Origin of the sequence: Sporolactobacillus putidus (assembly GCF_014647035.1) — a bacterium.
Lineage (GTDB): Bacteria > Bacillota > Bacilli > Bacillales > Sporolactobacillaceae > Sporolactobacillus > Sporolactobacillus putidus.
The window spans coordinates 209,407-267,077 of the sequence record NZ_BMOK01000005.1; the positions used below are offsets into that span (position 1 = coordinate 209,407).

The 57,671-nt window shown below is 49.1% G+C and carries 50 protein-coding genes, 1 riboswitch and 1 other annotated feature; of the genes, 38 read left to right on the forward strand and 12 right to left on the reverse strand.

Going from position 1 to position 57,671, the window contains the following annotated elements; translation table 11 throughout:
• On the forward strand, positions 1–1,121 hold a 1,121-nt coding region (locus IEX81_RS07980), incomplete at its 5' end, for an SH3 domain-containing protein (protein WP_188802553.1).
• Positions 1,122–1,184: 63 nt separating this feature from the next.
• Here IEX81_RS07980 and IEX81_RS07985 read toward each other — a convergent pair.
• Both IEX81_RS07985 and bacA read right to left on the reverse strand, forming a co-directional pair.
• Positions 1,185–1,769 carry an LOG family protein gene (locus tag IEX81_RS07985; RefSeq protein WP_188802554.1) on the reverse strand — a complete coding sequence of 195 codons (585 nt, stop codon included), beginning with the start codon at positions 1,767–1,769 and terminating at the stop codon, positions 1,185–1,187.
• 334 nt (positions 1,770–2,103) lie between these two features.
• Entirely contained in the window at positions 2,104–2,910 is an 807-nt protein-coding gene (bacA, locus tag IEX81_RS07990) for an undecaprenyl-diphosphate phosphatase (protein WP_188802555.1), read from the reverse strand.
• A 279-nt stretch (positions 2,911–3,189) separates the two neighbouring features.
• Positions 3,190–3,471: a binding site (T-box leader), on the forward strand.
• Between the two features lie 260 nt (positions 3,472–3,731).
• Between bacA and argC the strand changes: the two genes are divergently transcribed.
• The 13 genes from argC (at position 3,732) to IEX81_RS08055 (ending at position 20,393) form a co-directional block, all read left to right on the forward strand.
• Complete coding sequence (argC, locus tag IEX81_RS07995) at positions 3,732–4,769, forward strand: N-acetyl-gamma-glutamyl-phosphate reductase (protein WP_188802556.1); 1,038 nt, start codon at positions 3,732–3,734, stop codon at positions 4,767–4,769.
• 24 nt (positions 4,770–4,793) lie between these two features.
• Positions 4,794–6,011 carry a bifunctional ornithine acetyltransferase/N-acetylglutamate synthase gene (gene argJ, locus IEX81_RS08000; RefSeq protein ID WP_188802619.1) on the forward strand — a complete coding sequence of 406 codons (1,218 nt, stop codon included), beginning with the start codon at positions 4,794–4,796 and terminating at the stop codon, positions 6,009–6,011.
• A gap of 34 nt (positions 6,012–6,045) precedes the next feature.
• Positions 6,046–6,849: an acetylglutamate kinase gene (argB, locus tag IEX81_RS08005; protein ID WP_188802557.1), complete on the forward strand. Its 804-nt coding sequence runs from the start codon at positions 6,046–6,048 to the stop codon at positions 6,847–6,849.
• Positions 6,842–8,035, forward strand: coding sequence for an aspartate aminotransferase family protein (locus IEX81_RS08010; protein WP_188802558.1), 1,194 nt, complete (start codon positions 6,842–6,844; stop codon positions 8,033–8,035). The genes argB and IEX81_RS08010 overlap by 8 nt, the downstream gene beginning before the upstream one ends.
• Before the next feature lie 20 nt (positions 8,036–8,055).
• Positions 8,056–9,144, forward strand: a complete 1,089-nt coding sequence (locus IEX81_RS08015; protein ID WP_188802620.1) for a carbamoyl phosphate synthase small subunit — start codon at positions 8,056–8,058, stop codon at positions 9,142–9,144.
• Positions 9,128–12,355: a carbamoyl-phosphate synthase (glutamine-hydrolyzing) large subunit gene (carB, locus tag IEX81_RS08020; RefSeq protein WP_188802559.1), complete on the forward strand. Its 3,228-nt coding sequence runs from the start codon at positions 9,128–9,130 to the stop codon at positions 12,353–12,355. The genes IEX81_RS08015 and carB overlap by 17 nt, the downstream gene beginning before the upstream one ends.
• 12 nt (positions 12,356–12,367) lie before the next feature.
• On the forward strand, positions 12,368–13,330 hold the full coding sequence (argF, locus tag IEX81_RS08025) for an ornithine carbamoyltransferase (protein ID WP_188802560.1): 963 nt from the start codon (positions 12,368–12,370) through the stop codon (positions 13,328–13,330).
• Between the two features lie 39 nt (positions 13,331–13,369).
• Positions 13,370–14,629, forward strand: coding sequence for an argininosuccinate synthase (locus IEX81_RS08030; protein ID WP_188802561.1), 1,260 nt, complete (start codon positions 13,370–13,372; stop codon positions 14,627–14,629).
• The gene (argH, locus tag IEX81_RS08035; RefSeq protein ID WP_188802562.1) at positions 14,586–15,965 is read left to right on the forward strand and encodes an argininosuccinate lyase; all 1,380 of its coding nucleotides are present in this window, start codon (positions 14,586–14,588) and stop codon (positions 15,963–15,965) included. The genes IEX81_RS08030 and argH overlap by 44 nt, the downstream gene beginning before the upstream one ends.
• A 483-nt stretch (positions 15,966–16,448) precedes the next feature.
• A complete protein-coding gene (locus IEX81_RS08040) occupies positions 16,449–16,676 on the forward strand; it encodes an AbrB/MazE/SpoVT family DNA-binding domain-containing protein (RefSeq protein ID WP_188802563.1) in 228 nt (75 codons plus the stop codon).
• Positions 16,673–17,404, forward strand: coding sequence for an ABC transporter ATP-binding protein (locus tag IEX81_RS08045; protein WP_188802564.1), 732 nt, complete (start codon positions 16,673–16,675; stop codon positions 17,402–17,404). The genes IEX81_RS08040 and IEX81_RS08045 overlap by 4 nt, the downstream gene beginning before the upstream one ends.
• The gene (locus IEX81_RS08050) at positions 17,404–18,141 is read left to right on the forward strand and encodes an ABC transporter permease (protein WP_188802565.1); all 738 of its coding nucleotides are present in this window, start codon (positions 17,404–17,406) and stop codon (positions 18,139–18,141) included. The genes IEX81_RS08045 and IEX81_RS08050 overlap by 1 nt, the downstream gene beginning before the upstream one ends.
• A 311-nt stretch (positions 18,142–18,452) precedes the next feature.
• The gene (locus IEX81_RS08055) at positions 18,453–20,393 is read left to right on the forward strand and encodes an ABC transporter ATP-binding protein/permease (RefSeq protein WP_188802566.1); all 1,941 of its coding nucleotides are present in this window, start codon (positions 18,453–18,455) and stop codon (positions 20,391–20,393) included.
• 254 nt (positions 20,394–20,647) lie between these two features.
• Here IEX81_RS08055 and IEX81_RS08060 read toward each other — a convergent pair whose 3' ends face one another.
• The 7 genes from IEX81_RS08060 to IEX81_RS08090 form a co-directional block, all read right to left on the reverse strand.
• Positions 20,648–21,178, reverse strand: coding sequence for a YceI family protein (locus IEX81_RS08060; protein WP_188802567.1), 531 nt, complete (start codon positions 21,176–21,178; stop codon positions 20,648–20,650).
• Positions 21,179–21,270: 92 nt separating this feature from the next.
• Positions 21,271–21,909: an NAD(P)-dependent oxidoreductase gene (locus IEX81_RS08065; protein ID WP_188802568.1), complete on the reverse strand. Its 639-nt coding sequence runs from the start codon at positions 21,907–21,909 to the stop codon at positions 21,271–21,273.
• Positions 21,910–21,965: 56 nt separating this feature from the next.
• Complete coding sequence (locus tag IEX81_RS08070; RefSeq protein ID WP_188802569.1) at positions 21,966–22,382, reverse strand: Rrf2 family transcriptional regulator; 417 nt, start codon at positions 22,380–22,382, stop codon at positions 21,966–21,968.
• A gap of 103 nt (positions 22,383–22,485) precedes the next feature.
• Positions 22,486–23,139 (reverse strand): ribulose-phosphate 3-epimerase, encoded by a 654-nt coding sequence (gene rpe / locus IEX81_RS08075; RefSeq protein WP_188802570.1) that lies wholly within the window; start codon positions 23,137–23,139, stop codon positions 22,486–22,488.
• A gap of 21 nt (positions 23,140–23,160) precedes the next feature.
• A complete protein-coding gene (rpiA, locus tag IEX81_RS08080; protein WP_188802571.1) occupies positions 23,161–23,838 on the reverse strand; it encodes a ribose-5-phosphate isomerase RpiA in 678 nt (225 codons plus the stop codon).
• A 322-nt stretch (positions 23,839–24,160) separates the two neighbouring features.
• Entirely contained in the window at positions 24,161–24,910 is a 750-nt protein-coding gene (locus tag IEX81_RS08085; protein WP_188802572.1) for a glycerophosphodiester phosphodiesterase, read from the reverse strand.
• A 437-nt stretch (positions 24,911–25,347) separates the two neighbouring features.
• The gene (locus IEX81_RS08090) at positions 25,348–27,546 is read right to left on the reverse strand and encodes an anthranilate synthase component I (protein ID WP_229727524.1); all 2,199 of its coding nucleotides are present in this window, start codon (positions 27,544–27,546) and stop codon (positions 25,348–25,350) included.
• 662 nt (positions 27,547–28,208) lie between these two features.
• On the opposite strand from IEX81_RS08090, the gene kimA reads away from it, so the two are divergent.
• The 14 genes from kimA to IEX81_RS08160 all read left to right on the forward strand — a co-directional run bounded on the left by kimA (position 28,209) and on the right by IEX81_RS08160 (position 45,329).
• Positions 28,209–30,041 (forward strand): potassium transporter KimA, encoded by a 1,833-nt coding sequence (kimA, locus tag IEX81_RS08095; protein WP_188802574.1) that lies wholly within the window; start codon positions 28,209–28,211, stop codon positions 30,039–30,041.
• Positions 30,042–30,202: 161 nt separating this feature from the next.
• Positions 30,203–31,237: an RND family efflux transporter gene (locus IEX81_RS08100; protein WP_188802575.1), complete on the forward strand. Its 1,035-nt coding sequence runs from the start codon at positions 30,203–30,205 to the stop codon at positions 31,235–31,237.
• On the forward strand, positions 31,234–31,923 hold the full coding sequence (locus tag IEX81_RS08105; RefSeq protein WP_188802576.1) for an ABC transporter ATP-binding protein: 690 nt from the start codon (positions 31,234–31,236) through the stop codon (positions 31,921–31,923). The genes IEX81_RS08100 and IEX81_RS08105 overlap by 4 nt, the downstream gene beginning before the upstream one ends.
• Positions 31,920–33,083, forward strand: coding sequence for an ABC transporter permease (locus IEX81_RS08110; protein WP_188802577.1), 1,164 nt, complete (start codon positions 31,920–31,922; stop codon positions 33,081–33,083). Before IEX81_RS08105 ends, IEX81_RS08110 begins: the two co-directional genes overlap by 4 nt.
• Positions 33,084–33,282: 199 nt before the next feature.
• The gene (locus tag IEX81_RS08115) at positions 33,283–33,954 is read left to right on the forward strand and encodes a response regulator transcription factor (RefSeq protein ID WP_188802578.1); all 672 of its coding nucleotides are present in this window, start codon (positions 33,283–33,285) and stop codon (positions 33,952–33,954) included.
• A gap of 13 nt (positions 33,955–33,967) precedes the next feature.
• Entirely contained in the window at positions 33,968–35,293 is a 1,326-nt protein-coding gene (locus IEX81_RS08120) for a sensor histidine kinase (protein WP_188802579.1), read from the forward strand.
• Positions 35,277–35,810, forward strand: a complete 534-nt coding sequence (msrA, locus tag IEX81_RS08125) for a peptide-methionine (S)-S-oxide reductase MsrA (RefSeq protein ID WP_188802580.1) — start codon at positions 35,277–35,279, stop codon at positions 35,808–35,810. The genes IEX81_RS08120 and msrA overlap by 17 nt, the downstream gene beginning before the upstream one ends.
• A 330-nt stretch (positions 35,811–36,140) precedes the next feature.
• Positions 36,141–36,255, forward strand: a riboswitch (SAM riboswitch).
• Between the two features lie 107 nt (positions 36,256–36,362).
• Entirely contained in the window at positions 36,363–37,484 is a 1,122-nt protein-coding gene (locus IEX81_RS08130) for a methionine biosynthesis PLP-dependent protein (protein WP_188802581.1), read from the forward strand.
• Positions 37,477–38,664 carry a cystathionine beta-lyase gene (gene metC / locus IEX81_RS08135; protein ID WP_188802582.1) on the forward strand — a complete coding sequence of 396 codons (1,188 nt, stop codon included), beginning with the start codon at positions 37,477–37,479 and terminating at the stop codon, positions 38,662–38,664. The genes IEX81_RS08130 and metC overlap by 8 nt, the downstream gene beginning before the upstream one ends.
• Positions 38,664–40,529 carry a bifunctional homocysteine S-methyltransferase/methylenetetrahydrofolate reductase gene (locus tag IEX81_RS08140; protein WP_188802583.1) on the forward strand — a complete coding sequence of 622 codons (1,866 nt, stop codon included), beginning with the start codon at positions 38,664–38,666 and terminating at the stop codon, positions 40,527–40,529. Before metC ends, IEX81_RS08140 begins: the two co-directional genes overlap by 1 nt.
• A gap of 96 nt (positions 40,530–40,625) precedes the next feature.
• Positions 40,626–40,931, forward strand: coding sequence for a Dabb family protein (locus IEX81_RS08145; RefSeq protein WP_188802584.1), 306 nt, complete (start codon positions 40,626–40,628; stop codon positions 40,929–40,931).
• A 381-nt stretch (positions 40,932–41,312) separates the two neighbouring features.
• Complete coding sequence (locus IEX81_RS08150) at positions 41,313–42,626, forward strand: dicarboxylate/amino acid:cation symporter (protein ID WP_188802585.1); 1,314 nt, start codon at positions 41,313–41,315, stop codon at positions 42,624–42,626.
• Positions 42,627–42,813: 187 nt separating this feature from the next.
• Entirely contained in the window at positions 42,814–43,707 is an 894-nt protein-coding gene (locus IEX81_RS08155) for a DUF1002 domain-containing protein (protein ID WP_188802621.1), read from the forward strand.
• A 299-nt stretch (positions 43,708–44,006) separates the two neighbouring features.
• The gene (locus IEX81_RS08160; protein WP_188802586.1) at positions 44,007–45,329 is read left to right on the forward strand and encodes a VTT domain-containing protein; all 1,323 of its coding nucleotides are present in this window, start codon (positions 44,007–44,009) and stop codon (positions 45,327–45,329) included.
• Between the two features lie 78 nt (positions 45,330–45,407).
• Here the strand turns inward: IEX81_RS08160 and IEX81_RS08165 are convergent, their stop codons facing one another.
• The gene (locus tag IEX81_RS08165) at positions 45,408–46,565 is read right to left on the reverse strand and encodes an MGDG synthase family glycosyltransferase (protein WP_188802587.1); all 1,158 of its coding nucleotides are present in this window, start codon (positions 46,563–46,565) and stop codon (positions 45,408–45,410) included.
• A 969-nt stretch (positions 46,566–47,534) separates the two neighbouring features.
• On the opposite strand from IEX81_RS08165, the gene IEX81_RS08170 reads away from it, so the two are divergent.
• From IEX81_RS08170 to IEX81_RS08185, 4 genes are all read left to right on the forward strand, one after another.
• Positions 47,535–48,293 (forward strand): polysaccharide deacetylase family protein, encoded by a 759-nt coding sequence (locus IEX81_RS08170; protein WP_188802588.1) that lies wholly within the window; start codon positions 47,535–47,537, stop codon positions 48,291–48,293.
• A gap of 64 nt (positions 48,294–48,357) precedes the next feature.
• On the forward strand, positions 48,358–49,104 hold the full coding sequence (locus IEX81_RS08175) for a DsbA family protein (RefSeq protein ID WP_188802589.1): 747 nt from the start codon (positions 48,358–48,360) through the stop codon (positions 49,102–49,104).
• A 118-nt stretch (positions 49,105–49,222) separates the two neighbouring features.
• Entirely contained in the window at positions 49,223–50,167 is a 945-nt protein-coding gene (locus tag IEX81_RS08180) for a peptidoglycan-binding protein (protein WP_188802590.1), read from the forward strand.
• A 352-nt stretch (positions 50,168–50,519) separates the two neighbouring features.
• Positions 50,520–50,786 (forward strand): late competence development ComFB family protein, encoded by a 267-nt coding sequence (locus IEX81_RS08185; RefSeq protein ID WP_188802591.1) that lies wholly within the window; start codon positions 50,520–50,522, stop codon positions 50,784–50,786.
• A gap of 255 nt (positions 50,787–51,041) precedes the next feature.
• Here IEX81_RS08185 and IEX81_RS08190 read toward each other — a convergent pair whose 3' ends face one another.
• Both IEX81_RS08190 and IEX81_RS08195 read right to left on the reverse strand, forming a co-directional pair.
• Complete coding sequence (locus tag IEX81_RS08190; RefSeq protein WP_188802592.1) at positions 51,042–51,281, reverse strand: ferredoxin family protein; 240 nt, start codon at positions 51,279–51,281, stop codon at positions 51,042–51,044.
• Between the two features lie 124 nt (positions 51,282–51,405).
• The gene (locus IEX81_RS08195; protein ID WP_188802593.1) at positions 51,406–52,020 is read right to left on the reverse strand and encodes a rhomboid family intramembrane serine protease; all 615 of its coding nucleotides are present in this window, start codon (positions 52,018–52,020) and stop codon (positions 51,406–51,408) included.
• Positions 52,021–52,361: 341 nt separating this feature from the next.
• Between IEX81_RS08195 and acpS the strand changes: the two genes are divergently transcribed.
• The 6 genes from acpS to IEX81_RS08225 all read left to right on the forward strand — a co-directional run bounded on the left by acpS (position 52,362) and on the right by IEX81_RS08225 (position 57,613).
• Entirely contained in the window at positions 52,362–52,724 is a 363-nt protein-coding gene (gene acpS / locus IEX81_RS08200) for a holo-ACP synthase (protein WP_188802594.1), read from the forward strand.
• A gap of 55 nt (positions 52,725–52,779) precedes the next feature.
• The gene (locus IEX81_RS08205) at positions 52,780–54,288 is read left to right on the forward strand and encodes an NAD(P)H-hydrate dehydratase (protein ID WP_188802595.1); all 1,509 of its coding nucleotides are present in this window, start codon (positions 52,780–52,782) and stop codon (positions 54,286–54,288) included.
• Positions 54,289–54,338: 50 nt separating this feature from the next.
• A complete protein-coding gene (locus tag IEX81_RS08210) occupies positions 54,339–55,343 on the forward strand; it encodes a LolA family protein (RefSeq protein WP_188802596.1) in 1,005 nt (334 codons plus the stop codon).
• 221 nt (positions 55,344–55,564) lie between these two features.
• Positions 55,565–56,761 carry an alanine racemase gene (gene alr / locus IEX81_RS08215; protein ID WP_188802597.1) on the forward strand — a complete coding sequence of 399 codons (1,197 nt, stop codon included), beginning with the start codon at positions 55,565–55,567 and terminating at the stop codon, positions 56,759–56,761.
• Between the two features lie 218 nt (positions 56,762–56,979).
• The gene (locus IEX81_RS08220) at positions 56,980–57,258 is read left to right on the forward strand and encodes a CopG family ribbon-helix-helix protein (RefSeq protein ID WP_188802598.1); all 279 of its coding nucleotides are present in this window, start codon (positions 56,980–56,982) and stop codon (positions 57,256–57,258) included.
• A gap of 4 nt (positions 57,259–57,262) precedes the next feature.
• On the forward strand, positions 57,263–57,613 hold the full coding sequence (locus tag IEX81_RS08225; RefSeq protein WP_188802599.1) for a type II toxin-antitoxin system PemK/MazF family toxin: 351 nt from the start codon (positions 57,263–57,265) through the stop codon (positions 57,611–57,613).
• Positions 57,614–57,671: the final 58 nt, after the last annotated feature.

The following is a 57,671-nucleotide window of genomic DNA, read 5'->3' on the forward strand; positions in this document are numbered from 1 at the left end:
GGACGGGAGCGTCGGTGGGCAGCCAGTGGCTGGCTACACTGGCCAAAGGGACACAGGTAGACGTGGTCGGGACAAGCGGGAACTGGCTCCAGATCGCATATAAAGGCGGAATAGCGTATGTATCGGGAGACTATGTCCAGAAACCCGGGAGCACAAGTTCGTCGTCCCCCGCGCCGACCGCTTCCGATCCCTCTGCTCCTGGTGGAACGGCACAAATGACATCCAGCAGTACAACGGGCATGATTACGACAGACGTCAATTTTCGCAAGGGGCCGGATACCACGTATGGAATCTATGAAGTACTTCATGCGGGAACGACGGTTGAATGGCTGGCGGACGCGCCGAATGGATGGGTTAAAGTCAGCTATGGCGGAAATGACGGCTATGTTTACGGCGACTATGTCAAAAAGGAAACATCGACAACAACGCAATACGGAAATAAGGCTTACACAACGACGAATTATCCTCTTTCATTTTCACAGGCTCTCCAGGAAGAGCAGCAGGTTAATCAGTCGTCCCAGCTTGCCTATTATCTCAATCCGAAGAATTTTACGGCAGGAACCCCAAGTTATTTTCAATTCTTGCAGTTGTCTTCACTGGCCAACATCAGTCTTTCGGACATGAATGTTATTTTGTCCGGCAAGGGCATTTTATCCGGTTATGGATCGACCTTTATCGACGCCGCAAAGAAAAACGGTGTGAATGAAGTCTATCTCGCCGCGCACGCCATGCTTGAAACTGGAAACGGAACATCAAACCTGGCAAACGGGATCGTTTATCAAGGGGTCAAAGTGTACAATATGTTCGGGATCGGCGCTTTTGACCTGGATCCCGAAAATGCCGGGGCAGCGATGGCTTACAGCGAGGGTTGGACAACACCGGCGAAAGCGATCGAAGGCGGAGCGGCCTGGATTGCAAAATATTATATATATAATCAGGCCTATCAGCAGGACACGCTGTACAAAATGCGCTGGAACCCCTCCGCCCTGGTTGCGGGCAGCGCAGCGCATCAATATGCGACGGATGTCGGATGGGCCGTCAAGCAGACACCGATGATCGACAGCATGTACAGCCAGATCGCAAAATACAATCTCGTGTTTGACGTTCCTCAATACAATTAATTAAAAAAAAAAGCGCCGGAAAGGACACCTTTTCCGCGCTTTTTTTGCATTTCAGAAATAAAGTTACTTGCTTAATTGCTTCCATTTGTTTCCAAGAACAGGAGGGACATAGGCTTCCATTTTATCAAGCAATGAATCCGGATCACCGGAAACCGTCAGCAGGCCAAGATGTGATTCATTGGCAAAGCCCTGATCAATACTGTGGCGGATAAGTGCCAGGAGCGGATCGAAATAACCTGAAGCATTCAAGAGGCCGATCGGCTTTTGATGAAGTTCAATCTGTGCCCAGCAAAGCATCTCAAAAAGTTCGTCAAAGGTGCCGATACCGCCCGGAAGCGCGATGAACGCGTCAGAAAGCTCATTCATTTTTTCCTTTCGGGCATGCATACCATTCACTTCAATCAGTTCGGTGAGATGAGAATGAGCCATTTCGCCGAGAACCAGGCCCTGGGGCATAACACCGATCACTTCTCCGCCGAGTGCAAGCACCCGGTCGGCGATCTCACCCATCAGGCCGACCGACGATCCTCCGTAAACAATCCGGAAGCCTCTGCGTACAATTGCCTCGCCCAGTTTACGCGCTTTTTCACGGTACTCCGGACGGTTTCCGAGGTTTGACCCCGCATAGATACAAATTGTTTTACCCATTCATTGCAACCTCCCCCGGATTAAACTTTAGAGAACCTTATAACATTGTATCGCAATTTTTTCACGGAATGCGGGGCAGGCAAAGAATCATTGAATATTTTTTACAGAAGAGCGCCACCCGCAGCGGTGCGAATTTTCTCACATTGGAGGAAAAGTGCGAATGCGAGACCGGTTTCAGGATAAGATTGATCTGAAAGGGCGGCGATGGAGTTCCCGATAACTTAAACAAGCCGCAAACAGGTAAAGAAAAATCCCGTTCAGAGTTTCCTGACTGTGTCAGGCTTGTACTTACGGGATCATTTTTTATTAATCTATTGTAAAACAGCGCGTTGACTCAGGAAATAATCAGGTAGACAGCAAAGATTGCCGCAATGATGAAACGATAGACCGCAAACGGTACAAGCGTATAGCGTTTCAACAGTCCCATAAAGAAAACGATAGCCAGCATCGCCACGACAAAAGCAGTGATGAACCCGATGGCAAAGAGAGGCAAGTCGCTCATTTTCAGGAAAGACAGACTCTTGTAGAAATCATAGCCGCTTGCACCGATCATCATTGGAACAGCAAGAATGAATGAGAATTCGGCAGACGTCTTACGGTCGGCGCCGGCGATCAATCCGCCGGCAATGGTCGATCCGGAACGGGAAAAACCGGGCCATAAAGAGAGACACTGAAAAAGCCCGATCTCAAACGCCTGAAAATAGGACAGCTGATCGAGAGAATGGCTTTCATCATGGTGGGTCAAGCGCTCGGCAAAGATCATCAGAACACCGCCGGCAATGAGTCCGATCACTACATACATGGGCGAGAACAGCACGCTTTTAATAAAATCACGCATCAGGAAGCCGAGAACGATGGCGGGAATACCCGCGATGATAAGGTGCAGCAGATTCAGGTGGGTCGGCCCGCTTGAGTGTTCGTTCGGGTACAGTCCGAATAAACTCCACAATCGTTTCCAGTAAAGAACAACAACCGCCATGATGGAACCTAATTGGATGATAACTTCAAACGTCTTTGCGGTATTGCTTGTAAAATGCAGCAGAGATCCTGCAAGAATGAGGTGACCTGTAGAAGAAACGGGTGCGAATTCGGTCAGGCCCTCTATTGCACCCATAATGATGCCGATGACAATTTCAGCCAAAAGAATCACCAACCTTGACTTATGTTTTATACGCTGAGAGTTTTATAAATATATGCTTGTTTATTATAGCATAACCCCTTTTAACTTAAATTGGCGGAACCGGCTGATTGAATTGAGGAAGGCTGAAATTCAGCTTTAACCTTCCGCTTGAATCAGGTTTTAAACGTGTTTCAGAATAGAAGTTAAAAATAATTGTTTAAAAGGGTTGACTTATCTCACGGGCACTGTATAATGAATAACACACAAGCCAGAATGAATTGAAAGATTGTTCATACAAACAGAAAACCAATGAGAAAGAGAGTAACAGTTTGAAGCTGCTCAAGCGAGCCGGGAGGGTGGAAGCCGGTGCAGCCGATCGCTGTGAACCGCACTTTTGAGGTGACGGCCTGAAATCAGGAGTAGGGTCGGCCGGGTCGCTCCCGTTACAGAGAACCAAAGCAGATTCCTTATGAAGTGTGTTGTGCGGAAAGTCCGCTGATGCGGCCGCAGAAGCATCTCCACACCTTCGCAGGAATAATCAGAGTGGTACCGCGGGTAATGTGAACAACGCTCGTCTCTTTTAACAGTAAAAGAGGCGGGCGTTTTTTAGTACCATTAGATAAGAAAAACTTGGCGAAGCCGATGGCCTGAGCCTTAGTTTTTCTTATACTAGACACTTCTAATCTTTTATTTTTTATACTTCCTTATTTGGGCAACAAAGTTATCGGGGGACCTGGGACTCCTGAAAAAAATTTTTTACAGCAATCTTCATCTCTCTGAAGCGTCAGCTTAATAAATGAAGAGTGAAAAAAGCGAATGTTCTTAAACTGGAGGCTGTTCGGGTGAAAGCAGGTATTGTTGGTGCAAACGGTTATAGCGGAATTGAATTAATCCGGCTACTCATGAATCATCCCCTTGTTGAACTGGAGATGCTCATCTCCCATTCGACGCAAGGTTCCGAGATTCAGCAGCTCTATCCGCATTTAACGGGTTTTCTGGACAGGAGGCTGGAAGATTTCGATGCGGATGAGCTCGCGAGGCGTACGGATGTCGTTTTTTTTGCCACACCGGCCGGCGTCAGCAAGGATCTGCTTCCGGAATGCCTGAAGCGGGGCCTGATCTGTATCGACTTGTCCGGTGATTTCCGCCTTAAAGATCCTGCAGCTTATGAAAAGTGGTATCAGCAGTCATCGGCAGACACGGCGCTCCTTAATGACGCGGTTTACGGCCTTTCGGAGATTAACCGAAGGCAGATCGCGGGGGCCAGGCTGATTGCCAATCCGGGCTGTTATCCGACAGCATCGCTGCTCGGGCTTGCGCCCGCTGTCAAAGACGGAGCCATTGATCTGGGTTCGATCATTATCGATGGAAAGTCGGGCGTGTCGGGATCGGGGAAAAGCATGGTCCCGGGAAACCTGTACTGCGAGGTAAACGAGAACGTGAAGGCTTATAAACTCGGCACCCACAAGCACACACCGGAAATTGAGCAGGCAGTTGCGGCGATGAGCGGAAAAAATGAAAGCATCACGTTCACGACGCATCTCATTCCGATGACCAGGGGACTCATGTGTACCATCTATGCCACGTTAGCAAAAGGTTATTCGACAAAAGAATTTCTCGAAATGTATGAACGTTTTTATGATAAATCCCCTTTTGTCAGAATCAGGCCGCTCGGCAGCTGGCCGTCGACAAAAGAGGTGGCAGGTTCTAATTTTTGCGACATCGGATTAAATGTAGACGGCCGCTCGCGACGCCTGACGATTGTTTCTGTGATCGACAATGTGGTCAAAGGTGCGGCAGGCCAGGCCATCCAGAACTTAAATATTATTAAGGGATGGGACGAACAGACAGGACTCGCCCTTGCCCCGATCTATCCGTGAGAGGAAGAGTAAAAAGTGGAAAATATGATTGAACAGCATGCAGAGCTGAAAGAAATAAAAGGCGGCAGCGTCGGATCGCCGAAAGGTTTTATCACCGGCGGGCAAAACATCGGCATGAGAAAGAGCAAGCCGGATATGGGCTGGATTTTTTCACAGAAGCCAGCGGCAGCGGCGGGTGTTTATACGACGAATCGTTTTCAGGCGGCTCCGCTGTCCGTGACGAAGGCGAGCATTGCGGAAGAACAGACACTGCAGGCAATTCTGGTAAACACAGTCAGCGCGAATTCATGCACCGGTGAACAAGGCTTGGAAAATGCCTATACGACTAGAAAATGGATGGCGGATCACCTGGGGATTCCGGAACATGTCGTCGCTGTTGCCTCAACGGGCGTGATCGGGCTTCAGCTGCCAATGGATAAAATGCGGAAGGGTATTGAAAACATTTCTTTGAGCGGATCGGACGCATTGTTTGAGCAAGCCATACTGACGACGGATACGAAAGCGAAACACCTGGCCGTGCAGTGTGTGATCGACGGCAAGACGGTGACCATTGGCGGTGCGTGCAAAGGGTCGGGCATGATTCATCCGAATATGGCGACGATGCTGGGCTTTGTCACAACAGACGCTGCGGTTGATCCTGCTGATCTGAAGACGGCGCTGAAGACGGTGACCGACCGGACGTTCAACCGGATCACAGTCGACGGAGACACAAGTACGAACGACATGGTGCTGGTTATGGCAAACGGCATGGCTGAAAATAAAAGATTGACGGTAAAGCATCCTGATTGGCCGATTTTTCTCTCAGGTTTAAAAGCAGTCTGCCAGGGCCTTGCAAAATATATCGCCGGTGACGGAGAAGGCGCAACAAAGCTGATCGAAGTGCGGGTGAGCGGCGCTAGGGATGAGAAATCGGCCGAAGCGATCAGTAAAACAATCGTCGGATCAAGCTTGGTGAAGACCGCCGTCTTCGGCAGCGATGCCAACTGGGGCCGGATTATCTGCGCCATAGGTTACAGCGGCGAACCCTTTGATCTGGAAAAAGTATCACTGACTCTGGGTGAAATTGTCATGTTTGAGCATGGCATGCCGGTTTCTTTTAATGAAGAGGAGGCCAAGAGCTATCTTGACGGGAACAACATTGTGATTAAGGCAAACCTTGGTGAGGGAGACGGCGAAGCTGTTGCCTGGGGATGCGATTTGACCTATAACTATGTAAAAATCAATGCGTCTTACCGCTCATGAAACCCGCTCGGCATCATTTTACAGGAGGTGTGCAATGAACCGTTATCTGGTTATTAAATGCGGAGGAAGTGTTTTCGACAAACTGACACCGGCGTTTTTTGAAAGCATTCAAAAGATCCGTGAAGAGGGAGAATGGATGCCGGTGATTGTTCACGGCGGCGGACCGGCGATTTCACAGATGCTGGAAAAGCTTTCGATTCCAACCGTTTTTCATCAAGGACTGCGGGTTACGACTCAGGAAGTTCTTGACGTTGCCGAAATGGTGCTGAGCGGAACGATGAACAAAAAAATGGTTTCCAATATTTGTACCGCCGGCGGCAGGGCTGTCGGCCTGAGCGGGATCGATGCCCGTCTGTTCACGGCGGAACCGATTGCTTTAAAGAAGTTAGGCTATGTTGGCGAGATTGTTTCGGTTGAGACGACGGTGATCACTTGTCTCTGCGAACAGGGATTCATACCTGTTATTTCACCGGTGTCGATGGATACGGAAGGACAGCATTACAATATCAATGCCGATCAGGCCGCGGCCGCCATTGCCGGCGCCCTGAATGGCAGACTCTGTTTTGTCAGTGACGTTCCGGGAATTCTCATTAAGCATAACGGGAAGATGAAGCGGCTCAAACAGGTCTCCGACCGGGAGATTACGAGATTAATCGAAACGAAGAAGATCAGCGGAGGCATGATACCGAAAGTCACAGCTGCGGTGGCCAGTCTGAAGCAGCACGTTCCCGAGGTTGTGATTGTTAATGGCATGAAACCGGAATGCCTCATTGATTACACGAAAGGCGTCCAGGTTGGCACAAAAATTTTTCTTGAAGAGGAGGCTCTCCATGCTTAACATAAAATCAGCTGAAGAAGTTTTTCCGGTGATGTCGGCTTACGGGCGTTTTCCCATTACCGTTGTCAAAGGAAAGGGCAGTTACGTCTGGGATGATGAAGGAAAAAAATATCTGGATTACACGGCGGGTATCGCCGTGCTGGCGCTCGGCCATGTGCCCGATGCAGTCGAAACCGTTCTGAAAAAGCAGCTGGATACCCTTTGGCACTGCTCAAATCTTTTTCATATTGCGTCCCAGGAAAAACTGGCTGCGATGCTGACCGATCTCTCGTGCTGCGATCAGGTATTCTTCTGCAACAGCGGAGCGGAGGCCAACGAAGGTGCGATCAAGCTTGCTCGCCGCTATGCACATTTGATTAAGCATAAAGAAAACGGACATATCGTCACATTCGACCATTCCTTCCACGGACGGACGATGGCCACGCTGACGGCGACGGCTCAGGAAAAAATCCAGAACGGATTCGGCCCCCTTGTCCCCGGGTTCCGCTATCTACCCTATAATAGCGAAGAAGCCATTCAGGCAATAGCTGAAGATCCGGATTGTATCGCCGTCATGCTGGAGATGGTTCAAGGCGAAGGCGGCGTCTTGCCGGCTGATGAGACATGGGTCAAGGCGCTCAGCAAAGTGTGCGGCGAGAAGGGGATTCTGCTGATCGTGGATGAAGTCCAGACAGGCATCGGCCGCACAGGTACACTGTTCGCCTACGAACAGTATGGCATTGAACCCGATGTGGTCACGGTTGCAAAAGCGCTTGGTTCAGGCATCCCGATCGGCGCCGTTCTTGCCAAAAAGGAAGTTTCCCAGGTTTTCACACCGGGCACGCATGGATCCACCTTTGGCGGAAATCCGTTTGCAACAGCAGCGGGTGTGGCGACGCTTGAGGCTTTTGAGAAGCAGAATGTGCTGGAGCAATGCAGCAAAAACGCAGCCAGCCTGACAAATAAACTGAATGAACTTAAGGAAAAACATCCCGATGCGATTCAAAGTGTCCGCGGGAAGGGGCTTCTGATCGGTGTAGCGACCTTTGCACCGGCCATCGATATTGTCAATCAGATGAGAGAAAAACATCAGGTTCTGATTCTGACTGCCGGAAAAAATGTGCTGCGCATCCTGCCGCCGCTGATAACGAATGAAAATGAAATCAATTATTTTATAAACGCATTGGATCAGGTTCTGGGAGATTAAGTGAAAGGGGCGTGCTGATGATGGAAAAGGGATATCTGCTTTTGGAGTCCGGTGAGCTGTTCTCCGGTATACGCGTCGGCCGGCACACCTCCGTTATGGGAGAAATTGTTTTTAATACGAGCATGACCGGATACCAGGAAATCATGACCGATCCTTCCTACGCCGGCCAGATCATGACGTTCTGCTATCCGCTGATTGGCAATTACGGCGTTAATCTGCATGACAGCGAACACGGCCGCATCCATATGCAGGGCGTTATTTTTAATAACCTCTGTTCACTTCCAAGCCATTATCAATCGATAAAAACCGTCGATGAATGGCTGAAACAGTCCGGGGTGCCGGGACTCGCAGGAGTCGATACACGGGCGATTGTGAAAAGGGTGCGGAAGACCGGGACGATGAAGGCGATCATCAGCGGCACACCTGAAGTCGCGGCTGATGAATGGAAAAAGCCGCTGCCCCGGGATGTTGTCGGCCTTGTCTCGACGAAGCAGATACACGTTTATGAAGGAGCCGGACCGCATGTCGTTCTGATCGATTACGGATACAAAAAGTCGATGCTGACGGCGCTGATTGAAGGCGGCTGCAAGGTCACGGTTGTCCCTTATAACACGTCATACGAAACTGTCTCGGCACTTCACCCGGACGGTGTGATGCTCAGCAACGGCCCTGGTGACCCGCTTCAGCTTCAGCCCCTGTTTGGTGAGCTGAAAAAAATCACTTCCGAGTATCCGACGCTGGGGATCTGTCTCGGACATCAGCTCATTGCCCTCGCCTACGGGGCGAAAACCGGGAAACTGCTTTACGGCCACCGGGGCGCGAATCACCCAGTCAAAGAGATAACGACAGGCAAGGTATGGATGACTTCGCAGAATCACAGCTATGTGGTGGAGAAGGGCAGTATTGACAGCCGCGCTTTTACCGTTACTTATCTAAACGTGAACGACGGTTCAGTGGAGGGACTGAAGCATAAAGAACTTCCGATTGAAACCGTGCAGTTCCATCCGGAAGCCCATCCCGGTCCGCAGGATACGCATCCCGTATTCCGGCGGTTCATTGAAATGATTAAACAGAACAAGGGTGAAGCGACTCATGCCGTTACGTACTGACATAAAAAAAGTGCTCGTTATCGGTTCGGGACCGATCGTCATTGGCCAGGCGGCTGAATTCGATTATGCCGGCACGCAGGCGTGCCTGGCCCTGAAAGAAGAAGGCATCGAGGTTGTCCTGATCAACAACAATCCTGCGACGATCATGACGGATGACCGGATTGCCGACCGGACCTACATCGAACCGCTGACTTTGCCGGTAATCGAAAAAATTATTGCAAGAGAGCGTCCCGACGGCCTGATCGGTACGCTCGGCGGGCAGACCGGGCTGAACCTCGCTGTTTCACTTTATGAGAAGGGCATCCTTGCCAGATACAGTGTTGAACTGCTGGGCACGTCGGTTGATTCAATTCAGCACGGGGAAGACCGGGAATTATTTAAAAAGCTGATGATCGCTATCCATGAACCGATTCCTGAATCCAAGATCATCCGCTCTTATGAAGACGGACTTGCATTCGTAGAGGACATTGGCTACCCGGTGATCATCCGTCCCGCCTATACGCTCGGAGGTTCCGGAGGCGGGTTCGCCTACAATGCGCAGGATCTTGATCTCGTGCTTCACAGAGGACTGAATCTGAGCCCGATACATGAAGTATTGATTGAGAAGAGCATCAAAGGCTGGAAAGAAATTGAATATGAAGTCATGCGCGACGCCAATGATACGTGCATCATTGTCTGCAACATGGAAAACGTCGATCCGGTCGGCGTGCATACCGGCGACAGCATCGTGGTCGCCCCTTCGCAGACACTGTCCGATGTACAATATCAGATGCTGCGCAATGCCTCGCTGAAAATCATCCGGGCGCTGAAGATCGTAGGAGGATGCAACATTCAGTTTGCGCTTAATCCGGAATCCGACGAATACGCGATTATCGAGGTCAATCCGCGGGTCAGCCGCTCATCGGCACTGGCTTCGAAAGCAACCGGTTATCCCATAGCCCGGGTTGCCGCAAAATGTGCGGTTGGTTTTCATCTTGACGAGATTCAGAATCCGATCACGGGGACAACCTACGCGTCATTTGAACCGGCCATTGACTACATTGTCGTAAAAATTCCGCGTTTCCCGTTTGACAAGTTCACGGAAGCAAGCCGCAGTCTTGGAACACAGATGAAGGCGACCGGCGAAGTAATGGCGATCGACCGGACGTTCGAAGGCGCGCTGAATAAAGGGATCCGTTCCCTGGAACTGGGATTTAACGGATTGGATGATCCTGCGCTGCATGACAAACCGGACAGCGTCCTCGAAGAGCATCTGCTCAAAGCGACAGACAACCGGCTGTTTGCGATCGGTGAATTGTTCCGGCGCGGATGGACAGTTGAAAAAATAAACGATATCACAAAAATTGATCCGTGGTTTTTGAATGCCATGAAGGGCCTGGTTGATTTTGAAGCAAAAATCAGCCGGCTTTCATGGACAGATCTTACCGATGAACTTCTTGTTCAGGCTAAAAAGATGAACATTGGCGACGGACGGCTGGCCGAACTGTGCGGAGCTAAAGCAGAAGAGATCCGGAAGAAAAGAAAGTCGATCGGCCTTGTTCCGTCGTATAAGCTTGTAGACACTTGTGCCGGAGAGTTTGAGGCGCAGACGCCTTACTATTATTCCACCTGGACGGGGGAAGACGAGGCGGCTGTCGACGACAGACCGAAAATTCTGATTGTCGGTTCAGGACCGATACGGATCGGACAGGGCATCGAGTTTGATTATTGTTCGGTTCAGGCAACACTCGCCGTCAAGAAAAAAGGCTATCAGGCGATCGTGGTCAATAATAATCCGGAAACGGTCAGCACGGATTATTCCATCGCCGACCGGCTCTATTTCGAACCCCTGGCTGTGGAAGACATTTTGAGCGTGGCGGAAAAAGAACATGTTCAGGGGGCGCTTGTCCAATTTGGCGGACAGACCGCTGTCAATGTCGCCAAATCCCTTGAAAAAGCGGGCATTCCGATTTTAGGCACACCTACCGAAGGCATTGATAAGCTTGAAGACCGTGAAGCGTTCTATACGCTGCTCACTGAACTGGGAATACCGCATATCAAAGGACTAACCGTCAACCGGTTGGAAGATCTGCCGAATGCCGGCGATACGCTCGGCTACCCGATCCTTGTGCGTCCATCGTTTGTCATCGGCGGCCAGTCGATGTTCCTTTTCTATCGTCCCGAAGAGCTGCAGGCCTACATCCGTGCCGACCGGCATCTGAGCGCGCAGTCCTTCCCGCTTCTTGTCGACCGCTACATGCCGGGAACCGAGTGTGAGGTCGACGCGATCAGCGATGGCGAGCATGTAACCATACCCGGCATCTTTGAACATGTTGAACGGGCGGGCGTTCATTCCGGCGACAGCATTGCCGTGTTTCCCTCGCACACTCTGCCGGTTGAGGTGAAAAAAGAAATCGCCGCGGATACGGAAAAAATTTGCCGGCAGATCGGTGTGAAAGGCCTGATTAACATCCAGTTTGTGATCGTCGATGAAACGGTTTATGTTCTGGAAGTGAATCCGCGCGCCTCGCGGACCGTGCCGATTGTCAGCAAGGTTACGGGCATCCCGATGGTGGAAAAAGCCGTCGGCATTCAGTTGGGCGAACGCCTGGCGGATCAGGGACTGGTTTACGGCTACTGCGGGGATCCTCGTTTTTACGCGGTAAAAGCGCCCGTATTCTCTTCGGCGAAACTGAACGGGGTGGATCCTGTGCTTGGGCCGGAAATGAAATCGACGGGTGAACAGCTTGGGATGGGGAACATGGTATCCGAGGCATTCGAAAAGGCTTTTTTCCTCGGGGAACCGAATACATTTGTCGGTCCCGGCCATAAGAACACTATTCTGTGTTCAGTAGCAGAAAGGCAGAGAAAGGAAAGCGTGCCGATTGTCAGGCGGCTCGCCGCGAAGGGATTCAAGATCATCGCGACGGGAGGCACTGCCGATTACTATCGGGATCAGGGTGTTGAGGTTCTGAAGCTGGAGGCGGGAGACGAGGCGATTCGCAGCCTTTTTGCAGATGGGAAAACGGCCGCGTTGCTGAACATCCCGACGGCAGGGCGCAATATTCATTCATACGGCTTCCAGATGAGGGCGCTTGCCCTCCGTTACCAGATCCCGATTTATACGTGCCTTGACACCGTTGCCGAGGCGATCGGCGCAGCCGATACATCTTCTTCAGGTACCGTTCACACGCTGGACGAATACCGCAGCCTGACCTATACGACAAACTGAGGAGTGACAGACGTGGTCAATGATTCAGATACCTTTTTTACACTGAAAGGCAGAGACTTTCTGACAATCGCCGAATTTACGCCGGAAGAAATTCAGACGTTCTTACAGCAGGCGCTGGACATGAAGCAACTGCAGAAAAAAAATATTCCCCATCCTTATTTAAATGGCAAGACGCTGGCGATGATTTTTGAAAAGTCGTCGACACGGACGCGGGTTTCATTTGAAGTCGGCATGTATCAGCTGGGCGGTTCGGCGCTTTTTCTCAGCAGCCGGGACATCCAGATCGGTCGCGGAGAACCGATCCCGGATACGGCAAGGGTGCTCTCCCGGTATGTTGACGGCATCATGATCCGTACGTTCGCTCATGAAAAAGTGGAAGAGCTAGCGCGGTATGCCGATGTGCCGGTGATCAACGGACTGACCGATACCCATCATCCAACCCAGGTGCTGGCGGATCTTCTGACCATCTACGAACACAAAGGAACGCTGAAGGGGCTGAAGGCATGCTTCATTGGTGACGGCTATAACAATATGGCCCATTCTCTTCTTGAAGGCGCAGCTGCAGTGGGTATGGACATGACGGTTGCCAGTCCGGAAGGCTACGAGCCGGACCAAGCGATTCTTGCTGCTGCGGAGAAACGCGGCGCGGAAAACGGCTGCAAAGTCGGATTCACCCATTCTCCTCAGGAAGCGGCAGAAGGAGCCGATATCGTAATCACTGATGTCTGGGCGAGCATGGGCGAAGAAGCGGAGAAGGAAAAACGGCTGCATGATTTCAAAGGTTTTCAGGTTAACGAAGAATTAGCCCGTCTGGCAAAGGACGATTACCTTTTTCTTCACTGCCTGCCGGCTCACCGCGGTGAAGAAGTAGCGGCAAGCGTCATTGACGGACCACATTCCGCTGTCTTTGACGAGGCGGAAAACCGGCTGCATGCGCATAAAGCGATTCTGAAATGCCTTATGGAAAGCAATTAAAAATAAAAACGTGCAAGACATCAAAGGAGGATTATTAATATGGCAAAAGAAAAAATAGTGTTGGCGTATTCCGGCGGTCTTGATACTTCAGTATGCATTAAATGGCTTCAGGACAAATATGACTATGATGTTGTTGCACTGAGCATCAATGTCGGCGAGGGCAAAGACTTGGCAATGGTGAAACAGAAGGCGCTCGATGTCGGAGCGATCAAATCCTATATCGTTGATGCGGAAGATCTGCTTGCAGAAGGTTATCTGGCTCCAGCGCTGAAAGCCAACGCGCTCTATGAAGGCGTCTATCCGATTTCGTCCGGATTGTCCCGCCCGTTGATTTCCAAACTGCTTGTTGATGTGGCGCACAAAGAAGGAGCTGTGGCCGTCGCTCACGGCTGCACAGGCAAAGGAAACGATCAGGTTCGTTTTGAAGTATCGATTCAGGCACTCGATCCGACGCTTAAGGTTGTTGCTCCGGTCCGGGAATGGGGCATGACGCGTGATGAAGAAATCAAGTATGCGGAAAAGAACAATATCCCGATTCCTGTTGATCTGGACAATCCATTCTCAATCGATGCCAACATCTGGGGCCGGGCATGTGAAGCCGGCGTTCTGGAAAATCCATGGAACGAGGCACCAGAAGCTGCCTTTGAATGGACGAACCCAATTGAAAAAACGCCTGATACACCTGAATATATCGAAATCACTTTTGAAAAAGGCATTCCGGTTGCGCTAAATGAAGAAAAGCTGAATTTTGTAGATATTATCAAGAAGTTAAATAAACTGGGCGGGCTGCATGGCGTTGGTCGCATCGATCACGTTGAAAACCGGCTTGTCGGGATCAAATCGCGTGAAGTGTACGAAAATCCGGCGGCGCTGATCCTGATCAACGCGCATCAGGCACTTGAAACCATCACGCTGACTAAAGAAGTATCGAAGTTCAAACCGCTGATTGACAAAGAAATCTCGCAGGTCATTTATGACGGTCTGTGGTATTCACCGATAAGAGAAGCGTTGTCGGCGTTTGTCGATAACACGCAGCAGGTTGTTTCCGGAAAAGTTCGTGTCAAGCTATTCAAGGGCAATCATTTTGTCGTCGGCCGCGCGTCGGATAAGAGCCTGTATAATGAAAAACTGGCAACCTACACGAAGGGCGACGCTTTCGACCACAACGCTGCCGTCGGCTTTATCAAACTGTGGGGCCTGCCGACAAAAGTCAACGCTGAAGTGCACAAGAACGATACCGAAACGGAGGCAAATCATGGCGAAGCTATGGGGCGGCCGGTTTACGAAGTCAACAAATAAACTGGTTGACGAATACACCTCGTCGATTTCCTACGATAAGGAACTGGCGCAGGAAGATATTGAGGGAAGTCTTGCTCATGTGAAGATGCTGGGCGAATGCGGCATTGTCTCTCCGGAAGAATCGGAAACGATTAGGCAGGGACTTCAGACAATCCTCGAGAAGGTGAAAAGGGGCGAGGCTGCTTTTTCCATCGATCAGGAAGACATCCATATGAATATTGAAAAAATGCTGATCGATGAAATCGGAGCGGTCGGCGGAAAGCTGCATACTGGCCGAAGCCGCAACGACCAGGTAGCGACCGATATGCACCTCTATATGCGGAATAAGACGAAAAAACTGATCGCGCTTCTGGAACATGTTCAGTCCGCCCTGCTTGAGCAGGCAAAACAAAACGTGGATACCATTCTGCCGGGCTACACGCATCTGCAAAGAGCACAGCCGATATCCTTTGCACACCATTTGCTGGCTTATTTCTGGATGTTCGAGCGTGACAAGAGCCGGCTTTCGGACAGCCTGAAGCGTATCAACGTGCTGCCGCTCGGCGCCGGAGCGCTTGCCGGAACAACGTTTCCGATCAATCGCCGTCGGGTTGCCGAACTGCTCGATTTTGACGATATTTACCCGAACAGCCTAGACGCTGTCAGCGACCGCGATTTCGTTGTTGAAGCCCTGGCTGATTGTTCGCTGATCATGGTGCACCTGTCGCGGCTTTCTGAAGAAATGGTGCTGTGGAGCAGCCAGGAATTCCGTTTTATCGAATTGGATGACGCGTTCTGCACCGGTTCGAGCATCATGCCGCAGAAAAAGAACCCGGACGTCTCCGAGCTGCTGCGCGGGAAAACAGGGCGTGTGTTCGGACATTTGATCGGTCTGCTCACGGTTCTGAAAGGCCTGCCGCTCGCTTATAACAAGGATATGCAGGAAGACAAGGAGGGCATTTTCGACACAGTCAGGACGATTAGTGGCGCACTGCAATTGCTGGCGCCGATTCTGGAGACGATGACGGTCAGAAAAGACCGGATGCGTCACGCAGTCGAAAAGGACTATTCCAACGCGACGGATATCGCAGACTATCTGGCGAAAAAGGGGCTGCCATTCCGGGAGGCCCACGCCATCACAGGGAAAATGGTCCTCTATGCGATCGAACAGGGCAAATACTTGCTTGAACTCAGCATGGAAGACTACAAGCAATTCAGTCCGTTGTTTGCGGAAGACATTTTTGAAGCGCTGAAGCCGGAAAATGTGATGCGCGCCCGTGAAAGCGAGGGCGGAACCGCCCCGCATCAAGTCGAAAAGCAATTGAAGCTGGCCGAGGAAAAACTGGCTCAGGCTTAAATTGCGGTTCCGGCGCGAAGCAGGGCCAGCGGCCTGAACTGTATCCATTCATCTGAATGAATGGATACAGGGCCGATGATGACTAAGTTGACCCCCTATATTTTGTATATAGTTTTCATAGAAAACCCGGATACCAAAATGAGTATTCGGTGTTTTTTCTGTTAAGATATACTGTGGTTTATTTACTGGAACATTCGATGGGACGTGCTGTTCCGGAATCGGCAGTAAAATTCGAAGAATCAACAGTAAACGGCCTGGAATCAATAAGTGTGATAAATCAGAATACTATCCGGGCTTTGTTCATGTCTGTTTCTTAATCTAAATTATATACACCTTACTTAAAAAGAGAGTTCACAAAAAATTTGTGTGCTCTCTTTTGGTTTATATTGACAATTGAATATCTTGGAAGTATGATTTGTTATACAAATAATATAAATATAACAAGTGGTATAAATAATATAAAACATACAATGGAGGTAAATGATGGCAAACCCGAAAGGCAAGTACATTTGGACAGCAAAAGTTGGAGAAAAGGGACAGATTGTGATTCCAAAAGAAGCTCGTGATGTTTTCAACATTAAGCCGGGAGATACTCTTCTTTTACTTGGCGATGAAGCACAGGGGATTGCGATTGTAAAAAATGATGATTATATGCGCTTTGCTCAGGCAATATTTGACGCACAAAAACGTGAAGAAGATGATGAAAAATGATTGCCATTCAAACCAGAAATCTGACTAAAAAATTTAAAGAGAAAACCGCCGTGGATCAATTAAATCTTTCTATTGAACAAGGTGAACTGTTTTCCTTACTCGGTGTCAATGGCGCTGGGAAAACAACAACGATAAAAATGCTTTCCTGTCTGAGCAAGCCAACAAGCGGTGATGCTGTTTTGCTTGGCGATAGTATTGCTGCCAATCCAATGGCGGTAAAGCAGAAAATTAATGTTTCACCACAGGAAACTGCAGTTGCGCCGAATTTAACAGTGAAAGAAAATTTAGAAACAATTGCAGGACTTTATGGCAGTGGCAGAAAAGAAGCAGCAAAAAAGACAAAAGAAATGATTGAAAATTTTGAGCTGTCAGAAGTCGCAAAGAGCAAGGCAAAAACTCTATCAGGCGGCTGGCAGAGACGATTGAGTATTGCGATGGCACTCATTTCAAGCCCGCAGATTCTATTCTTAGACGAGCCGACACTGGGACTTGATGTCCTTGCCCGGCGCGGTCTTTGGAACATTATAGAAAGGCTGAAGGGCAAGATTACGATTATTCTCACAACACACTATCTTGAAGAAGCCGAGGCACTTTCGGATAGAATCGCTATTATGGCGAAGGGCCGGTTAAAATCAGTTGGAACAGCGAAAGAACTGATGTTGAACACACATACAGAAAAGTTTGAGGACGCGTTTATCGCACTTGCAACGGAAAGCGAGGTTTCATGATGAAAATGCTGGCATTCACTGCACGCAATCGTAAAGAGATTCTCAGAGACCCTTTAAACCTGGCTTTCGGTATAGGTTTTCCACTGGTTTTGCTACTGCTGCTTTCCGCTATTCAGACGAATATTCCGGTCAGTTTGTTTAAAATTGGAAACCTTGCTCCGGGAATTGCTGTTTTCGGACTATCATTTATCTCGTTGTTTTCCGGAATGCTGATTGCTAAGGACAGAAGCACTTCATTCCTGATACGGTTGTTCGCTTCACCGCTTTCCGCGTCCGATTTTATACTCGGATACACCCTTCCGCTTTTACCAATGGCAGTCATGCAGAGCATCATTTGTTTTCTCGTTGCTTATTTTCTTGGATTATCAGTCAATATTAATCTGCTGCTTGCACTGCTTGTACTGATTCCTGCCGCCATTCTTTTTATCGCGATCGGATTGCTTGCCGGAAGCCTGCTGACAGACAAACAGGTCGGCGGCGTCTGCGGTGCATTGCTGACGAATCTTGTTGCATGGCTGAGCGGCACATGGTTTGACTTGAATCTGGTCGGCAGCGCATTCAAAGCTGCTGCGAACGCATTGCCCTTTGTCCACGCGGTAGAAGCCGCGAGGGCGGCGGTCGCCGGAGACTATGTATCCATTTTCCCGCATCTTCTGTGGGTCGTTGCCTATGCGGTGGTTATTTTTTCTCTCGCAATCTATGTTTTTAATAAAAAAATGAGAAGTGACGCTAGGTAATCTATCTATGATCCATCATTTTTATCTTGTAAAGGATGAAAAAAATCAGTCATGTGTTAACTGGCTGACATTTTTTTGTCACTAATTTTAGCTGAATGTCACTATTTATTTCAGCGTGGTTTGTTATGCTGATGATAGATTTAAAAAAAGAAAATATTTTCCAAAGAAAAAGTACGGCTAAAGACTTAGTGGAACTTAGTTCTCGAAGCGGGTTAAACCAGCTCGTATTATTGTTAAAATATAACAATAAAAATAATTTCAGGAATCCAGTCACCCTTTTGGTACAGATTCCATTAACTGGAGGATACGGCGTGAGTTACATCGAATTAAAAGACATTCATAAGTCGTACAAGCTTTCCGGCAAACAAAGATTTCCGGTACTGCACGGTATTGATCTGAAACTGGAACGCGGCGAGTTTGTTTCCATCCTTGGAGAATCCGGCGGCGGGAAATCAACATTGATGAACATCATCGGAGGCATGGACAAGGATTACACAGGCGACGTTTTGATTAACGGCAGAGCGCTGCACGAAATGAAAGAAAAAGAGCTGGATGACTATCGGAAGACGAATGTCGGCTTCATTTTCCAAAGCTTTAACCTGATCAACCACATGACCGTTTTAAATAATGTCCTCTTCACACTGAAGATGACGACGATGTCGGAAAAAGAGCGGGTGGCGCATGCCAAAGAACTGCTGACAACGGTCGGGCTGGCGGACCACTTGCATAAGCGGCCGAATCAATTATCCGGCGGGCAGAAACAGCGTGTGGCGATCGCGCGGGCATTGGCGAACAATCCCGATATTATTCTTGCCGACGAACCGACCGGGGCGCTCGATAAGAAGAACAGCGAGCAAATCATGGAACTGCTGGACAGCATCGCCAAGCAAGGCAAGCTTGTCGTGACGGTCACACACTCGCAAAAGGTTGCCGATTATGGCACACGGATCATCAAAATTGATGACGGGCGCATCGCCGACGATATCCGGCTGAAGGACGCCTATCCTATTCCTGAGCATCGTGAAGAGTCTAAGACCAAAAACCTGAGCGTGCCTGCGACATTTAAAATGGCGCTTGACAACATCAGCCACAATCTGAAACGAAACATTCTTGTCACGCTTGGCGGAGCGATCGGTATTTTCAGTGTGATTATCATGCTTTCACTCGGGAGCGGCGTGCAATCGTATATTAATGATCAAATTATGAAAAACGTCAATCCGACCGTCATGCAATTAACAAAAAAAGGTTTGTCTCAGCAGGATGGGGAGAGCAGTCAGATTAAGAATTCAGTTGTCATTTCTGATAGTGATCTTGCGAAAATAAAGAAAGTCAAGCATGTGTCTTCCGTAGAAAAAGTGCTCTGGCTCTCTTCATCCCGAGTCAAGCTAGGCAGTAAAATGGCCATCCCGCAATACTTCCAGACGCTGGATAGTGCCGTTCCGAATAAGGATCTTGCTAAGGGCAGCCATTTGCCCGGAGCGGGCGAAATCGGGTTGAGCCAGGATGTTGCTAAACAATTGACGAAGAACCCAAGCAGCTTGATCGGTAAAAACGTAACATTTTACGTTAATATGACCGACAAAAACCAGCTCCCGATTGTTATGCAGAAAAACCTGAAAGTATCAGCTATTTTTAATGGCAGTGCGCAGATGGGCTTGCTGACTGCGGACTATTCGACCCTCCAGTCGATGTATAATGAACAAAATTTGACAGTAAAGCCGAATATTGCAACAGTTAAAGTCGATAAAATTGAAAATGTGAAAAACGTCCAGAACTATTTTAAAAAGCATGGCTATTCAATCAGCGGTGCCGGGGCCTTTTTAGACTCATTGAACCTGTACATTGCTCTGGCTTCATATGTTCTGGCAGCGATCGCCGGCATCTCACTTCTCGTTTCGGCAATCATGATCATTGTTGTTCTCTATATCAGTGTGACGGAACGGACAAAAGAAATCGGTATTCTCAGGGCGCTTGGGGCCCGGCGCAAAGACATTCGCCACTTGTTCTTCTCAGAAGCGAGCCTTCTCGGTTTGTTCAGCGGCGCCATAGGCATTTTGATTGCATTCGTTGCCGGTGCCATTGGCAATCATTTTGCCCGTCCGCATATGCACGTAGCACTCTTAAACGTCACACCCGGATTCGTAGTGTTCGGTCTGATTGTCAGTGTCGGTATCAGCGTGATTGCCGGACTTGCACCATCGGCCAAAGCGGCTAATCTGGATCCTGTAGAATCCTTACGCCGTTATGAATAATAAGAAAATTAAAGACATCGATCAATGATTTTATCTCATATTAGAAAACTTGGCGAAGCCAAGCCCTGGCGTAGGCTGAGCCTTAGTTGTGACGGCCAGGACGGCCTAATGCCGAACATGCCGCAGGACGCGGCGATCTGTTCGGTCGCTTAGACTATAATCCGCTGAATTTTAAACTTTCCTATAGTATAAAAAAGGCCGGGCGTTGTAACCCGGTCTTTTTACTTTACGTTTTAAATTTTGATCCTGGATTATTAAGCAACCGGATTCTGCGTGATCTCGGCATCTACGGTAATTTTGATCTTGTTGCCGACAACAAGGCTGCCGTTGGCCAGTGCCTGACTCCAGGTCAGCTTGAAATCACGGCGGTCGATTGAGAACGAGAGGCTGGCGCCGCTCCGTTTCAGGCCGTATGGATCATCGATTGGTGCGCCGATCTCTGCGTCGAATGAAATCGGTTTGGTCACATCTTTAATGGTCAGATCACCTTTAATGATGTATTCATCTTCATCCTTGCTTTCAATCGAAGTGGAAACAAAGTGAATGTCCGGAAACTTCTCGACGTCAAAGAAATCAGCGCTCTTCAAGTGATTGTCACGGTCAGCGTTTCTTGTGTCAACGCTTGCTGCATCGATCTTTGCATCAATAGCTGTGATTTTGCCGCTGTCGTCAGTCGTCACTGTGCCCGATGTGGTTTGAAAATTGCCTCTGACGTTTGCGAGTCCCATATGTTTTACTGAGAATGCCGTTTCTGTGTGTGCCGTGTCGATTGTCCAATTTGCCATGTAAATCCTCTCCCTTAATCCATGATTTTATTTGATGAACGCGTCTCGAGTCCTTTAGGTCAGGCTTTTTCCGGCAAAAAGCTGGTCAGTCCTCACTCGGATTCCGAGACGACGGTAAAACGCTGATTAATATGTTCGGGTTTTTCAATTTCATCGACGACCGCAGCCGCATAATCCTCATAGCTGACATAGCTTTTTCCTTCTAAATTGACCAGAAGCCGGTCTTTTCCCGTCGTGTAATGTCCCGTCCGTCTACCCAAGGCAAATAGAGCCGAAGGGCTGATAAATGTCCAAGAAAGATTCTTCGATTGTTTCAAATCGTCAAGATTCTTTGCCTGACTGACTGCCGTATTATAAAACTGTTTTGGAAAGTCGGGTGTGTCAACGACCCGTGTCGTTTTCGCTTCATCAACATACAGGCTTCCGGCACCTCCGACGACAATCAGTCGCGTGCTGCCGGAGCCGGCCAGTGCGTGAATCAGCGAACGTCCAGCCTCAACATGCAGGTGTTCTTTGCCTTGCGGTGCGGCAAAAGCATTGACCACAACGTCGAACGGAACCAAGTCCTCTGAAGTTAAATCAAAGATATCTTTTCTAATGATCGGAACACCGGAATCTTCCAGTTTCTCCGGATGGCGGACAATGGCGGTGACTTCATGTCCGCGTCCGGCGGCTTCTTTTAAGATTCGCGAACCCGCTTTTCCGGCGGCACCGATAATAGCTATCTTCATCGATTACCCTCCTTTTGATATGTAACTGAATTGGTTACAAGATGACTGCAACTGGATCAGTCTTTCTGAAAAAGATGATCCAGTATATCCTGAATGCTCTGGCTGGCCAGTTTCTTCTCAAGAGCCGCCTGTGCACCGTGAAATGCTTCATCAAGCACCGCATTAATACGCTTTCCCACCGGACAATGCGGATTGGGATTTTCATGAACAGAAAAAAGCTCATTGTCCGGCTCAACGGCCCGATACACTAGAAACAAGGAAATCTCTGACGGGGGTGATGTCAAAGCTGCCCCGGCCTTGCCGGCAGAAGTGCGAATCAGATCCGCCTTTCGCAGCATGCCCAGGATCCGCCGGATCACCACCGGATGGGTATTGACGCTTGACGCGATATAGTCTGAAGCGAGATCATCATGCGGCTTTGAGGCGATCAGCGCCAGAATGTGGATTGCGACGGCGACGCGTGTGTTAATCAAATCCCTCACCACCTGTAACTATTGTAATTACAAGGTAAGCGATTATCAACAATTTGTCAAATTTATTTTTGAAAAATGACGATGTGCCGAAAGGCGCTTCAGATCATGACAAGGCCGATCTGAGCGACTGAACCGCCTGCGCACGGTCTTTTTTTCCGAAAATGAATGATCCGGCAACAAAAACATCCGCCCCGGCATCCGCGCACGACTTCGCAGTTTCGCCGTTGATTCCGCCGTCAACCTCAATTTCAATCGGCCGTGACTGATTGGCGATCAAATCCCGTGTCTGTCTGATTTTGTCGATCATACCGGGAATGAAGGTTTGCCCGCCGAATCCCGGGTTCACGGTCATGATCAGAATGAGATCCGTGCTGTCCATGACATACTCAAGCGCAGATACCGGAGTGGCTGGGTTGAGCACGACACCTGCCCGGGCTCCGGACGTATGAATGAGCTGCAGCACGCGATGAAGGTGGGGGCAGGTTTCCGCGTGGACACTGATGATGTCGGCGCCCGCTTTGGCAAAAGCTTCAATATAATTTTCAGGATTCGTCATCATCAAATGCACGTCCAGCGGCAGACGAGTGCAGGGACGCAGGCTTTGGATGACATTGGGTCCGAAAGTGACATTGGGGACAAAGTGGCCATCCATGACATCGATGTGAAGATAGTCCGCGCCCGCCTGTTCGACTTCGGCAACTTCAGCGGCCAGTTTTGAAAAATCAGCGCTTAGAATAGAGGGTGCAATTTTTTTCATATTCATTCATCCTTTGAGCCATTATTTTTCTTTGGCCAGTGTCCCGACATGTCCATCGGAATAACCGATCAGGACCTTGTCGGTCATAGAGACAAACAGTCCGTGCTCAACGATGCCGGTCACATGATCCAGTTCATCCGCGAGTGCCTTCGGATTACCGATGAAGTCCAAGTGAAGGTCGAGGATATAATGATGAGCGTCCGTGACAAAGGGCTGTCCGCCGGGCGTTTGGCGCAGCCGGGGCCTGTATCCCTTTTCTGTCATGAACGCTTCTACTTGTTTCCAGCCGAAGGGAACAACTTCAATAGGCAAAGGAAAGGCGCCCAGCTTCTTTACCACTTTTTTGCTGTCAACGATCCAGATCCGTTTTTCCGAAGCTTTGGCGACCAGCTTTTCATAAAGCAGGGCACCGCCTCCGCCTTTGATGCCGTTCAGTGACGGATCCACTTCATCCGCACCGTCAATCGTCAGATCAATTCTTTCTACATTGTTTAATGACTGCAGCGGAATATGCCATTTTCCGGCCAGTTCAGCCGTTCTTTGCGATGTGGTGACGCCGGTGATTGAAAGACCGGCCGAGACTTTTTCGGCCAATGCTTCAAGAAAGTAATAAACGGTTGATCCGGTCCCGAGACCGACCGTCATTCCTTCATGAATTTCATCGATTGCCTTTCGGCCCGCCGCTTCTTTGCCGTCCATAAGTATCCCTCAGTTTCTTGTAATGATTGGTCTCAGTCGACCCAAAAAAATTCGGAAAAATTTGATGTTAACGCTCTCATTAAGCGGAAAAGAATTAAATTGCTGCGTGTACTTCCGTTAAGGCATCACGAGCTGTCCGCAAAAAAGGCGGTACGGACGTGCCGCAGGGATTGGAGTAACCGCTTAAGAGGAATTCACCTTTCCTATCATAACACTTTTTAATTGCCGGCGGCATTCGGGTTTGACTTTTTTCCGGACAATTCCGTGAATAAAAAAGAACCCGGCATTTATATCATGCCAGGCTCTTTTATAGAAAATTTCTTCAGAGCGACTTTTTCATAGACTCGAAGCTTTTTCTGAGGTCGAGCGCGACTTCAGGATAATCGGTGATCATAGCGTCAATACCCATTTCAAAGGTTTTCTGCATATTTTTCGGTTTGTTGACCGTCCAGGCGCGGACTTTGACACCATGTTTCTGAAGCTGCTTTCCGGTTTCAGAGAGGGCGGAAGGTTCCCACAAGTGCTGGGCGGATGCGCCGACCTGCTGCGTATAGCGCCACGGCTCAGCCAGGCGTTCCCAGAGCAGCAGGGCCAGATCCGCGTTCGAATCTATTTCTTTCAGACGAATGAGCGATTCATGATTGAAAGATGAATAGACAACGGGCAAATTCGACCGGTACCGGCTGACCAGACGGGCAACACGCTCCTCGATCGTCGGATAGGTGTTTCTGTCGGTCTTGAATTCTATATTAAGGACTCCTGGAAAATCGGACAACAGTTCCAGAACTTCTTTGAGTGTCGGAACTCTTTCACCCGAATATTGGGGTGAAAACCAGGAGCCGGCATCCAGTTCTTTCAGTTCGTTCAGTGTGAAGTTTTTGACCTGCCCTTTGCCGTTTGTCGTCCGGTTGACTTTCTCGTCGTGCATGACAACAACTTCCTGGTCATTTGTTAAGTGAACATCCAGTTCAATGCCGTCGCTTCCGACCCGCATCGCTTCCTCAAAAGCGGACAGCGTATTTTCAGGACGATTTGCTTTACTGCCGCGATGAGCAAAAATGGCAGTTCTCATGTAATATCCTCCTCCATACATAACAGGAACCATACATACAGTAAGATAGATAAATGCAACATTTCCAGTAAAAAATATCGGCGCATTGAGGCTGCATCCGACCGTTAATAAAAGAACAGAGAGACGGCCGACGCCTGATCTGTTCTTCCTTCCGCTGCAAAACGGTTTTTCACATGCGATTTGAATAAAAAGAAATAATGACAGTTGCGGATTCACTTGGCCCGCGGCCAGGTCCTCCGTTTTACCAATTTTTCGCCCTTGTGAAAAAGGACACAACCTCACCTCATACTGTAACATGAATTGTTATAGAAAACGAGAGGAAGACAGTAATTCTTAATCTTTTTTACGAAAAAGATCATGGGCGTTCATTTTTTCAATAAGATTTACGTCTTTTGTAAATGTATGGAAAAAAACTATATCCGAGTTATTCCGATCTTTTATTTTCCGGCAGGCTGCATGCTGATGGCTCGGAGCACATTCTCCAAAATCTTCATGCCGATTCCTTCACCCATCGTCATAATCGACTCCGGATGAAATTGGACGGCGCTGATCGGCAGGCTGCGATGTTCAACAGCCATGATCACGTGGTCTTCCGTTTCGGCGACGGCGTTCAGTTCAGAAGGCAGCCGGCCGGCGCAGATCGAATGATAGCGGCCTGCCTTAAAGCGTCTCGGCACGTCTTTGAACAGTGAAGACCGACCGTCGTGAACCACGAAGGACGATTTTCCGTGTGCCGGGACGTCCAGTTCCTTAAGTTCGCCTCCGAAATAACGGACAATTCCTTGCAGACCAAGACAGATTCCGAAGATCGGCAGATGGCGTTCCAGGCACAGGCGGATGGTTTCGTTCATGTGAAAACGGTCCGGTTCTCCGGGTCCGGGCGACAGAACCACGAGATCGGCAGGTTCGCTGCCTTCCTCGATCAGTCTCCGTGCCGCAGGGCTCCGGCAAACAGTGACCTCAGCGCCGAGTGTTTGAAAATATCCGGATAATGTATGGACAAAAGAATCCTCATGGTCTACAAACAGGAGACGGAGATGTTTTCCAGGCTGCACGCTGTCCGGCTCCTCCTTGTTCCCATGTTCAGACCGCCCGCTTGTTTCAAGCGCCTCCATCAGTGCTCCCGCCTTTGTCAGTGTTTCTTGTTCCTCATTTTCGGGAACAGAGTCGTAAAGCAGCGTCGCACCGACACGAATCTGAGCCATCCCTTTTTGTATGCGCAGACTTCTCAGGGTAAGCCCTGTGTTCAGGCTGCCGTCAAATCTGAACCAGCCGACGGCTCCGCCGTACCAGCCCCGTGGTTTCTTTTCGTGTTTCTCGATCCAGTTCATGGCTTCCAGTTTCGGTGCTCCGGTAACGGTGACCGCCCACATGTGCGTGATAAAAGCATCCAGAGCGTCAAAATCTTTTTTTAAGAGGCCCTTAATATGATCGACGGTGTGAAACAAATGCGAATAGGTTTCGACCTGGCGTCTGCCGATGACTTCAACCGTCCCCGGTACACAAATCCGTGATTTGTCGTTCCTGTCCACATCGGTGCACATGGTCAGTTCAGATTCCTCTTTCACCGATCCGAGCAGTGCCTTGATCTGTTCGGCATCCTCGATGACCGAACCGCGGCGTTTGATTGTGCCGGAAATGGGGCAGGTTTCCACGGTTGCCCCATCGACCCGGACAAACATTTCCGGAGAACAGCCGACCAGAAATTCTTCTTCGTTCAAATGAATGAGAAAACCATAGGGGCTCGGATTGATTTCCTGAAGACGGCGAAAAACGTTTGATGGACGGCTTTTGCATGGCCGGGACAGTAAACGGCTGGGTACTACTTCAAACAGGTCGCCTTTTTTAAATGCGACTTTTGCCTGCCGGACCATCTCGGCATAGTCACCTTTCTTGTCGGCAAAAGCTGCGGACGCGCGGCTGTCGCCGTTTGGATAGAAAGGAAACCGTCTCCCGTCACGAGCCAGACCTTCCGTTGTCCGCTTTTTGTAACTGAATTCATAAGAAAGCTGGTAGGCCTCGGTTTTCTCTCGGTCCACAACAAACAGCTCATCGGGCAGGTACAGCTGCAAGTCGTTTTGCTTCGCATCTCGTTCTTTACACATCGGTAATTGTTCAAATTGAAAGATTAAATCAAAACCGAAAGCGCCGTACAGTCCGAGAAATTCATCATCAATATGGAAAAGCCGGCGAATCTGCCGCAGCAAGGTAAAAATGGAGGGACGGCGTGTCCGGTTTTCTTCCTTAATCACCTCATCACGGTCTGTCCGGACAGTTCCGGATAATTCCGTGTCACCGTTTTTTTCAAAGACTAATGCCGGGTGGTTTAAACATTCGACCAAATAAGCCAGAATTACTTTTCCACGTTCATTCAATGCATGGATATGAAAGGTGTTTTCTTTGGCCGTGAGTTCCAAAGGGGGATTGATAAAGCCGATATCCCATCTGGAATAACGGCCGGGGAATTTATAAGTGCTGGAAAAAAGCGCACCCTTGTGATCATCGAGCTGACTCAGCAAGAGTGAAACGGGTTTGTCCGCCGGGCAGGATAACTGGCTGCGGGCGATGCGCAGACCTTCGCTTGTTGTGTAAAAAGTAGACCCCTGTGAGGCGTTAACACCGGATAAAAGACTCAACAAAAAGACCTCCCGTATAAATAAATTATACAGAAGAGCAATTCTGATTCGGAATCGAAAAATGAGCGGCTCCCGCCGGAATCCCATTAATCTCTTAAACTTTTCTTCTCTCAGGCTCTGCTCTTCTTTGCTCTGCTCAACTTGACTGTGCTTTTTTCATCATACAGGGAAAATAAAAAAAATTCAATTAGAAAAGTTACTAATGATCGGGAGGGATAGCTGTCCGATCACGATTGACACATTTTGAACCACGCGATGGGTACAGGGACGGGAAGAGCGGCTAAACCGGACCCATTCGAGTGTCCGGCATAATAGAAGAATAAACGATGAGAAATAAAAACGCTGTCGTATGCTGGAAATTACCCGGGAAATTTTGCGGGAGATTAAGCCGGCTGCACAGCTTTTATAAAAACTGTTGCATCTTTTATATCATTAGCATACAATCAGAATGCATGAAAGGGCATGGCTTTTGATCGTTGAGTAAACGTTCATACAAGCTCAATTGAAACGATTTTTGGACTATAGAACAGATACAAAAAGTGACAGGCTTTCGGGTGGAATCGGAAATTTTCCGCTTTGAGCCTTTTCTTTTTGGGCTTCAAATTCGATCCGGGCCAAATCATCAATTCATGTAAACCCAAATGTATGAAGGTGATGATGCAATGTTTGCGAAAATGAAAAGAATGCTGATCGGCAGGCCTCTCAAATCAAATGAAATCCACAGTCAGAAGCTGAATAAATTGAAGGCGCTGGCTGTTTTATCGTCCGATGCGCTTTCATCGGTTGCCTATGGGCCTGAACAAATCCTGATCGTGCTGGTTGTGGCTGGCGGGGCTGCGTTATGGTATGCACTGCCGATTTCACTCGGAGTGCTCGTCCTTTTGGTTGCTCTTATTCTATCTTATCGCCAGATTATTTTTGCCTATCCTCAGGGCGGAGGAGCCTATATGGTTTCAAAAGAGAATTTGGGCGTGAATTTCGGCCTGACAGCCGGAGGATCGCTGCTTGTTGACTATATTTTGACGGTTGCCGTCAGTGTCTCGGCAGGGACGGACGCGATCACCTCTGCATTCCCGGCGCTCCGTGCCTATAATGTTACAGTTGCCGTCGTTATTGTTGTTATTATTACGATCCTGAACCTGCGCGGATTGACCGATTCGGCAACGCTGCTTTCTTATCCTGTCTACTTTTTCGTTGTCATGATGGTTCTTGTTATTGGCGCGGGTGTTTTCGGCGCGCTTACCGGTCAGACGACTCCGGTTCATCCGCACACGCCAATCGGCACCCCAGTCATAGGGGTCAGCCTCTTTCTGCTGCTGCGCGCCTTTTCATCGGGATGTTCTGCATTGACCGGCGTTGAGGCGATTTCGAACGCGATTCCGAGCTTCAAGGACCCGGCCCCGAAAAACGCGGCGAAAACTTTACTGATGATGGGCGGGATACTGGCTTTTCTTCTCGCAGGAACGGTCTTCCTATCTTATTGGTACGGGATCCGGCCGATGAGCGATCAAACCGTGCTGTCTCAGCTTGGAGGGACGCTTTTCGGCCGCAACATTTTTTACTATATGATTCAGGTTTCCACGGCACTTATTTTGGTCCTTGCCGCCAACACGGGATATTCTGCATTTCCGATGCTCGCCTATAATCTGGCTAACGACAAGTACATGCCGCGCCCGTTTAAAATAAAGGGAGACCGTCTGGGCTATTCAAACGGAATTATCACGCTGGGTGTGATGTCAATCTTGCTGATCATCATTTTCAGCGGAAAAACCGAGAATCTGATTCCCCTTTATGCGGTCGGTGTATTTATTCCATTTTCACTATCTCAGACCGGAATGATTGTACACTGGATCCGTGAACGGCCCAAGGGCTGGACGGGCAGACTGTTCATCAATCTAACCGGGGCCTTGATCTGCTACCTGATCCTGATCATTTTCTTTCTGACTAAGTTTGGGCAGATCTGGCCGGTTTTAATCTTTCTTCCCATTGTCATCTTCATTTTTCATAAGATACATCAGCACTATATGCTGGTCGCCGAACAGCTTCGTCTTGATCTGTCGATCCCGCTCCGATCGGTTCGCACGACGGACAACATCATTGTCGTACCGGTTGCCGGAATAACCAAAGTTGTCGAACAATCCCTGACTTATGCCAAATCGTTGTCCAAAAATGTGATTGCCGTCTATGTCGGAGACAGTCCCCAGGCTATCTCAAAAATGGAGAACGAATGGAATCAATGGAATACGGGCATCCGCCTGGTGACTCTGCATTCCCTTTATCGCAGCATCATCAGCCCGCTGGATAAATTTATTGACACAGTAAAATGGAAGGCGGACCAGACGGGAGCAACGGTTACGGTTGTTTTCCCGCAGTTCTATACAAAAAAATGGTGGCAGAATTTCCTTCACAACCAATCCGGAACGCTGATCAAGGCAAGTCTGATCAGACTTGCCGATGTCGTAATTGCCACTGTCCCTTATCATTTTAAAAAATAATAGCGTATGATCCGATAAACCGTTTGCGATGATAGCGAACGGTTTTGTATTTTAGCTTTGCATTCCGCCTTTCCTCATTAAGCAATTCTTAAGAAAATGCTCCTAAACTATCACCAGGAGATTTTTCAACCATTTGAAATAAATGAGGGGGAGCACCAGGCATGAAGAAGGGCTGGCTGATCATAATTGCAGTGATTATTGTTGTCGGAGGGGGGGCATTCTGGTTTCTGAACAGGAACCAATCGGCTCAGGCGCAGATGATTATTCCGACGGCAGTCGTTCAAAAAGGTTCAATTTCATCGGACGTTACAGGATCGGGAGATTTAACGCCTGCTGTCGATGAAGATATCGTAATTGGTTCAGGCGATGCATCTAAAACCGTTTCCTCTGTTAATACAGCAAACAACGCAACGGTCAAAAAAGGGGATACACTGGTTACTTATACAGACGGGACGACACTGACCGCACCGGATAACGGAACCATTTCCAACCTGAATCTGTTTGCCGGAGATCGGGCAGCCGCTGGAAAGGTGATTGCTCATTTAACGAATTACAACAACCTGAATATGGTCGCTCAGGTTGATGAACTGGATATCCCGAAATTAAAAGACGGACAAGCTGTGACGGTGACCGTCAATGCTTACCCGAATCAGAAATTTGCCGGAACCGTCACTTCGATTGCCAATGCGGGAACGGATACGAATGGCGTAGCGACGTTTAATGTGACGATTCAAATGGCTAATTCAACCGGATTGAAAGCGGGAATGACGGCAACGGCGGACGTTGTCATTCAGAAAAAAGACAACACACTTTACGTTCCTTCAGGAGCGGTACATCAACAGGGAGGTCAGTCCTTTGTTTATGCATCAGCGGCATCTTCTTCAGACAGCAGCACTGCCGGCGGTTCATACGGCAGCCGTATGAACCGCATTGATCACCAGCTTGGCAATCGGGTGAGCGTGACAACGGGGCTGCACAATGATCAATCGATTGAAATCTTGTCAGGATTGCAGGAAGGCGAGGTTGTGCAGCTTCCGGCGATTACCCGGGCAACAATTAATGCGGCTGTGAACGGACAGCAGTTTGGCGGCATGTACGGCGGCAACGGTCTGTTTGGCGGTATGGGCGGCAATCGCGGCGGCGGATTTAAGCGCGGACAAGGACAAAGGGCTAACGGGGGAGGCAACCAGCAATGACAGAGACCATGATCTCCTTGAAGAAGATCGAGAAAACGTACAAAATGGGCCAAAATACGGTCCATGCCCTGGACCATGTCAGCCTGTCGATTGAAGAGGGAGATTTTGTCTCCATTGTCGGTCCTTCCGGGTCGGGAAAATCGACACTGATGAACACAATGGGCTGCCTGGATCATCCGGACTCCGGCGAATATGTGCTTGGCGGAAGCCATGTCGACAGCCTGAAAGATTGGCAGCTGGCGGACATCCGCAACCAGAAGATCGGTTTCATTTTTCAAAACTTCAATTTGCTTGGCAAACTGACCGCACTGGAAAATGTCGAACTGCCGCTGATTTATCGTGGAACAAAAGCAAAGGAAAGAAGGGAACAGGCTATGGCGAGTCTCGCTCAGGTCGGTATCGAAGAACGTGCGGAACATCTTCCGAATCAGCTTTCTGGAGGCCAGCAGCAGCGTGTTGCCATAGCACGGGCGCTTGTCGGACAGCCGTCCATCCTTCTCGCTGACGAACCGACTGGCGCGCTCGACAGCCGGACGAGCGAAGAAATTATGGATCTTTTGATCGCGTTGAATAAAGAAGGGCGCACGATCATTTTAATCACACACGATTTGCATGTCGCTAGAAAAGCGAAACGAACGGTCAGCATCAGCGACGGCAAACTGTACGAAGGTGAGCATGTCTTATGAACCTACTCACTTCAATTAACATGGCACTCCGCAATATACGCGCAAATAAAACCCGGGCTTTTCTGACGATGCTGGGTATTATAATTGGGGTATCATCGGTCATTGTGCTTGTTGCCATCGGTCAGGGATCGAGCAAGTCCGTAGCCGACAGTGTCAACAGTCTGGGAACAAATCTCATTACGGTCAACATCATGAACACGGATACGCCCTATACAATGGATGATATCGGGCAGGTTCAAAAAGTCTACGGCGTGAAAAGTATATCTCCCGTCCTCACCGGCCGTGTGACGGTACAAAACGGGAGTACGTCGACTCAGGTCGCTCTGACCGGAACGAACGCTGATTATCTGACAACCCGGCAGCTTTCAGTGGGTGACGGACGTTTTATCTCAACGATTGACGATCAATACCGTCAAAAAGAGGTCGTTCTCGGAAGCCAGGTTGCTCAGACACTATTCGGCAGCGCATCCCCTGTCAATCAAAGTGTTCTTATTAACGGTAATCGGTATAACGTCATCGGCGTCCTGAATACGAAAGGCGGATCGATGGGACAGAGCAGCGATCAATCGGTGTTCATTCCGTTTTCCACGGCACAGAGACTCCTGCAGACCACCCATATCACGCAGTTTTATGCTCAGGCCGACAATCAGCAGGATGTCAATATAGCGATGGCGGGGATCCAGAGAGCGGTAGGGCAGGTATACAGCAATACGGATGATTACACAGTCATCAATCAGCAGGATGTCATGAACGCGATGGATTCTGTCACACAGACGATGACTATGCTCCTTGGAGGTATCGCAGGCATTTCGCTGCTTGTCGGCGGTATCGGGATCATGAATATCATGTTTGTATCGGTAACGGAACGGACGAGGGAAATCGGTATTCGGAAAGCGATCGGCGCCAAGAGGCGGGATATCCTCCTGCAGTTTCTGATTGAATCCACGGTGCTCAGTATGATCGGCGGGCTTTGCGGTGTGGCCATCGGGCTTCTCGCAGGCTGGATCTACACGACCGTGACAGGAGGACTCGCGGTATATTCGATAACGGTCATCGTGTTTGCCTTCCTGTTTTCAGCACTCATCGGCATTATCTTCGGTGTCTTCCCGGCTAACAAGGCATCGAAACTGAGCCCGATTGAAGCTCTGCGATTCGAATAAAACGAAAATCGCATTATGAGATTTTCAAAACTTTTAAAACGGCACAGCAACGTGTAAAATAAAGGGATTACATCAGGAGAACAGATGGACATACTTAGCCAAAGTCCCTTTTTAAACGAAGCTGCAGGGAAAAAGATAATTAACGTCTTTTTTCACAAAAGTACACGATCATTTGGTTGGAGAAGGAAGGCTGAATAAGATGAGACTGCTTGCTGTTGAGGATAATCCGTCCTTGCTTGAAGAGATCGTGAAACTTCTTTCAGATGAGTACACGGTCGATTCGGCGGCAAACGGTGAAGACGCCCTGTACATGGCGGAACAGAATATTTATGATGCTTTGATTCTCGACGTCATGCTGCCCGAGATGGACGGTTTTGAAGTGACCAGACGGCTGCGTTCGGAAAAAATCACGACACCGGTCGTTTTTCTGACGGCCCGGGATGCTGTGGATGATCGGGTAAAAGGCCTGAATCTGGGCGGAGACGACTATATTGTCAAACCTTTTCAGAATCAGGAATTGAAAGCGAGGATATCCGCCATCCTGCGCCGAAGTTCACCCATGACACTGGATCAGACACTGTGCTATAAGGGCATTGTGATCGACGAAAAGCATAAACAAATCAAAATTGACGGAGAAGTAATCCCCTTTACGGTCAAACAATATGAGCTGCTGGAGTACCTGATTCATAATGCCGAACAGATTCTGACGCGTGAACAAATATTTGACAGAATCTGGGGCTTCGATTCCGATACCACGGTCGGTATCGTTGAAGTTTATGTTCACCAGCTTCGTAAAAAACTGAAAAAATATGGTTATGACAAGGATATCCAAACGGTAAGAGGTATTGGGTATATGCTGTCGAATCAGTGAGCGGGATCAGTCCATGTTTCGAAAAACACTGATTAAGCTGACTGTCCTGAACTCCATCATTTTGATTTGTCTGATCAGTCTTCTTGGAGGAACGATCTATATTTATGAAAAAACCGTGCTCTATCAGGGAAGCGATCAAATTCTGACCCGTGCTTCCGGGATTCTAAGTTCGCCTGAGGGCGGCACCTTGCTCCCGCACGATCCAAGGCTGCGTGATCCGAGGCTGAGTTTTGCCATTCTTAACCAAAATAATGAGGTTCTCTTCTCCAACAGGGTGGATTCTCTTAATACAGATACAATTAAGCCGTTTTTAACGAAGAAAACGGATCAAATTGTTGAAAAGAAGGTGGCCGGCTATTATTTTCACGTCCTGGTTGACAGGATCAATACGAATAAAACCGCGCTGACCATTTACTTTATTATTAATATCGATCCCGAACGAAATCTGCTGAATACACTGCTTTCGATTATTTTAGGTGGCATGGCCATTGGAACCCTGTTTTCTGTCGCGCTCGGCTACATCCTCGCGCGCTGGGCGCTCCGTCCGATCCGAAACGCCTGGGATAAACAAAACCGATTTGTTGCCGACGCTTCCCACGAACTGCGTACGCCTCTTTCTATTATTCAATTAAAGATTGAAGGACTGCTTAGACAGCCGAAGCGCCATATTCAGGATACCGGCGAAGATATTGCCGTGATGCTTGACGAAACCCGGCGCCTGTCCAAACTGGTCGGCAGTCTGCTGACGCTCGCACGTTCCGATGCCAACCGCCTGGAAGTGAATCTCGAACCGCTCGACATGAAGCGTATGCTGAAAAAGGTAACGGAGCCTTTTGCCGAAATGGCCGATTTTGAGGGAAAGACGTTTATTCTGGAATTGGATAAGAAACCGATTATTATCAACGGCGATGAGCAGCGTATCCATCAGCTGCTGGTCATTCTTCTCGATAACGCGATGAAATTTACGAAAAAGGGCGGGGAAATTGCCGTCTCCTGCACCCAGGATTACAAAACCGTGACACTCAAGGTGTCGGACAGCGGGATCGGCATTTCAGAAAAGGACCTTCCGCACATTTTTGATCGCTTCTTTCAGGCGGATGCCTCGCGGACGGATCGAAAGGGAACCGGGCTCGGGCTGGCAATCGCCCAATGGATTGTTGAAAAGCATCGCGGCAGGATTGAAGTTGACAGCAAGCCGGGCGAGGGCACCGTCTTCACCGTGTACCTGCCCCTTATAAGAAAAGAGGATAGGACGCCGGAATTATTGAAGGCGGGAGAAAAAGTGAGACGGAACAATGACGAACCTGGAAAAGGAGAAGCCAATGAACAGTTATCATAAAGAAACAGCAACTTTTGCCGGCGGGTGCTTCTGGTGCATGGTCAAACCGTTTGATACACTGCCGGGTATTGAAAAAGTCGTCTCCGGATATATAGGCGGGAAGGTTGAGGCTCCGACCTACGAAATGGTCAAGTCAGGAACGACCGGCCATATGGAGGCGGTGCAGATCACCTTTGATCCGGACGTCTTCCCTTACGAGAAACTGCTCGAACTCTATTGGACACAAATCGATCCGACCGATGACGGAGGGCAGTTCTTCGATCGCGGCTCCAATTATCGGACAGCGATTTTTTATCATGATGAAGCGCAGAAAGCGTTGGCAGAACGGTCAAAGTCGGCGCTCGCTTCCAGCGGACGTTTTACAAAGCCGATCGTGACGCGCATTCTTCCGGCCGCACCCTTCTACCCGGCTGAAGAGGAGCATCAGAAATTTTATAAAAAGTACCCGGATCGATATGCGGCGGAGCGAAGTGAATCGGGCCGCGACACGTTTATCAAAGAAAAATGGGGCAGGTAAGATAAACTTATTTCTGTCCCTATGATATGAATGCTGAAAAGCCTCGTACGGGGCTTTTTATTGTTTAGAAAATTATATCGACCGTCGCGAGAAAATATCAGCTTTCGTGGAATTAAACGGTTCGTCCTCAAAAAAATATCGGTCTTCAAAAAATTCTCTTTTGGGTGATTTGTTGCCAGGGGTTTGAATGCTTTTTATCGACTGAGTTAAATACGGCTCTTTTGCGAACAATAGCCCGTCCCCTGTTCAAAATAGTGAAAAGCCTGCTTGAAAAAACGAAAAGAGTATTGTAAACTAGTCATCAACAATACAATAATTTCATAGTTAAGATTCTTATCAAGAGAAGCCGAGGGACTGGCCCGATGACGCTTCAGCAACCGTTGCCTGATGGGGCGACAAGGTGCTAATTCCAGCAAGCATGGATTATATGCTTGAGGGATAAGAAGAAAACAGCCAACCGGCCTTCTTCTTATCGAAGAAGGCTTTTTTTGATATTGAAATTTCGGGGCCGGTCAGGGTTATTGATTATGGAACGGAAAGGGGAACAATCAGATGACAGCTTACAAAACGGAAACGAAACTGACACAAATTGGCAACGGTTTTGACGAACTGGGTGCCGTGAACGCGCCTATTTATCTATCGACTGCATATCGCCACGAAGGGATCGGCGTTTCAAAGGGGTATGATTATATCCGGACAGGAAACCCGACCCGGTCGATTCTTGAGAAAGCGATTGCCTCGATCGAAGGCGGAGAGGAAGGTTTTGCCTGTAGTTCCGGTATGAGTGCGATCCAGCTTGTTTTTTCACTCTTTCAGTCCGGGGACCACATTATTGCCTCCAGAGATTTGTACGGCGGAACCTACCGTCTATTCGAAATCCTCGCCAGACAATACCGCATCACATTCACCTACTGGGACGGCGCGAGTTATGAAAAACTGGCCTCCCTTGTAGAGCCGCAGACGAAAGCTATTTTTATTGAAACGCCAACCAATCCGCTGATGCGGGAAACAGACATATCCGAAGTCTCCTACATTGCCAGAAAAAATCATCTGCTTCTGATCGTTGACAACACATTTTACACCCCGGTGCTGCAGAAACCGATTGAAGAAGGGGCCGATCTGGTCGTGCACAGTGCGACCAAGTATCTGGGCGGGCACAATGATGTGCTGGCCGGCCTGGTTGTCTCCAATTCCTCTGAAGTTACCGAGAAACTAAGGCTTTTCCATAATTCTTGCGGCCTCGTGCTTGATCCGTTCGATTCCTGGCTTCTGATCCGCGGAATGAAAACTCTGGCGCTGAGGATGAGGCAGCATGAGACCAATGCCAGGAGGATTGTCAGTTACCTGAATGATCAGCTACTCGTAACCCGGGTTCTTTATCCGGGCAAGGGGGGGATGGTCAGTTTTGAGCTCAGCAAAGAAATTTACGTTCAACCTTTTCTCAAGGCGCTGCGCTTGATTACCTTTGCGGAAAGCCTCGGGGGTGTGGAAAGCCTGATTACTTATCCCGCCACACAGACGCACGCTGATATTCCGGAGGCCGACCGTCTCAAGTACGGATTATCCAACTCGCTGCTGCGTCTGTCGACCGGGATCGAGCATCCCGACGATCTGATCAATGATCTGGATCAGGCTTTCCAATCCCTTAAAAAGGGTGTGGCGCTGCATGGCTGACACATTCAGCTTTTCAACAAAACTGATCAGGAAAACGGTGGCGGTCGATCCGCAGACTGGAGCCGCCAATGTCCCTATTTATCTGTCCTCTACTTTTCATCAAAAAGATTTTGATCACTACGGAAAATACGATTACAGCCGTTCGGGCAATCCGACCCGCGAAGCTCTGGAGGAGGCCATTGCATCGCTGGAGGGAGGCGTGCGCGGATTCGCCTTTGCGTCGGGCATGGCCGCCATATCTTCGGCTTTTCTGCTCCTTTCAGCGGGGGATCACGCGGTCGTTCCGAAAAATGTGTACGGCGGGACGTTCCGGATTCTCACCCAGGTACTGAATCGTTTTGCCATCAGCTATACGTTTGTTGATACAACCGACCTTGAAGAGGTGGAGCGGGCGGTCAGGCCGAATACCAAAGTCATTTACGTTGAGACACCTTCCAATCCTACACTCAAGGTAACGGATATTCGCGCGGTTTCCGAAATTGCCCGGGCGCACGGCTGTCTCACCTTCGTGGATAATACATTCATGACTCCTGTGTTTCAGCGCCCGCTTGAGCTGGGCGCGGACCTCGTTCTGCACAGCGCGACCAAGTTTATTTCCGGTCACAGTGATGTTGTCGCGGGACTGGCCGTCGCGGGCAGCGAAGAACTCGCAGACAGACTTTATTTTTTACAGAATGCGATGGGCGCCATACTCGGCGTTCAGGATTCATGGCTTCTGCTCCGGGGACTGAAGACATTGGATGTCCGCATCCGCAAATCTGCACAGTCGGCGCGGATGATTGCCGAATTTCTTAAGACGCGGCGGGAAGTGCGTACGGTCTATTATCCGGGCCTGCCCGGCCATCCGGGTTCGGCACTGCAGGCTCGGCAGGCGGAATCCGGAGGTGCCGTACTGTCTTTCGAACTGAAAAATGAAACCTGCGCCCGGACATTTGTCGATCACGCCAGTCTTCCGGTCTTTGCCGTCAGCCTCGGCGCCGTCGAATCGATTTTATCTTATCCGCCGAGAATGTCCCATGCGGAATTGTCCGGGGAGGAACGGGTCAAAGCGGGGATCGCAAGCGGACTGCTTCGCCTGTCGGTGGGTCTGGAAGACCCGGGCGATCTGATCCGGGATTTTCAGGATGCCCTCGATGCGGTTCGGGAGAAAGAGAAACTGACAGTTAGGAGCGGAGAATGATGCGCCCACCTATACTTGATGAACTACGGAAAAGAATTTTGATCGGCGACGGAGCCATGGGAACACTTTTATATTCTTACGGCATCGACCGATGTTTTGAAGAACTCAATGTGTCCCACGCGGACGAGGTCAGGCATGTGCATGAAGCTTACGTCAATGCCGGTGCGGATGTTATTCAGACCAACACATACGGAGCGAACGCGATCAAACTCGCCCGTTACGGACTGGAAAAGGAGGTCACCCGCTTCAATGCGGCAGCAGTGGAAATCGCAAAAAGCGCTGCTCGGGCGGAGACCTATGTTTTTGGGACAATCGGCGGCATCCGCGGTTTCCAGAAACAGTCTCTGGAACTGAGTGAAATCACGCGGAGCTTTCAGGAACAGGCGGACTGTCTGATTGAAAACGGCGTGGACGGTCTCCTGCTCGAAACTTATTATGATTTCGATGAATTGCGGGAGGTGCTGAAACGCGCAAGAAAATCGACAGATAAACCGATCATTGCTCATGTGTCCATGCAGGAGCCCGGTATTCTGCTCAATGGCCTGCCGCTTGCCGACGCACTTAAAGAGCTGGAAGGCCTTGGCGCGGACATTGTCGGGACTAATTGCCGTCTCGGCCCGTTTCATATGATTCAGGCGCTTCAGGGAATTCCGCTGCCGAAGCGCGCATTCCTTTCCGCCTATCCGAACGGCAGTCTGCCTGACTACCGGGACGGCAAGCTGTATTATGAAACCGAACCGGGTTATTTTAAAAAATATGCGGTTGACTTCCGCAATGAAGGAGTGCGGCTGCTCGGCGGGTGCTGCGGCACAACCCCGGTGCAGATCGAAGCTTTCAAAAACGGGATTGCCGAACTGGAGCCGCTTCAGACAAAAAAGGTAAAAAAGACCGCAACAATCGTTGTTGAACGGGGCGACAGTCAGCCTGAAACGCCCCTTTACGAGAAGGCTGTGAGCGGCCGTTCGGTATTTGTCGAATTCGATACGCCGCGGCATCTGAGCACGGCGCACTTTTTCAAAGGGGTCCGGGCCATCGAGGAGGCCGGTGCCGACGCGATCACGATGGCGGACAATTCACTTGCCTCGCCCAGGATCAGCAACGCGGCCATCGGCCACCTGATCAAAGAGCGGTTTTCTATCCCGCCTCTCGTTCACCTGACATGCCGCGACCGCAATCTGATCGGTATCCAGTCACACCTGATGGGGCTTGACGTTCTTGGCCTGCACGACCTGCTGGTTGTGACCGGCGATCCGACAAAAATCGGCGATTTTCCGGGAGCCACGTCGGTTTATGATCTTTCATCGATGCAGCTGATTGAGCTGGTCAAGAAGTTTAACCGCGGAATCTCCTACTCCGGCAAAAGCCTGAAGCATCCGACACATTTTCGTGTAGCAGCCGCTTTCAATCCGAATGTCCGCAATCTTGACCGCGCCGTACAGCGAATGAAGCGGAAGGCGGAATGCGGAGCGGATTATTTTATCTCGCAGCCTGCATTCGACAAACAGCGCATCGCTGAAGTCAGTGCGGCAACTTCAGACGTGTCCGAACCGCTTTACATCGGTATTATGCCGCTGACCTCGTCCCGGAATGCGGAGTTTCTGCATAATGAAGTGCCGGGTATCAGGCTGCCCGATAATGTACGAAAGCGGATGGCGCTTGCCAAAAGCAAAGAAGAATCCATTCAGGCGGGAACGGAGATTGCCAAAGAACTTATTGATACTGCCATGGAACACTTCAGGGGCATTTATCTGATCACGACGATGGGGCACTATTCCGTAACGGTCGAACTGATCAAATACATTAAAGAAAAAGAACGTCTTCTAAGCCGCGCAGCCGCTGTCCGGAAAGCGGGCAGTCAGTCTTAAGAACGGCACGATGAAACGTTTTCTTTGCAGGTGTTCAAGTGTGATGTGATAAAATTAATGAGACAGCTAGCTATCTTATGAAAAGAGGGTCTATCGATGATTGAACACATCGTTCTGTTTAAATTCAGTGACGAAACAACGCAGGCGCAAAAAGAGGAAGGTGCGCGGCGCCTGCAGCATCTGATCCATGAATTACCCGGAATTCTTGATATTCAAGCCGGGCAGAATTACTCGACACGCGCCAAGGGCTACTCCATGGCGCTGACGGTCCGCTTCAGATCACAGGCTGATCATGAACACTACACACCGTCGCCGGAGCATCAGGCCGTGGTTTCTTATCTAAAAGAAGCCGGGCTGGTCGATACATTAGCCGTCGATTTTGAAATCCCGGATCCGGAATGACACTCTGAGAGAAAAAGAAGATGACGAAAAACCGTCTGAATGGTGCGGAAAGATGGGTACATTCAGACGGTTTTTTTGTACTATAAGAAATTATCGAATTTTTGAGGATTATCGTATAAGCGGCTGAACATAAGCGCCGCGTCCTGCGGCCTGTTCGGCATTAAGCCATCCTGGCCCCCGCAACGAAGGCAACGCCCGCGCTATGTTCCTTTGGGCGGAGAAATTTTTAAGATAAATAGTATGTTATATTAGACATACTATGGTATAATAAATTCACAAAATGTTAACATTTTTGGGCTGCGGCCATTCGTTCAAAAGAAGCAGTTTGAACGAAGTGAAATGAAAGCGGTAACAAACAAGGGAAAAAGGGGAGAGATTTTCGTGCGGCTTTTAAAAAATTTAACTTTTCAAGTGATCGTGGCCATCATTTCAGGCATTCTTGTCGGCTTTTTCTGGCCGGGAATCGGCACTCATCTGCAAGCGCTCGGCACCACGTTTATCAATGCGGTCAAGATGGTTATTGCGCCGATCATCTTTCTGACGATTGTTGTCGGTATTTCCAGAATGGGGAATATGAAAAAGGTCGGCAAGGTTGGCGGCAAGGCTTTGATTTATTTCGAAGTGGTGACGACGATCGCCCTGATCATCGGGCTTGTTGTCGTCCATCTCCTGCAGCCGGGGTCGGGTCTTGATCCTGCCAAGATGCCGAGCGGCGACGTCTCCAAGTTCACATCTGGCAGCAGCACGGGCATGAACTGGACGGAATTCTTTCTGAATATCATACCGAGCAACGTCATCGATGCGTTCGCCCGGGGCGATATCCTGCAGGTTCTTTTCTTTTCCGTTCTGTTTGGATTCGGACTTTCGGCTCTTGGCAAAAAGGGGCAGCCGCTCGTTGACTTTTTTGACCAGGTCTCTCAGGTTTTTTTCAAGATTATCGAATATATCATGTATGCGGCCCCAATCGGGGCATTCGGCGCGATGGCCTACACGATTAGCAATTTCGGGCTGCAGACGATCGGGCCGCTTGTTAAACTGATGATCTCTGTCTATGTGACCATGGCTCTGTTCATATTTGTCGTCCTGATGCTCATCTGCAAATTAGCCGGGTTTAATCTGTTTACTTATTTAAGATACATTAAAGACGAGATCCTGATTGTTTTCGGGACGAGTTCTTCGGAAGCAGCGCTTCCACGTATGATGGATAAATTGGAGCGGCTGGGCTGCGAAAAATCAGTTGTCGGGCTCGTCATACCGGCCGGATATTCGTTCAACCTCGATGGAACATCGATTTATCTGACGATGGCTGTCGTTTTCCTGGCTCAGGTTTTCCACGTTCCGCTTGATCTGGGGCAGCAGATTGCGATTATTCTTATTCTGATGCTGACGTCCAAAGGTGCCGCGGCGGTTACGGGCGGCGGATTCATCGTGCTGGCTTCGACATTGACCGCGATGCACGTGATCCCGATTGCAGGACTCGGCCTGCTGCTCGGTGTCGATCGTTTCATGAGTGAAGCACGCGCGATTACCAATCTGATCGGAAACGGAATTGCCACAATCGTGATTTCCAAAAGTGAAAAGGCATTTGATAAAAAGAAGGAACAGCAGGCGCTCTATGCCATGCGCCACCCGGAGCAAGGCGGCGTTTTCCATGAAGGTCCTGTCTCTCCGGTGCAGAACGGTCCCTTGTCTTAAACAGACTTGACTTCCCGTTCCTTCGCCGATATCATGAACTTGCACAAGATGCGGTACCTTAAAAAATCCGCGGAACGTGCAAGTTTTTCATTTTTCGGGCGAAGAAAATGGGTGTTAATCTTTTGGGTACTGCTTCAGGTCTTTCGATACTGAGCGCTTGAAACCCGGAAAGGAATTCATCATGAAACTGAAAAAAATCTTGCCGCTTGCCCTTGCCGCTGTTCTGGCAGCGAGCGGGTTCGGGCCGGAAAAAGCATTGGCCGATGCTGTCCCGGGGGATGTCGTGGTCACACTGGGTGCGGATCTGACACCCGCGCAGCGTACGTCTATTTTGAACGAGATGAGTGTCGACCCGCAGACGACAAAGATCATAGATGTGACGAATAATGAAGAACACCAGTACTTGGATAAATATCTTTCACCGTCCCAGATCGGAACAAGGGCGATCAGCTCGTCGAAGATCACGCTTGGCCAGCCAGGTTCCGGACTGACGGCAAGTACAAATAACATCACATACGTGACAAAAGACATGTATATCAATGCACTAGCTACTGCCGGAGTCAAAGACGCGAATGTCTATGTGACGGCCCCTTTTCCTGTATCGGGAACAGCCGCACTGACCGGCTTGATCAAGGCGTATGAGACGTCAACGGGAAAAGTCATACCGGAGGCGAATAAGCAAGTAGCTAATGAAGAAGTCGTGACGACCGCCCAGCTGGGCAGTCAGCCTGGGATCGGAAAAGACAAGGCAACACAGCTTGTGACGGCGATCAAAGACAACATCGCAAAAAATGCGCCGAAGTCGCGGGCGGACATTGAAAAAATCGTTCGCGATTCCGCTCAGCAGGTCAATGTGAATCTGAGCGATGCCGATGTACAGAAGCTTGTTGATCTTTTTGACAAGATGAGGAGCTTGAATATTAACTGGAATCAGGTCGGCAGCCAGATGCAGCAGCTGAAGGATCAAATCGGCCGAATGGCCAATTCGAGCCAGGCGAAGGGTTTCATGGCTCAGGTGCTCAGCGCCATCGGAAATTTTTTCAACGCGATATTCAACGCTCTGACTTCCCTTTTTAAGTAAAAGCTTTGTTAAATTGGGCCGTTGACTTTTGAATCCGCACTTTTTTTAACAAATAAGAGAAAAATTTGTTTCAGGCGGCCGGCGTGAGGTCGCTTTTTTTGAACTGGTTTGCGAATATATAGATATAGCTGAAAAAGCTGACAAAGAGGCAGAGTTCAGAGAAACAAAGTTCGGGACTCCCGAAGCCGGGACGAGCGGTATAACCGGATGTTTCGAACGATTTACATACATTTGCCGGACAGGTTCATTTTGCCGGAGCCCCTTCTCTAAAGAAAGAGTAACAATCTGGAGGATCGCTGATGAGCACGCTTATGCACCTTTTAAACAATTATGGCTACTTGTGTTTGTTTTTTTCGCTTTTCATTGAAATGCTCGCGCTGCCGGTCCCTAATGAACTGCTGATGAGTTATGTGGGCTATCTGGCTTATCAGGGCAAGTTGAACTGGGGTGTTGCCGTCCTTTTCGGAACGCTCGGCTGTATCGCCGGAGTGACCGTGACCTATTGGCTGGGCCGGCGGCTGGGTGCACCGTTTTTTTATAAGTACGGGCGCTACATCCATCTCCGGAAGGAAGGACTGGATAAATTTTCTCAAGTATTCGACCGGTACGGGAAAAGTCTTCTGCTCTTTTCAAGCTTTATTCCGGGCGTACGCCATGTCATTGGCTATATGTCCGGAATAACGAAAGTATCTTTCCGTTCGTATGCCATATTTTCCTACTTGGGTTATCTTATTTGGGTCCTGACGTTTATCATCCTTGGCAAGCTTCTCGGTCCGAGATATGAGCTGATTGCAACAGCATTCAAAAAATATTTCATCATACTGATCGCTGCCCTGTCTGTCCTTGTTATTCTTTATTACGTGATCCGGTACAATCGGAAATCCATCAAGCACTGGACGATTGTCGCCTATAGGAGCCTTTTTACCAACTTTCAATCGCGGTTAAGGCTGAAGCTGCTTATTATGGGAGCCGCAATCGTTTTTGCCGTGCTGAATTCCGTAATGTTCGGATTAACGGACGATTTTTTCCATCAGAAGTCGGTCATGTTTAACCAGAACTGGATCATGATTTTTTCGGCTGCCGTTTCACCGGGATGGTATGCTTTTTTTGAAAAAACATTATTTCTTTCAAACATAGCGGCGATGATTGTGACCGGCATTCTGACCTGCGCTCTGATTCTGCTGCTCGGGAAACAGAAAAAACTCGAAATACAGATGTTCTTTTTTATGACGGTGGGCGGCGTGCTGTTTGTCACCTATTTGCCTCAGCTTATTGGCAAGCTGATCGGTTCAGTGACATCGAGCGGCCTTCAGTTTGAACCGGACAGCCAGCTGATTATGGCCCTCGTTCTGTACGGTTATTTTATTTATTTGATTACAAGGTATTTGAAGAGGTATTGGGCTAAAATCGCAGCCAATCTGCTCGGATTCTGTCTTCTGATCGCGGCGGGGCTTGGTCCGCTTTATATGCAGTATCAGCTCCCGAGTGATCTGATGACCGATTATATTTTATCGGGAATCTGGGTGAGCTTTATGATCATGTGCCTTGAATTCTGGAGGCTGATTCTGATTACTGACAGGCTCTCACACACTGAATGGGAACAGCGGACCCAGGAAAGGTGAAAAACGGAGATGCCGGGCATAGGCATGGCTGGGCATGAAAGAAAAAACGCAAGGGGACAATCGCACACCTTGCGTTTCTTATGCAAACTGAATGGAACTGGCTGCTGATAAAAATTGGGCAATGGCGTTTGCCGCGTTCTCGGCAGACTTTCTTTGCTCCATGCTGTAAGGTTTCATATTGTTGCGCATGATATCCAGTGTCAGCGGATTGCTGAGAAGATCATTCAAGTGCTCAACAAGATCCGAGTGATTGTTGGTGGCTACTGAAATGCCCGACGACAGCAAAAACTGAGTATTGTCCGCTTCCTGTCCGCCGAGAGGCCTGTATATGATCATTGGAAGTTCGGACGCGATAGCTTCGGAAATGGTTAGTCCGCCGGGTTTCGTAATCAACAGATCGGCTATGGCCATCCACTCATTCATGTTGTGCACGAAGCCTTCCACCTGAATATCATGTTTTGCTGTCCGGCTGAATTGAGTAAATTGCTGAAAAATTTTTCGGTTCTGACCGCAGATAATCACAATCCGGACATCCGGCTCCATTTTGTCCAATTGTCTGAGAATCGGAAGGAAATGGCCGAATATACCGCCGCCGCCGCCCATCAAGAGCAGCACTTTCTGATGATAAGGAATATGATACTTTTCTTTTAATTCGTTCTTGTTTTGCAGCACGGAAAACTTCGGATGAATCGGGATGCCGGTTATCATGATTTTTCTCGGATCAACTTTCATGTCAACCAGCATTTGCTTGACTTCACGAGAGGCGACGAGATAACCGTCCGTATGCTGGTTCACCCAGGTGCTGTGAACGGAATAGTCGGTGATCACGGTCAGAAAGGGAACGGACGTAAACCATTCTGCCTGTTTGATAAGCGACATCATAACCGATGCGATAGGAAAAGTGCTGACAATCAGATCCGGATGCTCTTCTTCTAGGGCTGAAATCAGCCGATAGATACCGAACCGATTCATTTTCTTGATCAGAGAAGACGCTATATTATTTTTTTGTGTTTTTTTATAGATGTAATGGTAAAGCGAAGGAAAATGAGTTACCCCGGATAGAAACGTGCGCTTTTCCAATGAATCAAGTTTTGGAGTCGCTAAGGAAGTCACATCCAATATGCGCGTACTGAATTGGGATGTATTTAAATCCAAGGCTTTTGCCAGTGCATGAGCCGCCCGCTTATGACCGGCCCCATATGATCCAGTTAAAATGATCACTTTTGCAATAGCCATGATCTAACACCTCGTCAGTTTAAAGTTCCTGTTATTATATCCAACCTGTGAGCCGTTCAGTTTCAAGAATTCACGAAAAGAAAACGTTGTATAAAACGTGAAAATCCAATACTTCAATTATTCGTGCATTGACTTGGCTATGTGACTTTTTAATGACTCAGGCGAAGGACGGGGCCGCTTGCCGGGCCTCTGAATCAAACATATGCAGCCTTCCAAAGGCAAACGGCCGCTTCAGGATCATAGTTTCATCCTGCTGTATTCGCGGCACTAACCGGAAGACTCGGGAACGTATTCAGAACACGAGCGTTCTGCCGCATGTATCAATATACCCTTTGGAACGGACTGGTGCAAGCTTGCCGCGGAAGAGGCTCTGAAGAACATTATAAAACTTCTATTTTGAAATAAAAATGGAACAAATAGATTCAGAGAAACGATTCGTACAATCCGAGAGAAGCATCTCCCTGACATGTTCGGTAAACGCAGTGCACCACTTACAGTATAAAGCAAACCATCAAAGCTTGTCTGCATCTTTTTCATACCCCGATGACGTTTTAAGAATAGCAGAGAATACGATCCTTTAATTTTCTCCGTAAATTCGGCGACAGGCCCGGCTGCGCCGCCCTTCTTTCAATTTTTTCCGGTGGTAATATCTTTAATATTTCATCGTAAACGGTTTTCCTATATAATAACTTTTGAGATAAACCGTGATTAAATCGGTGCAGAATAGAAAACAGCCGTGAAGACATGCATCATGCCGGTCGACTGCTCTCCTGTATGGACAGCGGCGACAGCCCGGTGAAAATAATGATTCTTCAACCACTGACGGGTTCAGAAAAAAATACAAATAAAAACGGCGGGGCAGCCATATGCATAAGAACAGGCTGACCGTTGTCCCATGCCGGTTTCTCACTTGCCTCGCGGCTGATTGAGACATGACTGATTTCTTTCATAAAAAAGAGGCGATGGCTGATGGATCGTTTGATACAGACAGCTTGGACAGTTTTTCTTATACTTTTGATTATGTTTGCTCTATATAGTATTATCCCGACCCTATCGATGCGCTCGTTTTTTTTCAGAGGTTCTGCCAGAAAAAAAAACAGCCGCGGAAAGGAAATGGTTTGCCTGACGTTTGACGATGGTCCGGATGCCCGGTACACGGCACAGCTGCTTGACGTTCTGAAAAAAAATCAAGTGCGGGCAACTTTTTTCGTCGTGGGAGAAAGGGCGCTGAAAAACCCTGTTCTGGTTAAAAGAATGAAGAGTGAGGGACATTTAATCGGCATTCATCACTACAGTCATCTCAGCAACTGGTTCCTTACGCCGAACGGGACAAGAAAACAATGCAGGCGTGCTGCGGATGCCGTTGCATCGATTACCGGAGACCGGCCGGTTTACTACCGCCCGCCGTGGGGCCATATCAACCTGTTTCTGCCTTTCACATCGGGAGGTCTGCGGGTCGTTTTGTGGTCGGCCATTCTTGGCGACTGGCGCGAGGCTCTTGGGAAGGAACGCCTGAAAAAAAGAATTCTGAAACATATGCGCGACGGTGCGGTGATCTGTCTGCACGATAATGGCGAGAATCCCGGCGCGGACCGCGATGCACCGACAAATACGATTGCGGCTTTGAAAGAGATTCTTCCGGACGCCCGGCATCGGTATGATTTTGTGACGGTCGACGAGTTGTATGAGCGGGAGCATGCCAACCGGAGAAACAAGAAACTTTCTTAAGAGGCAGCCGAATTCGCCGGAAGTTTTAGGCAAATTATAAAATTCGGATCAAAGAGGTGTTCTGATGTCCAGTAAGAAAAAAGAGTTCCTAAAAGCGGACAAAGATCTTGAAAGCGGAAATAGAAAGAGACGTATCGTTGTCTTCAGTTCGGTGATTGTGATTGTGCTTATCGCCGCAGTCATCGTCATGATCTATCAGGGTCAGCTGGCACGTGAAGAGAAACCTCAGAAGAAGCAGGCGACTCATCGTACGGAACAGGCGACTGGCATCAATTACAATGGACAGCCCTTCATAGGAAGCACCAATGCTCCGGTCAAAGTCGTCGAATTCGCGGATTATCGATGCCCTTACTGCAAACAGTTCGAAGATAACGTCGTACCGCAGCTTGAAAAGAACTACATTGAAACGAATAAAGTCAGTCTTTACTATATCAATTATACGATTCTTGGGCCGGGCTCCTTGCTTGCGGCCAATGCCGCGGAAGAAGTTTTCCGCCAGAATCCGAAAGCCTTCTGGGCCTTTCACGATGCCCTGTTCAAGGCGCAGGGTGACGAAAAAACCGAATGGGTGACCAAGCAGCTGCTGACCGACATTGCAAAACAGACCGTTCCGTCTCTTGACCTGAAGGCATTTCAGAACGCTCTGGACACAGCATCGAATAAAAATGCGGTTGCAAGGGATAATCAAATGGCCGAGGAACTCGGTGTCCCCGGGACGCCGACTGTTTTTGTAAACGGCACGATGATCGATGGGGCACAGGATTACGCTGTTTTAAAACAGGCAATTGATCAGGCGCTGAATAAAAAATGATCGACACTTGATGACCGGTTATGAAGAGATGGATGTCCTGTCATCTGATTGTAAAGTATGCGATCCTGCCTATTGTCATATTAGTAAAAGAGACTATGAACGATAGGGGGAGACATTCATGTATTATGGGAACGCAATGGCGAAAAGCGTGGCCGTTGCCGCAACATTCACCTCTTCTTTCTTACTGCTGCCTCAGTATGCCGCTGCACATTTAATCAGTGACGACGGTTTGATCCATAAGGGAATGCAAAGCGAGGACGTTAAAACCGTCCAGACGATTTTGAAAGCAACGGGGGATTACCCGCTGAGGCCGACCGGCTATTTCGGCAGTGTGACAGAAAAATCCGTAAAACAATTTCAGGTGAGGAACGGATTGACCGCAGACGGATTGGTTGGGGAACAGACGAAACAGGCGCTCGCTGCTCTGATTCACAAAAACATCGGCCTTCTTGCCAAAGGATCGCAAGGAGAGTATGTCAAAAGTCTTCAGCAATATCTGGACCGGTTCGGCTTCTACAGCGGATCGATCGACGGTTACTTCGGGTCGATTACCGAGCAGGCGGTCGTTACATTGCAGAGGAACACGAACATTGAGGTCGACGGCATCGTCGGGCCTCAGACATGGGGAAGCATAGAGAAGCTGGATGAAGAGCGGTACACGGCTGAAAGCGAAAGCCTGCCCCGGCGGCAGGTGCAACAGCATCAGGTTCCTTCAGTACGTACCGTTGTCCAAGGCGCAGCTTCAGCCCCCGACGCAAAACCAGTCACAGCGGTAAAAGAATTTTATGCAAACAGCACGGCTTACACGGCGAGTTGTTCCGGATGCTCGGGAATAACGGCAACGGGCATCAACCTTATGAACAATCCGAACGCAAAGGTTGTTGCCGTCGACCCTTCTGTCGTACCTCTTGGCACCAAGTTATATGTAGAGGGTTACGGCTACGCGGTGGCCGGAGATACAGGCGGAGCAATCAAGGGACTGAGAATCGACGTTTTTTTCAACAGCAATACTGAAGCGCTGCAATGGGGAAGACGCACCGTGAAGGTTCAGGTGCTTCAATAATTCAGCCGGGAGGGCGCAAGCATAAAGCACCCTTCAAACATCTAAACTGCACTCTATAGAGCAGACACTTCGAAAGAGTTTGCTCTATAGAGTGTTTTCATACGATTGAGAAGGTATAAAATTTTTAAGGCATATAGTGTAAGCGGCCGAACATAAGCGCCGCGTCCTGTGGCACATTCGGCATTAGTCTCTCGATCAGAGGCCGCGCGTACGATAAGCGAGAGCCCCAATGAACAAATGAATGGTGCATCCCGTAACATCTGTCCTTGAGCGCTTCTGCATTCTGTGCTACCATTTTCTTCAATAATAAAGATCTGAAGCTGAATTCAGTTCCTGAAAGAAGGATAGGGCCATGATCATCCACAATATGATGGAAGACGCGGTTAAAGATATCCTGGAGAAGCAATGGGGAAATTTGTCCATATCGTGCTATTGCTCAGAATGCAAAATGGATGTGCTGGCAATGAGCCTAAACCGGCTGAAACCCCATTATATCAGAAATCGGGCCGGCATGATGTACACCAAGGCGAATCTGATGACCGAGCAATCCAGAGCGACCATACTTACGGCAATTGTTGAGAGTTCGAAAGTCGTTTCCGCCCATCCCTGCCATCGCTGAATAGAACGGCCAGAATCGATAAAAAGAAAAGCCCCGCCGTGCCCTTGCCTAGCGGAGCGCCGATGTTATGTTGAAAAAAGGAGCTGTTCATCCGGAATGAAACGGATGACTTGCGAGTCCTGCGGCATTCAGTCGTTTAAAAGACAACCCGGCCACAACGGGACCAGGTTGTCTTTTACAAATTAGTAAAGTATAAAGAAATTAGGGATGTCCGGTATAAGAAAAACTAAGGCTTAGCCGAGCCTTAGTTTTTCATTATCTGTTTTTGAAAAAGTCGCGGTTAAGCTGAATATATTTCTGCTCGCTCTCGGGAACCTCGTCTTCCGGATAAATAGCTTCGACCGGACAAACAGCCTCACAGGCACCGCAATCGATGCAGACGTCGGGATCGATATACATCTGTTTTTCACCTTCAACGATGCAATCAACCGGGCATGTTTCAATACATTCACCAGCTTTTTCATTCTGACAAGCCGAAGTAATGACAAAAGCCATAAAATAATCTCCCTTCAAAATAAAAAATTGCTGAGCCACTGTCCTAAGTATGACGAAATTCCGGGTGAAATTCAATCATCCGAAGAGAAACTCAGTGATATATTTTTCGTTTCCTGAAACCCGTTTATCGGGTCGGCGCGTTCATGAACAGAACCGGTCCGAGCAAAAATCCCGAGAGAAACCCGGTAAAGTGTCCAAGCACATCGACATTGGGATCAGCAAACGAACTGATCATACCGATGATGATCATGACGATAATGACCATCCGGTCCTGCCGGGAGACCAGATAACCACGGAAAATGGTCAGATAAAGATAGATGCCCAGTAATCCGAACACTGCTGCGCTCGCGCCGTAATGGCTGAAACCTGGCGATTCCAGAAACAGAGCAGCCACGTTGCTAATGATGCCCGTTCCCAGAAATGCGATCAAGAACCGCCATCTTCCGAGCATGGCTTCAAGCGCAGGGGCGAAAATCAGAATTGAAAAAGCATTGAAAAGTATGTGAGAAAAGGTGATGTGCAGAAAAATGGGCGTGATCAGTTCCCACCAGGCCCCTTGCATAATGGCAGCATTTGATCCTACTAAAGATTGGAAAATTTGGTAGGCGAAAAACGGTGCGGTTTTCCACGTCCCTGTAATTAAAAGCATCAGATAAACCGCTATGTCGACCGCCAGAATAAGAGAAGTGACAGGATACTGCTTCAGAAAAAATTTAAACGGTTCGTTTCGGATAAACAAGCCTCGGGCGACCTCCTTAAAAAAATGATCTTCAATTAAGTATAGGGTAAAATAGACCACAAGTGGTAGTGATGTTAGAAAACTTGGCGAAGTCAAACCCTGGCGCAGGCTGAGCCTTAGTTGCGGAGGCCAGGGCGGCCTAATGCCGAACATGCCGCAGGACGCGGCGATCTGTTCGGTCGCTTATACTATAATCCTTTAAAAATTTATACCTTTTTATAGTATAAAGAATACGCCTGCCGGCAAGAGGCAGAGAACCTTGGCCGGACTTTGGCGGAGTGCCGAAGCCGCGTCCAGGTCTCCGGCTGAATCAAAAACGTTTTAAATTGCGGAGGACAGAAATGATTACGGGTATCGGTATCGATGTTACTGAAATAAACCGAATGATGAAACATATTCATGATGAGGCATTTATCAGCCGCATCCTGACCCCGGAGGAACGTAAACAGTATTCTCCTCTCGGGACAAAAAGGAAAGCGGAATTTCTTGCCGGGCGGTTCTCGGCAAAAGAGGCCTACGCGAAAGCGAAGGGAACCGGTCTCGGCGCGAATCTATCATTTCAGGATCTGACTGTTCTCAATAACTCGCTCGGATGCCCGGTTTTAAAAGACAGGACATCTCCTGGCACGGTCATTCATGTCTCAATCACACATACCGGCACCGTGGCCGCCTCGGTGGCAATTATTGAAAGCCAGTCATGCTAGTCTGCATAATAAAGGACTTTGTCTCATATAGTTTACTACGCTGGGAGGGACTATTATGCACGTCGTATCGCGGGAAGAGATGCAGGCCATTGATCGTTATACCATTGAGCAGATCGGACTGGGAGGGCCGCTGCTTATGGAGAATGCAGGGCGGGCGGTTTTTGCGGAGCTCGCCCCTGAACTGAATGCAGGAAAGAAAGTTATGGTCATCATCGGGAAAGGAAACAACGGCGGAGACGGTTTTGTCATTGCCCGGCAGTTGTTAGACAGTCAGGCCTATGAAGAAACATGGCTTCTGGCGGATCCCGAAGAGATAACAGGGGCCGCGGCTTACCATATGAATGCCTACCGGGCCGCCGGAGGGACGATCCAGCGGATTTCAGAAAACGAAGAAGCTTTCACAACCAGCGTCGGGCAGGCGGATCTGATTGTCGATGCACTGCTTGGCACGGGTATTCATGGAGTGCCTTATCCCGGTTATCTTCAAGTGATCGGGATAATCAACCGGTCCGGCGCGAGGGTTGTTTCCGTTGATCTGCCGAGCGGGGTGCCGGCGGATGGGGAACCCTTCGCACATGAGGCTGTTGACGCCGATCTTACTCTGACACTCGAGTGCCCGAAGCTTGCACAGTTTGTCCAGCCGGGCGCACGGCATTTCGGTGAAGTGCGGACACTCCGGATCGGAATTCCCGAATCAGCCTTCAAGAGCCTGGGTATAAGGAGAAAGGTATGGCAGAGAGAAGATATCATGCGAACGTTGCCTAGGCGGGATCCTTTCTCGCATAAAGGATCACACGGGAAGGGGCTTCTGATCGCCGGTTCACAGCAAATGCCAGGAGCGGCCTTCTTTGCGGCTAAAGCGGCACTCCGATCGGGCATCGGGCTGCTTAAGGTCAGTGTTCCCGATCAGGTGCGCCCGATCATCGCCGCGCATCTTCCGGAAACCATGTTTATGCCGCGGACGGCCGCTGATTTTCAGGGATTGTCGGGTCTTGCCGTCGGCCCGGGGCTTGGGCGTGAACCGGAGCAGGCGGCGCTTGTGAGGCGCGTATTGGAATATGAAGAAATACCGTGTGTCATCGATGCGGACGGAATTTATCATTTGAAAAGCATGCTTGACCTGCTCAGGGAGCGCCGCATACCTGCCGTTCTTTCCCCTCATCCCGGGGAGATGGCTCATCTGCTGGATCTGTCCGTCAAGGATGTGGAAGTCAGCCGCTTCAATGTATCAAAGGCTTTTGCGGAAAAGTATCACGTTTATCTTGTGTTAAAAGGAAAAAACACGATCATTACGGCGCCCGACGGCGAACAGGCTGTGAATGTGACCGGAAATGCGGCACTGGCGAAGGGAGGATCCGGAGATGTTCTGACTGGCATTCTCTTTGCCTTCCTCCTTCAGCACCGGCGGATGATGGATGCGGTCTGCAACGCCGTTTATCTTCATGGCGCGGTTGCCGATGATCTGGTGCGAAGCGGCCATTCCATGCTGGACGTTCTGGCATCGGATCTGATTGATCGGATTCCTCCCGTTCTTCATCATCTCTACCGTGACGCGATGCGCTAGTATAGAATCCCTCCTTTGTCACCGAATAGAGGCAAAGGGGTTGGATACAAATGAAAAGATGGTCGGCTGCACTGCTTGCCCTGGTCCTGATCATTTCCATTTTATCGGGTTGCGGGGCGAAGTCGGAAAAAGATGTTGTTCAGGGTCTCAGCAAAAAGATAGAGGATATCAACAGTTATCAGACCGACGCGACGATGACTTTCCAGCATAATGGAAAAAAACAAACGTACCAGGCGAATATTTCTTTTCAAAAACCTTATTATTACAGAGTGGCGCTAAGTGACGGCAATAAAGGAAACAATCAGATGATCTTGCGCAATTCGGACGGCGTATTTGTGCTCACACCCGAGCTGAACAAGAGCTACCGGTTCGAGAGTAACTGGCCGAATAACCGCAGCCAGGCCTATCTCTATCATTCCCTGGCTAAAGATATACTGAATGATCCCAATCCGGGTTTCACGGCAAAAGAGAATCAGTATATATTTGATACCAAAACCAATTACAACACGGCCCAGCTTTCCAATCAGCAGATCGCCCTGAACAAAGATCTGACTCCGGTGAACGTTCGGATCCTGGACAAAGATCAGAATGTTATTGTGACGGTGGTATTCAAAAATTTCAAAGTGAATCCGTCTCTTGATAAGAGTATTTTCGACGTTAACAAAAACATGACGGCGGCAAGAATTGGAAAGACACAGGCAGCTTCCTCGGCTGCGGAAACGTTCAAGGTGCAATATCCGACGGCCAAAATTTCCGGAACAACACTTTCATCAATGACACCTGAGACGACGGAGGCAGGAGAGAAGTACGTACTCAAATACGGCGGACAAAAGCCCTTCACATTAATTGAGTCGAAGAGTTCGGCGGCGGTGTCCAGTGTACCGATGCTCGCGAGCGGCGATCCGGCAAACCTTGGATTTTCAATCGGATCGGTGAACAACAATACACTCACCTGGTCTTACAGCGGCACGGATTACTTTCTTGCTTCCGATAAACTGACACAGGATGAATTGATTACCGTCGCACAGTCGACGAACGGAATTGTCGTGAAATGAATCAGTTAAATCAGCTAGATGCTTCTGCCGTCTCCGGCGGGAGCTCTTTTTTTGTCTGAAAAAAGCAGGCGGACGGATTGTAAATCATCTTTCGTTTTCCGCCGAGAAGTGATTAAATAGATAAGGAATCGGTGCCGCGCGCAAGGTTCGATCAAAAAAATATATTCACATGTTTCATTCAGGTTGTATTTCCAGATTATATAAAAGGCTGGGGACGGAAAATGGAGACGTCTTTTTTTAGAGAGACATGGGCTGACATTGATTTGGACGCGATTGCGGACAATGTCGCAAGCATGAAAAAAAGAATTCCCGAGGATACAGCGCTTATGGCGGTGGTCAAGGCGAACGCCTACGGCCACGGAGCTGTTCACGCAGCTGAAACGGCCCTCGAAAACGGTGCGGAATGGCTGGCGGTGGCACTGCTGGATGAAGCGCTTGCGCTTCGGAAACATGGAATCGAAGCACCTGTGCTTGTCCTTTCTCCGATTCGGCCGGAAGATGCAGAAATGGCGGCGAAGTACCACATTTCGCTGACCGTTTTTCAGAAAGAATGGGTGAAAGAAGCCGCGCAAGCCTATCACTCCGGCGAACCGGTGTTTCTGCATATCGCCTGCGACACCGGCATGGGGCGGATCGGCGTCCGCACCAGGGAAGAGGCCGCTGCGCTGGCCGGGGAAATTGGAAAAGACAGGCGGTTTGTTACCGAAGGGCTGTTCACCCACTTTGCGACAGCGGATCAGGATGATGAAAATTATTTCAATGAGCAGTACCGCCGTTTTGAAACGATGATCGACTGGTTCTCGGATCTGGGCATCCATCCCCCGGTCATTCACTGCGGCAACAGTGCCGCGACACTGAAATACCCTACAGAAAAGCGTCATCTTTTTAATATGGTGCGTTACGGCATAGCCATGTATGGGCTTTCTCCTTCACCGGAAATGGCGAAAAAGCTTCCCTTTGAATTGAAACGGGCGCTTTCTCTGCACAGTTGTCTGACCAATGTCAAAAAGGTGAAGGCCGGATCGGCGATCGGCTACGGAGCGACGTACCGCGCCAAGACCGATGAGTGGATCGGAACTGTGCCGATCGGCTATGCCGACGGATGGCTGAGAGCCCTGTCAGGTTCGGATATTCTGGTCGGCGGCCTCAGGTGCCCGATTGTCGGCCGGATCTGTATGGATCAGCTGATGTGCCGCCTGCCCGACGCTTTTCCTGTCGGAACAAAAGTCACGCTGATCGGGAAAGACGGCGCCGATGAGATCACCGCTGATCAGCTTGCCGAAAAACTGCGGACGATCAATTACGAAATCACGTGCATGATCCATCCCCGTGTTCCGAGGGTCTTCTGGAAAAACGGGAAACGAATCGGCACCGTCAACCCTGTACTTGACGATTGCCTGAGACGTGCAGCGGAATAAAAACTGTAAAACATGATCCGGTATGACAATGGGAGGGTATCGAAGGCTGCAGCCAGCGGTTTGAATACTTTTCCACAAAATAGTTAAATTTTATAAAAAACAGGGACAAAAACACTCGATTTTTGCCGGAAATTGCTTTGCAAAACTATTTTGAGAATGTTAAGATAAAACCTAGAAAAGAAAAGAGACTTTCTAACTAAAGTGGTGGGGGTACAGGCATGTCCGAATCGAAATTGAAACAAATCATGCTCAGTTTGCCGCAGCATTTGCTAAATGAAATAGACGGAATCGCAAGCCAGGATAAAGTGAACCGCAGTGAATTTCTCCATCGCGCCATTAGAATGTATTTACGTGAACGAAACAAAGGCCATGTCCGTGAAATCATGCGTCAGGGCTATATGGAAATGGCCAAAATTAACCTGAACATCGCTTCTGAGGCATTTCTTGCTGAAGAGGAGGCAGAGATTACTCTGGAACGCCTAGTTAGCGGGGTGTGAAGGAGTGATTGTTAAGCGCGGCGATGTATACTTTGCGGATCTTTCTCCTGTCGTCGGGTCTGAGCAGGGCGGGGTTCGCCCAGTGCTCATCATCCAAAACGACATAGGCAATCGTTTTAGCCCGACGGTCGTTGTCGCGGCGATTACCGCCCAGATTCAAAAGGCAAAACTTCCGACTCATGTGGAGATTGATGCAAAGCGATATGGTTTCGACCGTGACTCCGTCATTTTATTGGAACAGATCAGAACCATTGACAAACAGCGGCTGACGGATAAAATCGCTCATCTTGATGAAGAGATGATGGGGCGGGTTAACAAAGCCATACAAATCAGTCTCAGTCTGGTCGATTTCTAGACTTTTTATGGGCAATGTACCTATGACAAACGGATAGAGAGAGGCATTTTTCTGGAAA

Excerpts from the sequence above, each read along its gene's own strand:
- IEX81_RS07985 (WP_188802554.1), bottom strand. The coding sequence starts at position 1,769 with ATGGGTAAAACAATTTGTATCTATGCGGGGTCAAACCTCGGAAACCGT.
- argJ (WP_188802619.1), top strand. The coding sequence starts at position 4,794 with ATGATTGAACAGCATGCAGAGCTGAAAGAAATAAAAGGCGGCAGCGTC.
- argB (WP_188802557.1), top strand. The coding sequence starts at position 6,046 with ATGAACCGTTATCTGGTTATTAAATGCGGAGGAAGTGTTTTCGACAAA.
- IEX81_RS08010 (WP_188802558.1), top strand. The coding sequence starts at position 6,842 with ATGCTTAACATAAAATCAGCTGAAGAAGTTTTTCCGGTGATGTCGGCT.
- IEX81_RS08015 (WP_188802620.1), top strand. The coding sequence starts at position 8,056 with ATGGAAAAGGGATATCTGCTTTTGGAGTCCGGTGAGCTGTTCTCCGGT.
- carB (WP_188802559.1), top strand. The coding sequence starts at position 9,128 with ATGCCGTTACGTACTGACATAAAAAAAGTGCTCGTTATCGGTTCGGGA.
- IEX81_RS08030 (WP_188802561.1), top strand. The coding sequence starts at position 13,370 with ATGGCAAAAGAAAAAATAGTGTTGGCGTATTCCGGCGGTCTTGATACT.
- argH (WP_188802562.1), top strand. The coding sequence starts at position 14,586 with ATGGCGAAGCTATGGGGCGGCCGGTTTACGAAGTCAACAAATAAACTG.
- IEX81_RS08040 (WP_188802563.1), top strand. The coding sequence starts at position 16,449 with ATGGCAAACCCGAAAGGCAAGTACATTTGGACAGCAAAAGTTGGAGAA.
- IEX81_RS08045 (WP_188802564.1), top strand. The coding sequence starts at position 16,673 with ATGATTGCCATTCAAACCAGAAATCTGACTAAAAAATTTAAAGAGAAA.
- IEX81_RS08050 (WP_188802565.1), top strand. The coding sequence starts at position 17,404 with ATGAAAATGCTGGCATTCACTGCACGCAATCGTAAAGAGATTCTCAGA.
- IEX81_RS08060 (WP_188802567.1), bottom strand. The coding sequence starts at position 21,178 with ATGGCAAATTGGACAATCGACACGGCACACACAGAAACGGCATTCTCA.
- IEX81_RS08065 (WP_188802568.1), bottom strand. The coding sequence starts at position 21,909 with ATGAAGATAGCTATTATCGGTGCCGCCGGAAAAGCGGGTTCGCGAATC.
- rpe (WP_188802570.1), bottom strand. The coding sequence starts at position 23,139 with ATGAAAAAAATTGCACCCTCTATTCTAAGCGCTGATTTTTCAAAACTG.
- rpiA (WP_188802571.1), bottom strand. The coding sequence starts at position 23,838 with ATGGACGGCAAAGAAGCGGCGGGCCGAAAGGCAATCGATGAAATTCAT.
- IEX81_RS08085 (WP_188802572.1), bottom strand. The coding sequence starts at position 24,910 with ATGAGAACTGCCATTTTTGCTCATCGCGGCAGTAAAGCAAATCGTCCT.
- kimA (WP_188802574.1), top strand. The coding sequence starts at position 28,209 with ATGTTTGCGAAAATGAAAAGAATGCTGATCGGCAGGCCTCTCAAATCA.
- IEX81_RS08100 (WP_188802575.1), top strand. The coding sequence starts at position 30,203 with ATGAAGAAGGGCTGGCTGATCATAATTGCAGTGATTATTGTTGTCGGA.
- IEX81_RS08105 (WP_188802576.1), top strand. The coding sequence starts at position 31,234 with ATGACAGAGACCATGATCTCCTTGAAGAAGATCGAGAAAACGTACAAA.
- IEX81_RS08110 (WP_188802577.1), top strand. The coding sequence starts at position 31,920 with ATGAACCTACTCACTTCAATTAACATGGCACTCCGCAATATACGCGCA.
- IEX81_RS08115 (WP_188802578.1), top strand. The coding sequence starts at position 33,283 with ATGAGACTGCTTGCTGTTGAGGATAATCCGTCCTTGCTTGAAGAGATC.
- IEX81_RS08120 (WP_188802579.1), top strand. The coding sequence starts at position 33,968 with ATGTTTCGAAAAACACTGATTAAGCTGACTGTCCTGAACTCCATCATT.
- msrA (WP_188802580.1), top strand. The coding sequence starts at position 35,277 with ATGAACAGTTATCATAAAGAAACAGCAACTTTTGCCGGCGGGTGCTTC.
- IEX81_RS08130 (WP_188802581.1), top strand. The coding sequence starts at position 36,363 with ATGACAGCTTACAAAACGGAAACGAAACTGACACAAATTGGCAACGGT.
- metC (WP_188802582.1), top strand. The coding sequence starts at position 37,477 with ATGGCTGACACATTCAGCTTTTCAACAAAACTGATCAGGAAAACGGTG.
- IEX81_RS08140 (WP_188802583.1), top strand. The coding sequence starts at position 38,664 with ATGCGCCCACCTATACTTGATGAACTACGGAAAAGAATTTTGATCGGC.
- IEX81_RS08145 (WP_188802584.1), top strand. The coding sequence starts at position 40,626 with ATGATTGAACACATCGTTCTGTTTAAATTCAGTGACGAAACAACGCAG.
- IEX81_RS08160 (WP_188802586.1), top strand. The coding sequence starts at position 44,007 with ATGAGCACGCTTATGCACCTTTTAAACAATTATGGCTACTTGTGTTTG.
- IEX81_RS08165 (WP_188802587.1), bottom strand. The coding sequence starts at position 46,565 with ATGGCTATTGCAAAAGTGATCATTTTAACTGGATCATATGGGGCCGGT.
- IEX81_RS08170 (WP_188802588.1), top strand. The coding sequence starts at position 47,535 with ATGGATCGTTTGATACAGACAGCTTGGACAGTTTTTCTTATACTTTTG.
- IEX81_RS08175 (WP_188802589.1), top strand. The coding sequence starts at position 48,358 with ATGTCCAGTAAGAAAAAAGAGTTCCTAAAAGCGGACAAAGATCTTGAA.
- IEX81_RS08180 (WP_188802590.1), top strand. The coding sequence starts at position 49,223 with ATGTATTATGGGAACGCAATGGCGAAAAGCGTGGCCGTTGCCGCAACA.
- IEX81_RS08185 (WP_188802591.1), top strand. The coding sequence starts at position 50,520 with ATGATCATCCACAATATGATGGAAGACGCGGTTAAAGATATCCTGGAG.
- IEX81_RS08190 (WP_188802592.1), bottom strand. The coding sequence starts at position 51,281 with ATGGCTTTTGTCATTACTTCGGCTTGTCAGAATGAAAAAGCTGGTGAA.
- acpS (WP_188802594.1), top strand. The coding sequence starts at position 52,362 with ATGATTACGGGTATCGGTATCGATGTTACTGAAATAAACCGAATGATG.
- IEX81_RS08205 (WP_188802595.1), top strand. The coding sequence starts at position 52,780 with ATGCACGTCGTATCGCGGGAAGAGATGCAGGCCATTGATCGTTATACC.
- IEX81_RS08210 (WP_188802596.1), top strand. The coding sequence starts at position 54,339 with ATGAAAAGATGGTCGGCTGCACTGCTTGCCCTGGTCCTGATCATTTCC.
- alr (WP_188802597.1), top strand. The coding sequence starts at position 55,565 with ATGGAGACGTCTTTTTTTAGAGAGACATGGGCTGACATTGATTTGGAC.
- IEX81_RS08220 (WP_188802598.1), top strand. The coding sequence starts at position 56,980 with ATGTCCGAATCGAAATTGAAACAAATCATGCTCAGTTTGCCGCAGCAT.